Genomic DNA, 43,208 nt, shown 5'->3' on the forward strand with positions numbered 1-43,208 from the left:
CCACGGATGCATTCCCACGCAGAGCGTGGGAACGATCATCAGTGGGGCGGTAAGGCAGGCGCTACAAGGCCTTCAGCCCAGCAGCTCATTCATGGCAATGATCTGCTCCGCCACCTGGATCAGCTTCTGTTGGCGGCTCATGGCCTGGCGGCGCATCAGGGTGTAGGCCTGTTCTTCGTTGCATTCTTTCATCTTCATCAGCATGCCCTTGGCCAGTTCGATGCGCTTGCGCTCGGCCAGTTGCTGGTCGCGGGCCAGGAGCTGGGCGCGCAGGGCCTGGTCGCTTTCGAAGCGGGCCATGGCCACGTCGAGGATCGGTTGCAGGCGTGCGGCGTGGATGCCTTCGACGATGTAGGCGCTGACGCCCGATTTGATCGCCTGGCGCATGACATCCGGGTCGTGCTCGTCGGTAAACATGACGATCGGTCGTGGTTGGTCGCGGCTGACCAGCACCACTTGCTCCATGACATCGCGTCCGGGTGACTCGGTATCGATCAAAATCACGTCCGGACGCACCGTTTCGACGCGCGCCGGCAGGTCGATGGTCAATCCGGATTCATCGATGACTTCGAATCCGGCTTCAATCAGGGCGGCTTTGAGGCGGCCGACTTTTTTCGCGGTGTCGTTGATCAGCAGGATACGCAGCATGGTCGAGGCTCCTGTCAGCGGCTGGCGAAAAGGGGAGCCGCATCGCTCAAGGCGTGCAGTTTGAAGCTGCGGGCATACTTGGCCGGGTCCGAACCGTCCCAGAGGGTGCCATCGATCAACTGGCTGCTGCGCATGTCCTGGCACGGGGACGCGATGCCCAGTGCGCTAGCGGCTTCACGGTACAGCTTGAGCTGCTGGACGTCCTGGGCCACGGCCAGGTAATCCGGGTCTTCGCGCAACAGGCCCCAGCGGCGGAACTGGGTCATGAACCACATGCCGTCGGACAAGTACGGCAGGTTCACCTCGCCATTGCCATGAAAGCGCATGGCATGGGGATCCTGCCAACTGTTGCCCAGGCCATCGGCGTAGATCCCCAGCAAGCGCGGCTCGATGCAGTCCAGTGGTGCGTCGAGGTATTCGGGCGCGCTCAACAGTTGTGCGGTGCTGCGACGGTTTTCGCTGCTTTGTTCGATGAAGCGGCTGGCTTCGAGGATCGCCATGACCAGGGCCCGGGCGGTATTGGGGTACTGCTCGACGAATGCGCGGGTGCAGCCCAGGACTTTTTCCGGGTGATCAGGCCAGATGGTCTGGGTGGTCGCCAGGGTGAAGCCCAGGTTCTGCTTCACCGCGCTGGCGCACCAGGGTTCACCGACGCAAAAACCGTCGATACGTCCGGCTTGCAGGTGCGCGATCATTTGCGGCGGCGGTACCACGACGCTGTCGACATCCGACAAGGGATGGATGCCCTGGGCCGCAAGCCAGTAATAAAGCCACATGGCATGGGTGCCGGTGGGGAAGGTCTGGGCGAAGGTCAGTTTCGGGCGAGTTTGGTGCACGTGCCGTTCCAGTGCCTCAGGACTGGTCACGCCCTGGGCCTGCAAGCCATGGGACAGGTTGATGCTCTGGCCGTTCTGGTTCAGGCCCATCAGCACGGCCATGTCGGTCGGCGCGACGCCGCCGATCCCCAGGTGCACGGCGTAGATCAGGCCGTACAGGCTGTGGGCGGCATCGATTTCACCACTGACCAGCTTGTCCCGCAGGTTGGCCCAGGACGTCTGGCGCTTGAGGTTCAGGGTCAGGCCGTAGGGTTGGGCGAAGCCCTGGGTGGCGGCCACCACCACCGGGGCACAGTCACTCAAGGCCATGAAACCCAGGTTGACTGCGCTCTTTTCCGGGGCATCGCTGCCGTTGACCCAAGCCAGGGGGTTGGCTGGAACTTCATTCATCGCGCATCACCTTCCACGTAAAAAAAGCGCCGTACCCAGCGCTGCCAGGGCAGGGCCGGATGACGACGCCGTTGTCCTTTAAATCAGTGTGGCACTCATTCCGCCATTGGCATGGGCGCCGATGAACGAAAAGGGTGCAAGGCATATGCCAGTGCGTGCCCCATCACCTTTCCATCAAGATTCAAGACGCCGGGTCTTTCATCCTGTCGGCCCTTCCAAGGCTACGTAGCAAAGGAGACCGGTGTGCAGGACAAATCATCTCGCTCCACGGCATTGCCTGAACAGCGCGAACGGGTGCTGCACCTGCGTGTCGCGCAAAGCCCGGTTCAACTGAGCGCTGCGAGGTTTGGCGTCAGTCATCGCCTGCCGGTCGGTTGGCAAGGGTTGGTGGTGGCGGGTGATTCGCTGCGCTGGAGTGGTGGCCCGTTGCAGGTCCAGCCTGTGGCTGCGGCGCCGCTGGTGAAGTTGCAGGCTTTTTTCGACATGAGCAATGCCTTCGTCGAGGTCGGGCAACGGGGGGCAGTTGGACCGTGGGCCATGTTGCCGGTGACCGAGGAAGTCGTCCGCTCCCAGGAACGATTCGAACGCTGGTTCATCGGCCAGGCGCTGGGCGGCACCGCGGCCTATCACGCGGCTGCCAACCTGTTGCGGCATCACGAGAGCTACGGGCTCGTACGGTTTTTATTGGAACAAGGCACCCACAGCGAAAAGCTCAACACGCTGGCCCAGCGCTACGGCGTGTCGGTTTCGCATTTTCGGCGGCTGTGCCAACAGGCCCTGGGTAGCGCGGCCAAACCGGTGTTGCGCGGCTGGCGCACGGCCCAGGCGCTGCTGAACATGAGTCTTCAGGACGGCTCGCTGACCGACGTGGCGCTGGAGTTCGGCTTTGCCTCCTCTTCACACTTTTCCAAGGAAGTCCGCGAACTGGTGGGTTTCGCGCCCAGCAGCCTGGCGGATATCACCTACCTGCCAGGCAAGTGAGTCGATGAGCCAGCGACGATTTTCCCTGACCCTTTCATGGCTGTGCCTGAGTACCGCGATGCTGCTCCCAGCATTGGCCGCCCGGGCTGATGTCTACACCTTCGAAGCCCGGGAGCAGAGCGCGCGGACTTTTTTCAGCGAGCTGTCCGGGTCATTGGGCAAACCGGTCATTGTCAGCAAGGCCGCGGCGGCCAAACGGATCGGCGGTACGTTCGACCTGCGCACGCCGCAACGGACTTTCGAGCGTGTCAGCGCGCAGATGGGGCTGATCTGGTACAGCGATGGCCAGGCGATCTATCTGTATGACGCCTCGGAAATCAAAAGCGCGATGATGTCGCTGCAGACCCTGACCGTGGCCAAGCTCCAGGCCTTCCTGGGGCGCTCGGGGCTGCACGATGTCCGGTATCCGTTGCGTCACGACGGTTTGCGGACGTTCCATGTTTCGGGCCCGCCGATCTATGTCGACCTGGTGGTGCAAGCCGCCGGCTTGATGGACAACCAGCGCTCGGAGCTGCTGTTGGGCAAGCAGCAGATCGGTGTGATCCAGGTGCGAAACACCTTTGTCAGTGACCGCAACTATGAGCTGCGCGACGACAAGGTGACCATTCCAGGGCTGGCCACTGTGATCGAAGCCCTGTTGCGTGGCGAAAAGCACGAGGTCGAGCCGTCGGTGGCGCAAGGCACCGCGTCGGGAGTGCGGGGCGCGATGCCGCTGTTTCCCCTGGAGGGCCTGGCGGACACCCCCTCGAACCAAGACCCGACGGCCCCGCGAATCATTGCGCGGGAGGTGGCCGCCGGCAACATTCGGGTGGTGGCCTACCCGGACACCAACAGCCTGTTGGTCAAGGGGCTGCCGGAGCAGGTGCGCTTCATCGAGAACCTGGTCAATGCCCTGGACACGCCGAAACGCCACGTCGAATTGTCGTTGTGGATCATCGACCTGCACAAGGATGAGCTCAACCAGTTGGGCATCAACTGGCAAGGCGCGGTGAAGTCGGGGGCCACCTTCAGCGCATCGCTCAACGCCGGCTCGGCGACCACCCTCGATGGCGCCTCGTTCGTCACCCAGGTCATGGCCCTGGAGCGGACCCAGCGGGCCAATGTCGTCTCGCGCCCGGTGATCCTGACCCAAGAGAACGTGCCGGCGATCTTCGACAACAACCGCACCTTCTATGCCCCCTTGGTCGGGGAGCGCAGCGTCGATCTGCAGCATGTGACCTACGGCACGTTGGTGAATGTACTGCCGCGTTTCGCCCACGCGGACGAGATCGAGATGTCGCTCAATATCGAGGACGGCAACGAAGTCGAGAGCCCGGGCCAGGGTGAGCGCCAGGGCGCGTTGCCGACGGTCGGTCGCACCCGCATCAGTACCGTAGCGCGAGTACCCCAAGGCAAGAGTCTGTTGGTGGGCGGTTTCACCCGCGATGACCACGGCGAGCAGATCGGACGCGTCCCGGTGCTGGGGTCGATTCCCTGGATCGGTCGGTTATTCAGCTATCGTCAGGGGCGCTCGGCCAACACGGTGCGTGTGTTCCTGATCCAGCCCAAGGAAATTCGCGAGGCTTTTGAACCGGCCACGAGCGAGCCGGGCGGGCAGTTGCTGACTCCGCAGCAGCACGAGCGGGTGCGTCGGATGTACTTCCGGATGTCAGAGAAATGATGCTGCCCCCGGTTTCCCTCGGTGGCCGGGCCGCCCAGGCGCGGCTGAATGCCGAGAAAGCCGCCGAACATCCACAGCCGCCAGTCGATGCCGAGGCGCCGGAGGACAGCGCAACGGCGACGGTGGCGCAGCGCCTCGTGCAGATCAGCGACGAACTCTCGGCGGCACTGACCCAATTCCGTGGCCGCCGGTTGTTCGAACTCAAGTCCGATGCCCTGACCGACACCTTCGAGCGCGTGCTGGAAGACGACACCGTGCCCAAGGCCCGACAGGTGCTGAGCCTGGCACGGTTGGCGGACAAGCCCGTCGCCTGGTTGCTGCAAATGGCGCGAAGCCTGTTTCCCGATGACAGCGACCTGGCCCTGGTGCTACGGGCGTTGTTGCGCCGTAGGAACCTGGAAACGCTGACCCGGCAGCGCCTCGAAACGCTGTTGCAGACGGTGGTTGCCCAAGGCGTCCCCAAGCGCTTGAACGCCGGGATCAACGCGGCGCTCAAGGCCCGGATGTTCGGCAAGAGCCTGGCGGTGCGGGCCGGCCTGTTGCGCGAGACTTACCGGGATTTCCTCGAGTCCGACGAAGGCCCGCTCAGTTGTTACCAGGACTGGATCGCCCTGTATGGCGCGGCGCAACGCAGCGGGGTGCTGGCCTTCATCGAAGCGGCGTTGCTCACCGACATCAGCGCCCAGGACCCCAGCTGTTCGCGCGCCGAGTTCGGCCAGTTGCTCGCTAAAGTGACCGACCTCAAGCGCCTGCGTTCGGCCGACGAGCAGTTTGTCGGCGCAGTGCTTGGCGATGCCGTCATCGGTCGGCACAACCTCGATGAATCCGACTGGCTGGTGTTCTTCTTCGGCGTGTTGACCTACCCCGATGACCTCGACCAGTTGTTGCTCGGTGTGTTGGGCGAACAGGTGCTGCTCAGTGCCCACCGTGAGCGCTCAATACTCTTGCAGACCCTACGTCGGCTCAGCCTGCGGCTGCCCTTGCCCCTGTTTGCCGATGAGGAGGCGCCACAGCGCCTGGCCACCCAGTTCACCCGCCTGGCGGACGTCGCCTATGCCCATGAATGCATCGATCAGCGGCGCTCGGGCGGTTGCCCATGACCCTGCTCAATGGGTTCTTGCGCAACGTCGGCGCTCGCCCGGAGCTGCTGATCCTGACCTTGATGGTGATGATCATCGCCATGCTGATCATCCCCTTGCCCACGGTGCTGGTGGATTTTCTCATCGGCCTGAACATCGTCATCTCGCTGCTGGTGTTCATGGGCTCGTTCTACATCGAGCGCATCCTCAGCTATTCGACGTTTCCGGCGTTGCTGCTGTTAACGACCTTGTTTCGCCTGGCGCTGTCGATCAGCACCAGCCGGCTGATCCTCAGCCAGGCCGATGCCGGCGAGATCATCGCCTCGTTCGGTGACTTTGTGATCGGCGAAAGCCTGGTGGTGGGCTTCGTGATTTTTTCCATCGTCACCATTGTCCAGTTCATCGTGATCACCAAAGGCTCGGAACGGGTGGCGGAAGTCGCCGCGCGCTTCTCCCTGGACGGTATGCCGGGCAAGCAGATGAGCATCGACGGTGACCTCAAGGCCGGCGCCATCGACGCGGCCCAGGCCCGGGAAAAACGCAGCGTGCTGGAGCGTGAAAGCCAGTTGTACGGGTCTTTTGACGGGGCGATGAAATTCATCAAGGGCGATGCCATCGCCGGGATCATCATTATCTTCGTCAACTTCATTGGCGGCATGGCCATCGGCGTCGGCCAGCTGGGCATGGACCTGTCCACGGCCCTGTCGACCTACACCCTGTTGACCATCGGCGATGGCCTGGTGGCCCAGATCCCGGCGCTGCTGATCGCCATCGGCGCCGGTTTTATCGTCACCCGCGTCAACGGCGATGATGCCAACCTGGGGCGCAACATGCTCACCCAGATGCTCGGCAACCCGTTCGTCCTTGGTGTTACCGCGCTGCTGGCAGTGGGCGTGGGCCTGTTGCCGGGTTTCCCGTTGCTGACCTTCCTGTCGATTGCCGGCGTGTTGGGGCTGGTGGTGTTTGTGCGCCAGCGCAAATCGTCGCGACAGGCTGGCCCGGGCGAAAGCCGCGCCGAAGCCGCCGAGCAAGACGCGCTGCCGAGCGAGTCAGGACTGCTCGATGACGTCGACAACCTCGCGACAGAAACCATCGCTTTGATGCTGCTGGTGCCCAAGACGCAACTCGAAGCGCTGGAAAAGCAGCGTTGGGCGGCGCGCTTTCGCAGCCAGTTTTTCGTCGATTACGGTTTGCGCATTCCCGAGCCACGGCTGCGGGCCAGCGAGGCGCTACCGGCGCATCAAGTGGCGGTGCTGATCAACGAAGTACGGGCCGAGCAGTTCGACATTCATTTCGATCACTGGCGCCTGCTGGATTATTCGCCGGAGCTGGACCCGTTGGGTTTTGCCTTGGTGCGTGGCAACGACAGCAATCGCCTGGGCGGTGTCTGGGTCAGCGCCGCCGACCGCGAGCGAGTGCAACAGTTGGGCTATCACCTGCGGCCCGCCGATGAAGAATGCTATCGCTGCCTGGTCACGCTGCTGGCGCGCAACATCCAGGAGTTCTTCGGCGTGCAGGAAACCAAGCAGTTGCTCGACGAAATGGAAACCCGCTGCCCCGACCTGCTCAAGGAAGTCTATCGCCACGTCACCGTGCAGAAGATCGCCGAAGTGCTGCAGCGCCTGATTGGCGAGCGCATCTCCGTGCGCAACATGAAGCTGATCCTCGAATCCCTTGCCCATTGGGCCTCCCGGGAAAAGGACGTGCTGGCGCTGGTCGAACACGTGCGCGGCGCCATGGCCCGCTACATCAGCAACAAGTTTGCCCAGGGCAACGACCTGCGCGTACTGCTGTTGTCGCCGGAGTTCGAAGAAGTGGTGCGCCGCGGCATCCGGCAAACCTCCGGCGGCAGTTTCCTCAACCTGGAACCGGCCGAGTCGGAAGAGCTGATGGACCGCCTCAGTGTCGGCCTGGACAGCGTGCACATCGCCCACAAGGACATGGTGTTGCTATGTTCGGTGGATGTGCGGCGCTACATCAAGAAACTCATCGAGGGACGTTTCCGGGAGCTGGACGTCATGTCGTTCGGCGAAATCTCCGAGAGCGTTTCCGTCAATGTCATCAAAACGCTGTGAGGAAACCCTGAAAATGATACCGATGGATATCGCCGACCTACTGCGCCAAGCACTGCGATACAGCGGCTGCGTGGACAGCCAGATAGGCCACTTCGACAGCCACAGCACGATAGAGATGCAGATGAGGAGTCTGCCCGATATCAGTGTTGCGGTCGTAGAGGGCGATGTGTGGGTCTGGGCGGCGGTCGCCGAGTCCACCCCGCAGACATTCAATTATTGCGCCTTTGACCTGATGCAATTCTTGCTTGAAGGCAGTGTTTTTTCCCGCACCGGCCAATTGCACTTGTGCGAAGTCGACGGGCGACTGGAGTTGCGCTTGATGGCCAATGCGCTTGCTTTGAGCGATGCCGAGCATTTCGCCCAGGCGCTGGATTCCTTTGTTCAGGCGATGGAAACACTGCTGGAAATCCTGCGCCGATGAGCCTCCGGCTGGAAAGGCACGCGGCCCACCCGTTGCGTTTGAGCGGGCCATTGATCGAAGCCGCGCTGAGCGACGTGGTGGTCGGCGAAGTCTGTGAAGTGCGTCGGCACTGGCGCTCGCCTGAGGTCGCGGCGAGGGCGCAGGTGATCGGCTTCAAGCCCGGTGCCGTGTTGCTCAGCCTGCTGGGCGATGGCAAAGGCTTGTCCCGGGAGTCGATGATCGTGCCCACCGGCTCGACCTTACAACTGACCTGCAGTGACGCCTTGCTCGGCAGTGTGGTCGATCCCCAGGGCACGATCGTCGAGCGCCTGGCGCCTTCGACGGCGGTGGCGCAACGGGATTGTCCGGTGGATGCCGACCCGCCGTCCTACCAGCAGCGACGCCCGGTGGCGGAATCGTTGCGCACCGGCATTCGTGTCATCGACGGTTTGCTGACCTGCGGCGTCGGTCAGCGCATCGGCATTTTTGCCGCCGCCGGTTCCGGCAAGACCACCTTGATCAACATGCTGATCGAGCACACCGACGCAGAGGTCTTCGTGATCGGCCTGATTGGCGAACGTGGGCGGGAGGTGACTGAGTTCATCGCGCACCTGCGCCAGTCGCCCAAGCATTCTCGGTGCGTGGTGGTGTTCGCCACTTCGGATTTTTCCTCGGTGGATCGCTGCAACTCGGCGCTGCAAGCCACCACCATCGCCGAGTATTTTCGCGACCAGGGGCGGCGCGTGGTGTTGTTGCTGGACTCGTTGACCCGCTACGCCCGGGCCCGTCGCGACCTGGCCTTGGCGGCCGGCGAAGCCCCGGCGCGGCGCGGCTATCCGGCCTCGGTGTTCGACGCCTTGCCGCGCTTGCTGGAGCGACCTGGGGTGACCGCGACCGGCAGCATCACCGCCTGGTACACGGTGCTGTTGGAAAGCGACGACGAGCCGGATCCGATCGCCGAGGAGATTCGTTCCATCCTCGACGGCCATGTCTACCTCAGCCGTGCCCTGGCGGCCAAGGGGCACTACCCGGCCATCGATGTCCTGCGCAGCGTCAGCCGGGTGGCGACGCAAGTCACCACGCCGCAGGTGCAGCAACTGGCCGCGTCGACCCGGGAAACCCTGGCCCGTCTTGAACAGTTGCAGGTCTTTCTCGACATGGGCGAGTACAGCCCGGGCGCGGATGCGGCCAATGACCACGCGATGCACCGGCGTGATGCCCTTGACCGATGGCTGCGCCAGCCGACGGGCGAGTGTTGCGAGCCGGACGAAACCTTACGGAGCTTGCATGAAATCCTTGCCTGACCAGCGACGCTTGTTGGCCTTCAGCGAGTTCCGGCGGCAACGCGGCGAGCAGGCGCTGCTGCACGTCCAGCGCCAATTGCAGCCTCTGCTGACGGAGCGCGACGGCTTCGAGGTGCAGGAAGCAGCGCTGCAAGACCTGTTGGCCAGCCATCGCGTCAATGACTGCGTGCTGGATCACGGGCAGCTGTTGGCGCTGTTGCGTACCCAGGCGGTGATTCGTCGGCGGATCGATCTGCTGCGGCTCGAGCGGGACCGCGTGGATCAGCAGTGCCGACAGGTCGAGCAGCAGTTGCAGGTGCAGCGCGAGCGGTTGCGTGGGCTGTTGCGCAAACACGACAAGTACGAGCGTTCCGTCCAGCAATTGTTACGGGTTCAACGGCTTGAAGCGGTGCGCCGGGAAGAGCGGGAGCTGGAAGAAATGATGGAGGGACGGCGATGAAAGAGCTCTCAGTGGTTCCCGCTCGGCCGGTCCAAGTCCTGGACCCCGTCGACGAGGGCCCGATGGATGAGCTGCAAGACCTGCTTATCCCGGTGCAGGAAGATGAGCTGCCACAGGGCGTGCTGGACCTGATGGTTGCGCTGGTTCGGCCTCATCGCGAGCCAATGGACACCGGCCGTGCGCTGGCCTGGCGTTCGATGAGTATTATTCAGGGCGGCGCGGAGGTTGAGCGTGATGGGGAGCGCTCGGGTGCTCGCGAAGCGGTGGAGCTTGAAGTCGTTCACGCGCCACCCCGTGCCCGGGTCGCAATGACTTTTCCACACGCCGGCCCACCGCTCAGCCAGATGGCACGCCCTCCGTTGTCTCAACGCTTGGAGCCAGCGGGGGATCAATCAACGCTGCCGACCTACTCGGCATCGATCGAGCCGCCACGGCGTGAGCCGTCCACCGCTGCCAGTGAGCGGTCACTGGCCCTTGGCGATGAACCGCTGCCCCAGGCGCCGTTGAGCCTCCAAGGCACGCGTCACGCACCGACGGTTGCCACGGCATCCGTCCCTGCATCGACGCCGCCACCCGCGCTCGATGTCATGGTCGAGACGTTGCCGGGTGCGGATCGAGGGGTCCTGCAAGTCCCCTTCAACCGAGCGGGGGCCAGCGGACAAGTGACGATCAGCCGCGGGTCTGAAGAGCCCACTCGACCCCTGACGCTCAGCCCCAGCAATGCCCTGGTGTTCGAGCAACTCAAGGAACCTTTCGCCCTGGCCCGGGAGCCTGCCTGGCGGCTGACCGACAGCGGCGGCGAGCAGCCGCGCCAGGGTTCGCAGCAGGGGCCGGACGAGGATCCGGACGAACAGGCTGAGCATCCGGCATGAGCGCATTGCAGCTACGTCGGGTCGACCCTTTGGTGCATGCCCACGCCCAGGCGATTCAACGCTGGCGGCGCGCCGGTCGGGACGCGGATCTGGCCAAGGTGCCCAAGCGTTCCGACTATTTGAGCTTCTGCGCACAGGGTGATGGCGGGCCCTGGCGCGGGCTGATCAGGGCTCGTGACTGGTTGCACCATTCGCTCCCGACCTTGCAAGCGCTGCTGACGCAGCCGTGTCCGTTGCCTCGCATCGTCGAGTTGTTCCGGGCGGTGCCACGGCCCTTGTCACTGGAGGTGGACGAGTTGCGTTACAGCCATCTGTCGGACATCGAATCCGTGGCCCCGGCGCGCTTGCCGACGGGCGAAGTGCCGTGGCTCGACACCACCGGAGGGCGCGTGTGGTTGACCCAGTTGCCGCCCAGGAATGCCCCGCGCGGCCCTGTGGCCGCCGACTCTTGGCTGAAGACATTGCCGTTGCGTCTGGAACTGATCCTCGGCATCAGCCACGTGCGTCTTGCCAGCCGAATGCGGCTGGGGGAGGGCGACGTGCTGCGCATCGCCCAGCCCATGCAACGCTGCTTTGTGGCGGGCCAATGCCTTGGCGTTTTCACCTTTACCGAAGAGGGTTTACACATGCAACCGACCGTGGCCGAGGCCAGTCCAGAGAGCCCGTCAGAACCTGCCATGGAAATCGACTTGGGATCGCTTCCGGTGCGCCTGGAATTCCTGCTCGCCACCCATGATCTCGACCTGGCCGCGCTGTCGCAGATCATCGCCGGGCAACTGATCCCGCTGGCTGACGACGCGGCCCGGTACATCGAGGTGCGCGCCAACGGCAAGCCCGTGGCCCTGGGCGAGCTGGTGCAGTTGGACGGACAGTTGGGCGTCGAATTGCTGAAAGTCTATCGGGACGGCGACGATGAATGACGTCTCGCTGATCGCGCTGCTGGCGTTCGCTTCGTTGCTGCCGTTCCTGGTGGCAGCGGGCACTTGCTACCTCAAGTTCTCCATCGTCTTCGTCATCGTGCGCAACGCCTTGGGCTTGCAGCAAGTGCCGTCGAACATGGCACTCAACGCGATTGCCCTGATGCTCGCGGTGTTCGTCATGACGCCGGTCGTGAAGCAGGGCCATGACTACTACAAGACCGAGGCGGTGGCCTTTACCGATATCGAATCGGTGGTGAACTTCGCCGAGAATGGCCTGGGCAGCTACAAGGATTACCTGCGCAAATACACCGACCCGGAGCTGGCGCTGTTCTTCGAGCGGGCCCAGGCGGTCCAGGATGAAACCGACACCGGTTGGCCCGCCGATGAAGAGCTGGCGCCTTCGCTGTTTTCGCTGTTGCCGGCCTACGCCCTGAGTGAAATCAAGAGTGCCTTCAAGATCGGCTTCTACCTGTACCTGCCCTTCGTGATTGTCGACCTGGTGATCTCCAGCATCCTGCTGGCGCTGGGCATGATGATGATGAGCCCGGTGATCATTTCCGTGCCGATCAAGCTGGTGCTGTTTGTCGCCCTGGATGGCTGGGCGCTGCTGTCCACCGGGCTGGTCAAGCAATACCTGACCTTGCTGGCGTAGGCGCAGCCATGAACGATCTGATCTACGCCGGCAACAAGACCCTGTACCTGATCCTGCTGATGGTGGCCTGGCCGATCATCGTCGCCACGGTGGTCGGCCTGGTGGTGGGCTTGATCCAGACCGTGACCCAGTTGCAGGAACAGACCCTGCCGTTCGGCTTCAAGCTGCTGGCGGTCGCCGCGTGCCTGTTCCTGCTCTCGGGCTGGTACGGCGAAACCCTGCTGGATTTCAGCCGCGAAGTCATTCGCCTGGCGTTGGGTTAGGCCGATGGCGGTGACGCTGTTCTTCGAGTTGTACGCCGGGTTCGCTGCCGCGCTGTTGGGCGTGGCGCGCCTGGCGCCGATTTTCTTCATGTTGCCGTTTCTCAACAGCGGCGTGCTGACCGGTGTCGCGCGCCAGGCGGTGATTGTCCTGGTGGCGCTGGGGTTCTGGGCCTACGTCGGCGTGCCGACGCCCGCCCTCGACAGCCTGGCGTTCCTCGGTTTGATGCTGCGGGAGGTGAGTATCGGCGTGCTGCTGGGTGTGCTGCTGTGCTGGCCGTTCTGGGTGCTGCATGCCATGGGCAACCTGATCGACAACCAGCGCGGTGCCATGCTCAGCAGCACGGTGGATCCGGCGAACGGTGTCGACACGTCGGAGTTGGCGAATTTTCTCCAGTTGTTCGCGGCGGCGGTGTACCTCGAAGGCGGTGGGATGCTGTTGATGCTGGAAACCGTCGCGCAGAGCTATCGCATCTGTGCGCCGGGCAACGACTGCGTGATGCACTTGCCGGCTCTCCACGCGCTATTGGATGTGCTGGTGAGCAAGACGCTGGTGATCAGTGCGCCGGTGGTGGCGACCTTGCTGGTCAGCGAAGCCTTGCTCGGTTTGCTCTCGCGCTATGCGCCACAGATGAACGCCTTTTCCGTGTCGTTGACGGTCAAGAGCCTGGTGGCGCTGGTGGTGTTGATGCTGTATTTCGGTGTGCACCTGCCGGACGAAGTCCTGCGCATGGGCGGGATGTCCGAGGGGCTGGCGCAGTCTCTGGGTGACGGGGAGGGCGATCATGTCATCCAGCGCCTCGAAGACTGAGAAGCCCACCGCCAAACGCCTCCGGGATGCCGCCCGCAAGGGCCAGACGTTCAAGGCCAAGGATCTGGTCATCACCTGCCTGACCCTGTGCGGCATCAGCTATCTGGTCTTCAACAGCTCGCTGTTCGAGATCATGGAGGTCTACCGGCGCATCATCGCCAGCGATTTTGACGTTGAACTGCAAACCTATTCGGCGATGCTGGTGCTGGTCGGCCTCAAGGCGTTGCTGCCGCTGTTGCTGGTCTGCGTGGTGACCAGTGCGTTGCCGGCGCTGCTGCAAAGCGGTTTTGCCCTGGCCAGCGAAGCGTTGAAGCTGAATCTCGGCGCCTTGAACCCGATCAATGGCTTCAAGAAATTGTTCAGCCTGCGCACGGTCAAGGACACCTTCAAGGCGCTGTTGTACCTGGGCAGTTTCGCCATGGCGCTGTGGATCGTCTGGGTCACCCAGCGGCAATTGCTGTTTGCCCAACTGTTCGCCCAGGCAGCGGACCTGTTCGCGATCTGGGGGCATTTGCTGCTGGTGCTGGTGCTGGCGTTCCTGGCCTGCATCCTGCTGATCGTCGTGCTCGATGCCCTTAGCGAATATTGGTTGTTCATGAAAGACCAGATGATGGACAAGGACGCGGTCAAGCGTGAACACAAGGAGCAGGACGGCAACCCGCAGATCAAGGGCCGCCGCCGTGACCTGCACATGGAGCTGTTGTCGGAGCAGGTCAAATCCGACGTGCGCAGCTCGCGCATGATCATCGCCAATCCGACGCACATTGCCATCGGCGTGTATTTCCGCCCGGAAATCACCTTGCTGCCGTTCATCTCCCTGATGGAAACCAACCAACGCGCCCTGGCGGTGCGGGCGTATGCCAAGGCAGTCGGTGTGCCGGTGATCAACGACAAAGCCTTGGCCCGACGGATCTTCAAGACCCACCAGCGCTACAGCTTCCTCCAGGTGCAGGAAGTCGAGGAAGTGCTGCGCCTGCTGATCTGGCTGGAACAGGTCGAACAGGCGTGAGGCCAGGGTCATGCATAACCCTGTGGCGAGGGGATTTATCCCCGTTGGGCTGCGAAGCGGCCCCAAAAAAGCAGCGAGCGCTGCGCACTCGAGCGGGGATAAATCCCCTCGCCACAGAAGCAAAACCCGACGACACGGTGCATCAGGTTGATTGGCGTGGTCTTCGGGGGTCTGCTGCGCAGCCCAGCGGGAGCAAGCTCCCTCGCCACAAGAGCCGTTCGCCAGCTGGAGATTTCGTCTGGAGGCAACACCGACCCGAAACAGCACCCCATCAACCACGCCGAACACCCACCACCCCGTGGCGAGGGAGCTTGCTCCCGCTGGGTCGCGCAGCGGCCCCAAAACCCGACGACACGGTACATCAGGTTGATTGGAGTGCTCTCGGGGGGGCTTCTGCGCAGCCCAGCGGTAGCAAGCTCCCTCGCCACAAAGGCAAGGATGAGCGCAATTTGGCAGCGTGACCTATCGGCGTTTTGGCTCAATGCACCCGTCAGCAACGCTGACGCTTTTTCAGGAGTGTGGCCGATGAGTCGCGACAACAAACAAGACGAGCAGGTGGCCCTGGAGGTCGTGGACGCGGTACTCGGTGGCGCGGCGTTGAAAGACGTGCAAGGCATCAGTGACGAACACATGGACAGCCTCTATGCCTTCGCCTTCCAGTTCTACGAACAAGGACGGCTGGACGACGCCGAGAAGTTCTTCCACTTCCTGTGCATCTACGACTTCTACAACAGCCATTACTGGATGGGACTGGCGGCGGTGCACCAGCTCAAGCAAAACCACCAGAAGGCCATCGACCTGTATGCCATCGCGTTTGCCCAAGGCAAGAACGACTACCGGCCAATGCTCTACACCGGCCAGTGTCATCTGGCCCTGGGCAAGGTCGGCAAGGCCAGGTTGTGTTTCGAATACGTCATCGAGCAAGCCGCGGAAGACGATCTGCGCGAGCAGGCCAAGGTGTATCTCGACACCCTGGCCCACATGGAACTGCACTGTTCGGAGGACTGAACATGACTGACATAGGAAGTACCCGTAGCGCTCCCTTCCTGGGGGAAATGAGCCGCACCGAAGCCTTTGAAAAATACGGCGCGGCGGCCAGCAAGGCCGCCAGGACCACGGACTATCAGGAGGCCGGTCGCAAAGCCCTGGCGGACCTGATGTCAGTGCAATACGACGGTCACGCTGGCCCGACCGCCAGCACCGGCCGACCCGTGCTGCACGCACCACCGCCGCGGGCCGATGGCAACAAGCAGGAAACCAACGGTGACCTGTTCACCCTGTTGATGGCGATGATTTCCGAGCTGATCGGTGAGGTCGACGTCAACAAACTGAAAAACCGCCTGGCGATGTTGCAGAGCATGGCCGGTGCCCGCCAGCAAGGGCTTGAAAACCTCTCGGCCGAATACGCCGCCGCCGTCCAGGCCATGGCGGATGCCGAGGGGGATGTCGGCAGCAGCCAGGCGCAACTCGACCAATTGCACGAGCGGGTCCTGCATTTCCAAGGTCTGCTGGCAGACAGCGAAGCGCGGTTGGCACAACTGGACCCTGACTCGCCCGAATACGCCGAGGAGCTGGCCCGTCGCGATCAGCTCAAGGGCGAACTGGCGAGCCACACCCAAACGTTCAACGTAGCGACCGCCGCGCACCTGAAGCTGATCGAGATCGCCAATACCTTTGCCAAAACCTTGAGCGGGGTGATCGCGAAAGTGGTGGTGTCCGGCGGCGCAGGCCCCGACCAAAAGGAAACCGACGAAAAAGCCCTCAGCAGCAGTGCATTGGCCTTGCTCAACCGCTTGAAGATCATCGAGTTGCTCGGTGAGGCAGCGCAGAACAAGGAGGAGCTGAGCCAGGAGTTGTTCCAGGAGTTGCAGGTCAAGCTTCAGGAGCACATGAAGCGTGAGTCGGATAAATACCTGGAGGAAGTGCGCAAGGCCGAGGCGTTGCAGAAAACCATGGGCTGCATCGGCAAGATCGTCGGGGCGATATTGGCCGCCGCCACCATCGTCGCCGGGGTCCTGACCGCCAACGTGGCCCTGATCGTGGTTGGGGTGGTTGGCGCAGCGGTAATGATTGCCGATGCGGTGGTCGAGGAGAAAACCGGCAAATCGTTCATGGCCGAGGCCATGAAGCCGCTGACCGTCGCCATGCAAGAGGCCATCGAGTTCTTCACCGAGCTCTACACCCAGATACTGATAGAGGTGGGCGTTGATGAAGACAAGGCCAAGGAAATCGCGCAGATCGCCGGCATGATCCAGGGCGTCGTTTCGACGCTGGCCGCCATTGCCTTGGTGGCGGTTGTCGGGACGGCGGTGATCGGGCCGATGGTCAGCGCCGTCGCCTCGAAACTGGGGTCGGTGGTCGCCCAGGCCGCGCCCGCTGCAATGCAAGCCATGAAGCAGGTGGCAACCTCGGTGGGCAAATCGCTGACCCAGATGCTCACGCAGTTGCGCAGCCTGGTGACCAACGGCGCCGATGCGGTATCGCTGGCCCGTTACGCCGCCAACCTGGAGATCGCCCAGGCCGTCACCGAGTTCGGCCATGTCGCGGCGCAGGGCGTGATGCAAATCGAGGCCGGTCGGCATCAGGCCAAAGCGGCCGTGCATTTGGCCGATGTGCGAGTGCGCATGGCGATCAGCGAGGAAATCAGCAAATACCTGACCCAGGTAGTCGACGACTACGGCCAGGCGATGCGGGAGCGAACCCATCAGATCGAGCAGGTGTTTGCCGATCTGCAGCACAGTCACAACGCCAAGCTGAAGATAGCTCAGAACATTCGAAATCACGGATAGCAGGTACCTACGATGAAGGCTATTGACACTTCGAGCACGCATGTTTTTGTCCTCAATGCAGGGCAAGACGTGTTAACCGCTCAAACTGAATCTTCAAACCCCCTCAAAAGGAAGTCCCTCTCCGATTCAGCGGTTTTCGGCGAGATCACCGCAAGACAAGTCCTCCAGAACCCCAGCATCACGGCGCCTTCAGCTGCGGAGCTGGAGAGCGCGATCAACGCCTACCAGCCCACCGAGTCGGACTGGCAGGACTTCATGGCCGCCTCGATGATGCTCAGCGATGAAGTGCGCAACGAGCTGGTCTTCGATCCAGGCGCCTGGGAGAAACACGCGAACGTATTGGTGGCGGCGATCATCGCGCTGAACATCGCGCGGGTCGCCAATGCTCAACTGCGTGGACATTTCAGCGTCATGGCCTCCGAGGCGGCCAAGGCCCAAGGCGCGGCCATTGTCGAGTCGGGCCAGGCGGCACTGTACAGCGCTATCACCGGGGCCATCGTGTCCGGCGCGATCTCTGGGTTCGCCTTGCTCAAGACCTTCCAGGGGCAAACGTTGAAGCATGCTGACATCGACCTGCACAAACGCAACGCCATGGACGCTCGCAATATCGAACGCGACCTCAAGCTTGAACGCAGTCGCAGCGAGTGGAATCCGCAGGGCAGCTACAAGATCAAGACCCTTGATGAATTCGGTCGCGCGAAGACGATCGATTTCAAACCCAGCGGTTCACCCCGGCCAGCCGAGGACCAGGCCTGGTTCGACAAGGAAATCCTCAAGGCACAGGAGGTCGGTCGCAACGCCAAGTGGCTGAGCGAGACAGACCCCCAGAACCGATTGAACCTGCACAAGCCCAACGCCCTGAACGCCAGGAACATCGAACGCGACCTCAAGCTTGAACGCGACCGCACGGACTGGAATTCGGACACCACCTACAAGATCAGGACGTTCGACGCATTCGGTCGTCCGACGCTGGTCGATTTCAAACCCAAGGGATCGCCCCTCTCAGCCAAGGACCAAGCCTGGTTCGAAAAGCAAATATCCAACGCGCAAAAGGTCAGCGAGACCTCCGACTGGCTGAGCCAGATGGGCAGCCGGGGTATTGAAAGGAAACTCGAAATCGGCCGCGCCCTCAGCGCCATGTCAATGAACCTGAGCCAAGTGGTGTCGAGCATGGTGCGCCTCCTGACCGAGTACGCCGCGCGGGAGAAAGAGGTGCTGCAGCAAAGTGCGCAGACCAGCCAGAAGAGCCTGGGGGATGAAGTCGCTCAGAAGGACGCGGCCGATGCCGCATTGCTGCAAAAACTGATGGACATGGTCATGCAGCTTTTTCAATCACGCAGTGACGTTATTCGCGCCGTGACGGCTTGAGGAGAGGAACATGGAAATCACCAGATTCATACAGACACCTGTCGTCTTGCTGCCGAACATCGACGCCACGGTCGATACACCGTTGCCTGTGGACATTCCCGTTGAAGTACAAACGGTCAGCTCTCTGACACAGTTGCTCGACCGCTCCGTGAACGCACTCAATCGCAGCCTCGCCAATCTGCTCAGGGGCCCGTTCAACGCCAAGTCGCTGGAAGGCATGACCACCGAGTCCGTGGCGCAACTTATCCCGGAGTTTCTTGAGCAAATCCACGCCAAGCGCGATCGCTCACACCTGTGGGCCCAGCGCGCCCGCCAGTGTTGTGCGGTGATGAGCCACAGCATGAAGACCACGCTTCTGGACGACAGTCGACTGCGCCAGCTCAATGAGGAACAAGGCGAAATCCTGCGCAGCCTCAAGCAAGCCGTGGACCAGGACAAACCCTTCGAAATCGCGGAGGCCCTGGATGCCGGGATCAATTCCTCCAATGACTTCTTCGACAAACTGCTCGAGCTGATCGACCTGATCAAGAACGGCTACCTCGCCGGTTACGAACACATCATCAAGGCCTATACCGACTTCTTTGCCGATTTCAACGCTCTAATTACCGCGAAGATGAAGGACTGGATCGAGGGGACGAACGACGGTAAAGAGGTCAAGGTGAGTGTCAGCGGATTGCGCGCCGCGTTGACCAGTCTGATCAATAAATACAGCCACCCCAACTCCGCGTCCGTACTCTTTCCGAAACCTGGCGACGGCGCAGCGAGCAAGGAAGAAGCAGAGAAATGGCTCAAGGCCCTGGGCTTGCCCGCCAGTTGCCTGAAACAGAATCCCCCGCCGGATAGCGGCTGGTGTGTCGTCATCGACCTCAGCCCATTGACGACCATGCTAGGTAGCGTGCCGAGCGGAGGCACAGTGACGTGGGATACCGCCAAGTACAACCAATGGCAAACCGGCTTCAATGCACAGGAAGAGCGTTTGAAAAACATGTTGCAGTCCCTTACCCAGAAGTATTCGAATGCCAATTCGTATCATGACAACTTCAACAAGACACTGTCGGCGCATTTGAATCAGTTTGCGGATATGTTGCGGGCGATGTTGAATTTTTAATTTTGTGAGCATGAGATGGTAAATGAATACGTCTGTTGCTGAGGCTGCCATTGAGACTGAAGTAATCAGGTTGCTGGCGGGGTATTTCCCTGCCGCGCAACGAACGATAAGTGGAAGTTCGCGGCTGGTGGAGGATTTGAATGCCGACTCTGTGGATGTTGTGGAGATTGTCATGATTGTGGATGAGGCGTTTCACGTAGAACTATCGTCGAGTCAGGTGGCGGAATGGAAGTCTGTCACCGATATTGTTAATTCGATCGTAAGGGGGAGGTTATAGGCAGAAGACGGCTGAAATTAACCTAAAGTTTAATATGAGATTGCAATGAAAATCCTGAATGTACCCGGTCGAGCTGTTGGCATTAATGATCTTGAAAGGCCCGCATCGGTACGGTTATCGACAGCCATAATTAAGGCGCAGTCAAGCAGTGGAATATTGTCACTGCCCAACTCAGCGACGGACGTTTTGGCGGTCACACCTGTTGGTTCCAAGGCGCTGTGTTTGTCGCAATCCAGTCGAATAATGGAAGGGGGGTCTAGGATGTCGCATATCGATCCAGCCCTACGCTCCGAAGAAGATTCGGGGACGGCTGAGTTGGCATTATCACAGACGATCGTTGCAAGGACGCTTCTTTATTATCCGGGGTACTCGCTCGTACAAGAACTTGGCGAGGCTGCCGGGACATTGTATGACCTGATCCAGAATCTAAATCCAGAAGATCAGAAAACATTGAGCAAACGTTTGTTTGGGCAGGGGGGGATCCTTTTTGGTGAGCGTATTGATGTGCTTTTCGATACGCTTGCCCGCGTGCGTGATGAGCACCAAATGCCTTACGCATTGAAGGCAGTCACGGGGAGAGACCGCGTGATAGTAATCGCCTTGATGGGGGATATTGGAGAACTTTACGCAGGTACGGCCGTTAAGGGCAGCGAGAGGGAGGTTCAAGAACAATCGGATGCTTTAAAGAATCTTAATTACCTGATGAGGGCGCGCGGGTTGCCTGTGCTGACAGATAACGTCATTCGTGATATTCAGAAGGAGGGTGGCTTTTATGTCGCTGGTCCCCTTAAGAAAACAGAACGCGTCCGTCCATCCGCGGAGCTTAGGCCGCTGATTGGAATACACAACGTCGGCGAAAAAGCGGATAAGCAAATAGGCGTCCCACTGGAAAAAAGAATACCGCGAGTTGAATGGAGTGTTCCCCATCTAAGTGAAAGCCGCGTGCTCGAGACCACCGAGCCTTTGGTGGGGCACATGTCGGGGTCGCCAGTAGAAATTTTGCAAGTTTGGGACATGCTGCGGGGGGACGCCCATGACAGGCAGTTCCTTGGCAGGTTACAACAAAAAAGTTCAATTGATTGGGAACCATTGAGTAACGACACGCTGGAGAGAAAAGACCAAAAACTTGCACGAGCTTCAGGTGCGGCGGCTTTCCTCATCGGAATGGGGTATCACAGTGCGGTGGAGGTGTCAGAAGCAGTTCTACTGTACATGGGCCAAGACCTCAGACAAGTTCTTGATGACCCTGCACAAGATGCAGCACATCTGCTCGGACATGGCGCGGCAACGGACCTTATAGAAGAGATGCTCAAAGGGCAAACAGTCGTGAGTAATTCTATCCATTCGCTACCCTAGTAACTAGGCTAAGAGGCAGTAGCGTGATGGCGGTTTTTTGTGATTAAAGTAAGGGCGATAAATATTCAATTTTCGCGGTTGTTGGTTCGTTTGTGGTAGTCATGTTAATTTTAGTGGGTGTATATGTTAGTTGATGCGCCTGGCGTGTTTTTAATTGCGAAAGTTGAAGGCTCTATAGGTCTTGCTGACTTAAGTCGTCTTCCTTTGCTTGGCCGTCCGTCAATAACGGCACAGTGACGTGGGATGCCGCGAAGTACAACCAATGACGAGCCGGCTTCAATGCCCAGGAAGAATGCCTGAAAAACATGCTGCAATCCCTTACCCAGAAATATTCGAATGCCAATTCGTATCATGACAATTTCAACAAGACACTGTCGGCGCATTTGAATCAATTTGCGGATATGTTGAGGGCGATGTTGAATTTTTAATTTTGTGAGCATGAGATGGTAAATGAATACGTCTGTTGCTGAGGCTGCCATTGAGACTGAAGTAATCAGGTTGCTGGCGGGGTATTTCCCTGCCGCGCAACGAACGATAAGTGGAAGTTCGCGGCTGGTGGAGGATTTGAATGCCGACTCTGTGGATGTGGTGGAGATTGTCATGATTGTGGATGAGGCGTTTCACGTAGAACTATCGTCGAGTCAGGTGGCGGGATGGCGGTCCGTGTCCGATATTGTAAGTTCGGTGGCGGCTACGGGTGGGATTAACTAGTATGACGGCTTTTCGATTGAGGATTCCTCTGATTGATAGAGTTTTTGTTTTTGTGTGAGGTGCTGGGCGGTTCAGTATTTAAAGTGCGTAAGGTGATTTTTGGAGTCGAAGTGATGAAGTTGGAGTGTTGTTGGTTTGGTCGTGTGTGTTGTGTTTTTGCAGTCTGATAGATATTTGTTTAGGTTGTATTTCTGATTGTGGGTGGCTAATGTTAATTGATTTTTCTAGTGTTGCACCAAGGCCGGTGGTCGATAGTTCGGCAGGGGCTGATGGTTTAAATCGCTCGTCCTCAATCAGTCGTGAGGTTCTTACCACTAGTAACGGTCCGGCTGTGTTGTCTGTAGGGCGGGGTTCGGACCCAAGTGGGTGCCCTTTAAGATTGGCTGAGAGTGTGTGCGGTACTTCTCAAATTAATGAAAATAATGCAAAGGATGTTCTGGAATACTTAAAAGGATTGCCGAAATCGGAAAATACTTTTCAAGCACGCTTGGCTTGTTTGCGGGCTGATCCTTCATTGGAGACATGGCAGGCACTTACTTATATTTCGAATGAGGAGTTGATTGCTCAGAAAGCGCTTGGTTTTTTTGAATTCAAAGAGTTTCTAGGGCGTGCGGGTGTTTGGCTGCCAGAGATTGAAAATGTAAATCACAATATCATTAATAATTTGCTTGTCAGGGCTGCGGATGAGTGTTCTGGATCTTTTGTAGAGCTTATGCTAGGGGGTGGGGAGGTAAATGCAAGCGATCTGGTTATCGCACGTGGAGCTCCCGCTGTTGGTAAGAGCAGTTACTTGGCAAATCGCTACGCTGTGGCTCCCGATGAGGCTAAATCTATGATTCGTGATCGAGTACAAGGTTTAACTAATGATCAAGTCCATTTTCAAGGAACGACGATAGTTCAGCGATTTGAACATGCTCTGATGGAGCGGTTCTCATTGGTCTTTACGTCGGACGCTTTGTATCTCACAGTGGATGCTGTTGAGAATAAACTCAATGCGATGGTTGATAGTGGTAAAGGTCAGAAAGTTTCCGTGCGCGACATTCAGGTGGATTTGGTTACTTTGTGTTGTCGAGTATTGAAGAGAGGAGGTAATGAGCCTCGAATGACGTTCGGAGCAGTGAGTAACTTCGCTAAAAGTGCAGTGCTGAATCGGCAGGCAATTATTGATCTTTTGGAGCAAAAAAATGATTTGATTAAGGATTATTCTCTTTTGGTCTGGGAGGCTGGGAAATATATTGAGGTCGCTCGTTTTAGTCCTGAGGAAGGAAAAATAGTTGCGGTGGATCAAGATTTGTTTGAAAAGTATGTGACCTCTAAATATAACGATAATGAAACAGAAGCTGCTCGTGGTGCTGTTATAGATGAGGGTTTTATGATGTCTGTCGTAGAAGGTCTTGAGGCTCCGGAGGCTCAACGATTTTTGACTGCTTTAAAGGTGTATGAGGGTAAGACGTTGGAAGAAGCGATGCATATTCATTCGCGCAGCCTAAGTGCAGATCCAACTATAGGGAGTAGAGTGCTAAAAGGATTGTTTTAGACTGTAGATGGTTTTTATCTGAGGGTGGCCGTGAGATTGGTTTTTAGCCGTCGTGATCACCTCGTGCAGGCTATCTGTAAACTGATGAGGGGGCATTTTTCTATAACTATAGGCTCTACAGATGGGGTGGTATGACTGGCTGCTCTATGCTATTTGCCATTCTGGAAACTAATACCTTACAGTTTTTGTCGTGGTTTCCTACATGAGTATGCCTGGAAGCCCTACGGAATCCCCCCACACATCTTCCTATAGTCACGCAGCTCGCCATCCCGAGCCTGCCCACCCGGCAGGCTCAATCGCGCTTCAGTAACTTTCTATAGAGAAGTCCCAGAGTATGGACAGTGCAACTGATCAAACGTCGGTGAAGTCATTCGTTTTTGACCACTGGCTATTGCAAAGCGATGGAACGCTGATGCGAGATGGACAAGGAGTTCATGTACCACCCAAAGAGCTGCACGTACTGCGCCTGTTGTTGACGTCGGCGGGTACGGTCGTCAGTAAGGATTATTTGCTGGACCATGTCTGGCCCAGGATGGATGCGGCGGAGGAGTCGTTGACACGCTGCATCTACGCTTTGCGCAAGTTGCTCAAGGAAAACAAGGATTACATTGCGACGGTCTACGGCCAGGGCTATCGATTCACCGGTTCAGTGGTTGAACTCGACGTGCCGAGTCAGACGGGGGCGGTGGCGCCTTCGCTGGCTGTTTTACCTTTTCGCCACCTGGACGAGACGGCGGCGCTGGATCTGCAGGATGTGCTGATCCGTCAGTTGACCACCGCGTTTGGCGAGGCTTTGCGTGTGATGCCCTCGGGGGTGATCGCGACCTATGGGGCACCGGAGGATGTGCGCTCACTGGCCGGGCGGTTGGCGGCGGATTACTGCTTGAGTGGGCGGTTCGTCGGTTCGGGCGGGCAGCGACTTTGGTCGGTGGAGTTGATTCGTGGCAGCGACCAGGCGCTGGTCCATGGGCAGACGCTGGACGCCCATGATCCTGGCGAGGCCCTGGGCGCATTGACCTGCCTGGTGGCCCAGCGTGTCGCCGGGTTGCGTCCGGTCGGTGATCGTTGTGGGTCGTACCCGGTGGCGGTGGCGTATCTCAATGGGCTGTGCAGCGTGCAGCAGCACACGGCGCAAAGCCTCGGCGATGCCGCTGTGCTGTTTCGCCAGTGTTTGAAACTCGATGCCGGCTACGCGCCGCCCTGGTGCGGTTTGGCGGATGTGTGGTTGGGGCAGGCGCTGATGGGCCTGGGTGACCAGAAACGCGCCATCGAAGAGGCGCATTCAGCGGTTTCCAATGCCTTGGCGCTGGACCCCGGCAGTCTCCCGGCCTTGACGCGCCTGGCGTTGCTCACCAGTTTGCGTGGCTGCGAGGAGGCGGCCCAGGTGTTGTTCCGACGCTGCCTGTTGTCGGCGGATCAGGCTGACGTGCTGTATTTTCATGCTTGGCATCATTGGTTCTGGCGGCGCAACGAGCAGGCGGCGCAGTTGATCGACCAGTGTCTGCGGCATGACCCCGGTTGTGTCCGGGCGCAGATCTTGCGCGGGCGTATTCACGAACAGCTGACGTGGATCAGCGAGCGGCGCCTGGCATGAGGCGGCGCAGAAGCAAGTGGTTATGCGTGCCGATGTGTCTGGGCCTGGGGCTTGGCATGGCCCAGGCGCACGCCTGGTGCTGGAGCAGGGCGGGGCAGTTGCATGCCATCGAACCCGAGCTGCTGCAAGCGATTGCCGATGTTGAATCCGGGCAGCGGCCAGACGCAATCAACCACAACCGCAACGGCACCCGCGATATCGGGCTGATGCAGATCAACAGCATCCACCTGCCCCGATTGAATGCCCAAGGCATTACCGAGCAGCGTCTGCTGGATGAGCCGTGCCTGTCGGTGGAAGTCGGTGCCCAGGTGCTGGCCGAATTCATCGCCCGCTACGGCTACAACTGGACGGCGGTCGGCGCCTACAACGCCGGCCATTCGCCTCACCGTCAAGCGGCGCGGCTTCGCTATGCCCGCAAAGTCTGGAAACGCTATCAGGCGTTCACCCAGGCGCGAATGGCAGCACCGTGAGCCGGGCCGCTCCAGGGATTCTGATCCTTTGCGGGAGGCAATCGGCAGATTTGCATCAGGAACCCTGGGGCCGGCCTTTCTAACCTGCCTGCTCATTTGACTGCCCTGGAGTTAGGACGGTGACAGTTCCGACGGCCCTCCCTCTACAGCCCTGCGTCTTGCGGATACTCAATGGCCCGTTGCAAGGCTGTGAGTTCCCGCTGGGTGAAGGCGCGACCCTGTTCGTGGTGGGGGCTGTGGATGTGCTCGGGGACGGCGTCCGTTCTGCCAGCGTTCCGGCTGAAACCATCTTCGTTCCCCTGGAGGACGGTGGCTGCAATTTCGAGGTGCTGGCCGACCAGGCCACGGCGGACGGTGTGCCGTTGCGGTTGCTCGGCGATTCGGTGGAGGTACGCCATTGTGCCTTCCAGGCCAGGGTGCAGATCGGCAGCCTGCAAATCGTCTTGCGTCCTGAACACCAACCGTGGGCGCCCGAATGCCTGGGTCAAGCACCCGAGACGCCGTCCAATGCCAGCGCTCTCGACAGTTGGCGGGCCCCTTGGATGCGCTGGGGCGCCGGCGGTCTGGCGCTGATTGTTCTGGTTACCGTGATGGGGCTTTGGTCGATGCCGGGGCCTGCGCCGGAAACCGATATTCGCGCGTTGATCAGCGGCGGCAGTGCCGAGGTTCAGGTGCTGTCGGGGCGCGATCATTCGGTCTACGTCTTTGTGTCTTCCGAACGCGATGCCGGTTGGAGCCGACAGGTGCTGACGCGCCACAACGCCCTGAACGGCAAGGTGCTGATGAGGGACCAGGAGCGTGGTCGACTGGAGCAGGTGCTGATCGATCACGATCCGCAACTGGCCTGGCACTTCCTGGACCTCAAGGACCCGTCGACGCCGCGGCTGCTGCTCAGCACCCAGCGCAACCTGCTCACGCCGGACAAGCAAGCGCAACTGCTCGATGTGCTACTCGCGGCGGCCCCTTATGCCCGCGACGTCGTGGTGCAGATGCAGGATGACAGGCTGCTCGCCGACCTGGCGCAGGGCGGCTTGCAACGCCTGGCCCTGGCCTTCAACCGGATCGAGCACGCGGACAGTGTCACGTTCGCCGTCGAGGGCAACCTGCAGGATTCCGAACTGGCCGCCACTCGCCAGTATGTCGACCGCTTTTACCGGCAGTGGGGTGATCGCTACGTGCATTTCACTGTCGAGCTCAAGGACGACGCGCTCAAGGGCCTGTCGTTTCAAACCGGCCCACAGGGCTACGTCAAGACGAGTGCTTCGTCCTGGTTTTTTCCAAACAGACACAATAGGTGAGCAATGGCTGGTATCGGTTTACCCATCACATTTCCCGACGACTTTCTCGGCGAGCAAGCTGCTGCGTTCGAACTCGGTGCACAGAAACTCAAGGACGTCCTGGATAAAGCGCTGGAGGACCTGAAAAAAGATGCCTCTGACCCTGGGCTGCTAGCGGCCTATCAGACCGCGTTTTCCTCCTACACGGTCTTTCGCAACGCCCAGACCAACACCATCAAGGGCTTCAAGGACATCGACATGGCGATCATCCAAGCGGCCCGCTGACGCTGGTTTTTTTCGACTGGCCATCGCCGTGACGATGGCCATTTTTCATGAGTGCATCCTATGTCCATCCTCAGTGTTTCCCCTTCGCTCGTTCACGGCTCGACCTTCGTTGAGCTGCGCGGTCCGCAGGAAGGCCCGGTCGTGTCACTTGAATCGCGCTTGATCGAGGCGTTTGCCGGTTCCGCTGTGGACAGCGGCCAGGAAGTCGCCGCGATCAATCAGTTGCTGCTGCGTCCGGATATCAGCGACCCTGAAGTATTGGCCCAGTTGCAGGAGATGACCGGGCAATACAACGTCGACATCAACTTGCTCAACGTGCTGGTGCGCAAGGCCGTAGGCACGACAGAAACCTTGTTGCGTGCGTCATGAAAGCGGGCGTGGTGTTGCTGCTGTTGGGCCTGGCGCTGGCGGGGTGTCGCCAACCGAGCCTGCTTGAAGGGCTGGATCAGCAGCAGGCCAATGAAGTGCTTTCGGTCTTGCAACGCAACAACATCGCGGCGGTGAAAGTCGACGCCGGCAAAGCCGGTTATGCGGTGAAAATCGATCAGTTGGATTTTTCCGCCGCCGTCGATCTGCTCAACCTTTATTCGTTGCCGTCCCGGCCACGCCTGCAAGTCGCGGAGATGTTTCCCGCCGATTCCCTGGTGGCCTCGCCCCGCGCGGAAAAGGCCCGGTTGTATTCGGCGTTGGAGCAACGCATCGAACAGTCGCTGGCGGTGCTCGAAGGCGTGGTTTCCGCGCGGGTGCATGTCAGTTATGACCTGGATGCCGGTGAAGGCGGGCGCAAGTCGCCGCCGATCCATCTCTCGGCGGTGGTGTTGCATGAGCGCGATGTCGAACCGCAATTGCTGATCACCGACATCAAGCGTTTTCTCAAGAACAGTTTTGCGGCGGTGGAGTACGAGAACGTCTCGGTGGTGCTGTCCAAGCGCGCGCCCATCCAGCATGTCGCGCCAACGGTTATCGCAGCTCAGGGGCGTCCGAGTTGGCCGTGGTGGCTGGCGCTGATCGGCGGGTCGCTGTTGGCCGCTGGTGCCTGGGCCTATCGTCAGGCAAATGCAGGGCGGCCTGATGACGGACGTTGACTGCTTGCAGCAGATTCTCGCGGAGCCTTTGGGGTATCTGCATCCTCAGCGCCTGGTGGTGCCCGCGGGATTCGAGGGGGCCGAGGCGCGGAGCCTGCTCAACCGGATCGTGCTCGAAGGACTGGCGATGCAAGGGCCTTGGCCATCGATGCCACTGACCGGCGTGGCGAAACAATGGGTTCGTCACTGGCGACGATTGCCTTATATCGCCTTGCTGATGGGCGCTTATCGTTTGATGCCCGAGCTGGCACGAGGCGCTGCGCTGGGTTGCCTGCCGATGTCGGTTCGTCGTTTCGCGAGTTACAGCTTAGGGGGGCGAGGCGGTCTGCCGATCGACCGCTCACCTGTTGCCGTGGCCCAGGTTGAAGCGGCTGGCCTCAATGCGCTGTGGGGCTGGCACGAACAGGTTCCCGCCGCGCTGCTCGATCGCCTGGCATTGCAATTTTCCGAGGCGGTCGTGCGTTTGCATCGGCAATGGCCGCTCACGAAACCCGATCCAAGCCTGTTCTTTCTGGCGGTGCAGCATGCTCGACTCTATCCGCTCCCTGACTGACCTGCCTGTGGGCGAGGACGCGCGCCTGGCGCGTGAGGACATCGCCGCTGCCCGTCGCCGCCAGCGCTTGCAGCGTGAGGCCCAACGCCGCGCCCGCGAGTGTGTCGAGCAGGCCCGGCGCGATGCCGAAGCGCTGCATGCCCAGGCGTTTCAGCAGGGCTATGCCGAGGGCATTCTGCGCGCCGCTGGGCAACTGGCGGACGGTTTGCTGAAGTCGCAAACCCTGGGCCTGCAATTGCGCCACGCGCTGGCTCGGGCCGCGCATGATCTGCTGGCCCAAGCCTTGAGCCAGCCGCAATGGCTGGATGAAATGCTGGAACGTTGGCTGGCCGCACACCCGGTCGATTCGACCGCAGTCCTGCAGGTGCTGTTGCCGCTGCATTGCCGCCCGCGCGGCCATGAACTGCGGGACAGTTTGCGCAAGCAATGGGCCGGCGAACTGATCCTGGAATATCACCCGCAGGAGCGCTATGTGCTGCGGCTGGCGGATCAACTGCTGGAATTCGACGTTGAAACGATCCAGGAACGGTTGGCGCCCAGGTTGCTGGCGAGCATCGCCGCCCTGCCGGAGTCGGTTCGCGCTCTGGACCAGGCATCGTTACAGACCCTGACGGACTTGTGCTCAAGCTTCGTCGAGCACCCCACCGATTCCACGGCAACCGAGGTTCACCATGAAGATTGAAACCATGAGCGGTTCCAGCACGCTGGATCGCAGCGTCAGTCCGGCGGTGGAGACGCTGGAAGCGCGCCTGCTGGCTGCTGGTGAGCAAAGCAAACGTCCGGACCCTGAGTTCGAGCACTTGTATCAATTGCTGCTGGCCATGGAAGGGCAGGGCGAGAAGGCGATTCATGAGTTTCTTCGCACACTGCGCGGGGCGGACGGGGAAACCGCTGCGTACCCCACCGCCATGGCATTGAAGACGATCACGCAACAGGTACTGGTTCGGTTGAAGGACGAGGGCCTGGAAAAGTCGCAGCTTTATAAGGAAGTCCGCGGGGCCAATGGCCTGGCGTTTGCCATGGAAGTCTATGTATTGGGCGTCATGCGCGATGTGTTTCAGCCGATGGGGGATGACGCTTGGGAGAAGAGTGAGTGGTGATTGAAGCCACGCCTCTCTGGAAGGCCTGCGAAGAAAGCTTGATCGTTCCCACGCTCCCGCGTGGAAACGCCGCCAGGGACGCTCCGCGTTCCGCTTCTGGAAGGTGACGCAGAGCGTCACGGGATGCATTCCCACGCAGAGCGTGGGAACGATCAAAATTTGACTGTTGGTATAACTACAAGGAGAAATTGACCATGCAAATTACAGGAGGGGCTGGCATACCCGTTGCTGCTCGGGACGACTTTGTTTCAGTTTCAAATACCTCGGCAAGGCCTTTAGCGAGGCTTGACCCTGCAATGTTGAACGTGACGGGGTTTCAACCGAGCCAGATGGGATCACCCTGGGAAGTTAAAGCGGCTTTTGAGCTTATCAGTCGCGCAACGGAATCTCCCTTTCGGGAGTGCGATCTGGGAGAGGAAGATCTAGACACGAAGTTTCAAATTGAACGCTTTATTGAATCAGCTGAAATGCCCCCTGAGTCTGAAAGCAGCGGAATTTTTAATTTAATCGGCGAAGGGAGCGCTACAGGCGCCGAAGGCCGTATAGATCGATTGAAAGCTGTGCTCGAGGCCGGCCTGGAACTGCTCGAAGCCGCCAAAGGGCCAGGGCTCAACCTGCTGAATGTCGCCGGGCACACGGGGATGATCATTGCGCTGGCCACCGGTTTGCGTCAGTACGTTGGCTATCTCGTCGAGCAGGCTATGCGCGAAGGTGATACACCTGAGGCCGCTCGGACATGGGCGACCGTTGCGCTGGCAATGATAGGGCCAGCGTTGACGCTGATGGGGGCTGTCCACAGGGAGGTTGCAGGGGAGGCGACCTGGAAGTCTCGGGCGGGGAGTCTTTTCATGGCGATTGCTGTATTTGGAAGCACGCTCGGGGCCGTTCTCACGGGAGCGGCGGCAAAGCTTTTCCCTACAATAGCCGGCGGAGTCGTCTACATCATGGCCCGGGCGCTGGCTCAGTCCTTCTTCACTTTGAAAGACAACGCAGGTCCCGCGAACGCAGCGGTAACCGGGGTTACAGCTGCGGCTTATGGCGCGGTTCAATTTGCGTTGGCAGAACTGGGTAAGGCCATGCCATTGAGTGGTCCTGCCAGGGCAGCCGAGGGGCTTGGTTACAATTTCGGGGCGGACGTTATTCAAGCCGCGCTGAATGCTCTCGGAATGATAGCCGATGTAGCTACCTTCACTGCCTGCAAAAGTTTGGATGTGCTATCACGCAAGTTAGGGCCGGATTCGGTCTTTTCTGATCCGGAGTCTTTACAACAGATGGCCCTGGAGGTACGCGCTGGTGTTCAGTGGCCCACCAGAACGCAATTGGCCGATGCATTCATAAAAGTTGCAGGGGCACGCCTTTCGTTTGGGCACACTGTCAGCCTGTTCGTAGGTGCGGCAGCAGCTTTGTTGAGTGAGTCCGAGATCGGTGAGGATGCCCAGGGCCATGTTCTCAATGGCTGTTTCGCCGTAATGATGATGCTTCTTTACTTTCCACTCATTTTTACCAACCTAAAGGCAACCGGCCGAACCTTTACTCTGGACAGTACGCCTTGATCCAGCCCCAAGAGCGAGCAGCCATAGGTTGCTCGCTCCTGTCCCTTTACCCCGGCTATAATCCCCGCCTCATTTCGTCGATCGAGTCAAACCCACCCATGTACACCCTGGCCCGTCAGCTGCTGTTCAAACTTTCCCCGGAAACCTCCCACGATCTGTCCCTGGACCTGATTGGCGCGGGTGGACGTTTGGGCCTCAACGGTTTGCTGTGCAAGGCGCCGGCGAACCTGCCAGTGACGGTCATGGGCCTGGAATTCCCCAACCCGGTCGGGTTGGCGGCAGGGCTGGACAAGAACGGTGCGGCCATCGACGGGTTCGCCCAACTGGGTTTCGGTTTCGTGGAAATCGGCACCGTCACCCCGCGCCCGCAGCCGGGTAATCCCAAGCCACGGCTTTTCCGTCTGCCCGAGGCCGAGGCGATCATCAACCGCATGGGCTTCAACAACCTGGGCGTCGACAATCTGCTGGCCCGGGTGGCCGCGGCCAAGTACAAGGGCGTGCTGGGCATCAACATCGGCAAGAATTTCGACACCCCGGTGGAGCGCGCCGTTGACGATTACCTGATCTGCCTGGACAAGGTCTACGCCCACGCCAGCTACGTGACCGTCAACGTCAGCTCGCCGAACACCCCGGGGCTGCGCAGCCTGCAATTCGGCGACTCCCTCAAGCAACTGCTGGCCGACCTGGCCCGGCGACGCGCCGAGCTGGCGGTGATGCATGGCCGGCATGTGCCGCTGGCGATCAAGATCGCCCCGGACATGACCGACGAAGAAACCACCCAGGTCGCCCAGGCCCTGATCGAGACGGGCATGGACGCGGTGATCGCCACCAACACGACCCTGGGTCGCGAAGGCGTCGAAGGTCTGGAGCACAGTGACGAGGCGGGTGGGTTGTCGGGAGCGCCGGTGCGTGACAAGAGCACTCATACCGTGAAGGTGCTGGCCGCCGAGCTGGCGGGGCGCTTGCCGATCATTGCGGCGGGTGGGATTACCGAAGGCCGGCATGCTGCCGAGAAAATCACCGCCGGGGCGAGCCTGGTGCAGATTTATTCGGGCTTTATCTATAAAGGACCGGCGCTGATCCGTGAGTCGGTGGATGCGATCGCGGCGTTGCGTTGACTTAGAGGCTGGGTGGAACCTTGTGGCGAGGGAGCTTGCTCCGCTGGATGTGGCGAGGGAGCTTGCTCCCGCTGGACTGCGCAGCAGTCCTGATGCCTGGCTCACCGTGCAATGGCTTTTTGGGGCTGCTGCGCAGCCCAGCGGGAGCAAGCTCCCTCGCCACAACAGTGTTCGCAGCTCAGGCAATGACATAAAGCCCAGGCATTAAAAAGGGCTCCTCGAAGGAGCCCCCTGGGCCGTAGCCCGCCGTCCGGATGGGACGTGCGTGGTTAAATCGATATGGGTGTCAAATTGTCGAGTTCTTGAGTATTAAGCCCTGTGTCAGCCGACGGCGTGAAGTTCGTTGAGTCTATGGATACCCGCAGTGCCGGTCATACCGTCCCAGTTGTCGCCGCGTCCTTCTCGCCAGCCATTGATCCAGGCTTGACGTACCGACGGTAGAGTAAAGGGGCAAAGCTCACGGGATTTACCACCAACGCCATATTGGTAACCGCGTAAAAATGCTCTTTCCAACGGATCACGCTTAAGTCTTCTCATAGGGTGTTGCCCTCACTTGTTGACTGTTGCTTAGCGTCGACCTCTATCGAGGCCGGGGCAGAATCATTCTGCCGTTGGTGGCTCGTTGCCGGCGTGACGAGCCGAGGTGTTGACGCCGTTGCGACGTCAACCTGTGTTGAGTTCTAACCAAAGCGTCACATGGATGGAATGATCGTTTTGTCATAAGCACGTAACAATAAAGATGTTAGGGCGATAAGTAACTTGATGTTCGTTGACCGCTTTTGAGCAAGACCCCTGTATGATCGGCCCTGCGCCGAAAGGGGTAGGTCTGGCTCGGATGAGAATGTCCTCCCGTTGCACTCGGGTACTATTCGACGAAAGGGTCGAGTTTTCACAATTTGTTGCACAGATTTTTTTTTCTGCCTTCGCATCTAAGCTCTTTTAACCTGAGCGGCGAGGGTGGCACGGCACACTTTCGTGCCACACGGGTGTTCTTGAGAAAAGCACCTGATTGAACCTGGCCCGGCAATGCGTTGCCCGGTCCACTTAGCCAAAGGCTCTGGAATCCCCATGTCCGATCGTTTCGAACTCTTCCTCACTTGCCCCAAGGGCCTCGAAGGCCTGCTCATCGAGGAAGCCGTCGGGCTTGGCCTTGAAGATGCGCGCGAGCACACCTCGGCGGTGCGCGGCATGGCCGACATGGAAACGGCCTATCGCCTATGCCTGTGGTCGCGCCTGGCCAACCGCGTGCTGCTGGTGCTCAAGCGCTTCCCGATGAAGGACGCCGAAGACCTCTATCACGGCGTGCTGGACGTTGACTGGCAAGACCACATGCTGGCCGATGGCACGCTGGCGGTGGAGTTCAGTGGCCACGGCTCGGGCATCGACAACACCCATTTCGGCGCCTTGAAAGTCAAGGACGCCATCGTCGACAAGCTGCGCACGCCGTCGGGCGAGCGACCGTCCATCGATAAGCTCAACCCCGACCTGCGCATCCACCTGCGCCTGGACCGCGGCGAAGCGATCCTCTCCCTCGACCTCTCCGGCCACAGCCTGCACCAGCGCGGTTATCGCCTGCAGCAAGGTGCCGCGCCGCTGAAGGAAAACCTCGCCGCCGCGATCCTGATCCGCGCCGGTTGGCCGCGCATTGCCGCTGAAGGCGGGGCACTGGCCGACCCAATGTGCGGTGTGGGCACGTTCCTGGTAGAAGCCGGGATGATCGCCGCCGACATGGCGCCGAACCTGCGTCGCCAGCAGTGGGGCTTTACCGCCTGGCTCGGCCACGTGCCGGCGCTGTGGAAGAAACTCCACGAAGAGGCCACCGCTCGTGCTGAGGCCGGGTTGGCCAAGCCACCGTTGTGGATTCGCGGCTACGAAGCTGACCCACGGCTGATTCAACCGGGCCGCAACAACGTCGAACGTGCCGGCCTGAGCGAATGGATCAAGATCTATCAAGGCGAAGTCGCCACCTTCGAGCCGCGTCCGGACCAGAACCAGAAGGGCCTGGTGATCTGCAACCCGCCGTACGGCGAGCGCCTGGGCGATGAAGCCAGCCTGCTTTACCTCTACCAGAACCTCGGCGAGCGTCTGCGCCAGGCCTGCCTGAACTGGGAGGCGGCGGTGTTCACTGGCGCGCCGGACCTGGGCAAGCGCATGGGCATTCGCAGTCACAAGCAGTATTCGTTCTGGAACGGCGCCTTGCCGTGCAAATTGCTGCTGATCAAGGTGTTGCCGGACCAGTTCGTCACGGGCGAGCGTCGCACCCCGGAACAACGTCAGGCCGAGCGCGAGCAGGCCGCCTACGATCAGGCCCCGGAAGTCCCGCAAGAGCGCCAGTACAACAAGAACGGTAACCCGATCAAACCGGCCCCGGCGCCAGCCCCCGTCGTGGAGCAGGCGCGGTTGAGCGAAGGCGGGCAGATGTTCGCCAATCGCCTGCAAAAGAACCTCAAGTTGCTGAGTAAGTGGGCCAAGCGTGAAGGGGTGGACTGCTACCGGGTCTACGATGCCGACATGCCGGAATACTCCATGGCCATTGACCTGTACCACGATTGGGTACACGTCCAGGAATACGTCGCGCCAAAATCCATCGACCCGGAAAAGGCTTCGGCCCGGTTGTTCGACGCCCTGGCGGCGATTCCCCAGGCGCTGAACGTGGATAAGAGCCGCGTGGTGATCAAGCGTCGCGAGCGTCAGAGCGGCACCAAGCAGTACGAGCGCCAGAGTGCTCAGGGCAAGTTCACCGAGGTCAACGAAGGTGGCGTGAAGCTGCTGGTCAACCTCACCGATTACCTGGACACCGGACTGTTTCTCGACCATCGACCGATGCGCCTGCGGATCCAGAAAGAGGCCGCCGGCAAGCGCTTCCTCAACCTGTTCTGCTATACCGCGACCGCCAGCGTCCATGCGGCCAAGGGCGGGGCGCGGAGCACCACCAGTGTCGACCTGTCGAAAACCTACTTGGATTGGGCACGCCGCAACCTGTCGCTCAATGGTTTTTCGGACAAGAACCGTCTGGAGCAGGGCGACGTGATGGCTTGGCTTGAGGCCAGCCGTGACGAGTACGACCTGATCTTCATCGACCCGCCGACCTTCTCCAACTCCAAGCGCATGGAAGGCATCTTTGACGTGCAGCGTGACCATGTCCAATTGCTGGACCTGGCCATGGCGCGCCTGGCGCCTGGCGGCGTGCTGTATTTCTCCAACAACTTCCGCAAGTTCCAGCTCGAGGACAACCTCGGCGAGCGTTATGCGGTGGAAGAGATCACCGCCAAGACGATTGATCCGGATTTTGCCCGCAACGGCAAGATCCACCGCGCCTGGAAGATCATGGCGCGTTGAGTCGGGGCTGATTGGATCCACGAAGCCTTGTAATTCAAGGCTTCTAGCCTCGTTGGGGACTGGCTAAAGTGATGGCGAATAGCTATAACTTAGGCTGTGTCCAGGGCTGTGCCTATGCCTGGTTCCTTTCTGAGTTGTGTTTATGGCATTGCATCAGGTGCGTCCCAGGATCCTGGGCTTTATCAGCGAAGACGTGTCGGCCTGGCTGGTCGCTTCGCTGGTCCTGCTGGCCGGTATGTTCCTGACCGGGTTGCTGACTTGGGCGATGATGAATCTGTTCCACCAGCAACTGCGCCAGCGCTTCGAGCTGCAAGCCGAGGAGCGTTTCAGCCGCATCGAGGAACACTTCCAGGACCAGGAGCAACGCCTCGACAGCCTCAGGCGTTTCTTTGCCAACTCTGAAGATGTCTCCAACAACGAATTCCGTGGTTACGCTGACGTGCTATTGCGCCGTATCCGGGCGTTCGCCTGGGCGCCCAGGGTGCTGCGCGACGAACGGCAATCGTTCGAACGACAAGCGCAAGCCGACGGGGCCACTCAATTCACGATCCGCGAGCCGGACGGTAGCGGTGGCCTGCGACAGGCCGCCGAACGGGATGAATACGCACCGCTGCGCTACATCCAGAGCCAGGCTTCCTACGGGACACCGCTGGGCCTGGACCTGCTTTCCGAATCCTTGCGCCGTGCCACCGTTGAGCGGGCCCGCCAGCGAGGCGGGCCGGTGGTTTCGCAGCCATTGGACCTGATGGGCGCCGACCCGGTATTTGCCCGGGGGGTACTGTTGGTCGCGCCGGTCGTCCGGGAGTCGGCCAGCGAACCGTTCGGGTACGTGGTGGCGGCCATCAGCATGCGCCAACTGGCGGGTGACGGGCTGCCAGCGTCCAGTCACGACAATCTGTCGATGCGTGTCATGGACCTGTCTACCGAAAACGCGGAGGAGGCGCTGTTCGAATCCCACAACCCGCCGGGCCGTAGCGATTTGTCGGCGACTCGCCTGTTGCGCCTGGCCGATCGCGACTACCGGGTGGAGTTGCGGCCCAGCCGGGTGTTCCTGTCCACCAATCATTCTTCGGTCACCAGCATGGTGATACTCGGCGGTTTGCTCAGCCTGCTGCTCAGCGTCTTGCTCTATGTACTGGTCAGCCAGCGGCAGCGGGCCTTGAAACTGGTAGAGCAACGCACCCGTGAACTGCGCGCCCGGGAGCAGGAGCTGCGCGGTACCCATGGGCAGTTGCGTGGTGTGCTGGATGCCGCGACTCAGGTCGCGATCATCGCCACGGACCTGCGCGGCGTCATCACCACCTTCAACGCCGGTGCCGAGCAGATGCTCGGCTACCCGAGCTGCGAGGTCCTGCAGAGCATGACCCTGGAAAACCTGCATGTACCGCGTGAACTCCAGGCCCGCGCCGCCCAACTCGGCGCGCGCTTTGGCAAGCCGATTCCGGCGTGCCACGCGATGTTGCTCGAGGGCGGCGAACAGGGCGGGCAACAGGCGCGGGAGTGGACCCTGGTGCGCCGCGATGGCAGCCACCTGACCGTGAACATGCTCGCCACACCGATGCTCGATGACCAGGGGTTGTGGATCGGGCACCTGGCGATCTGCATCGACATCACCGAACGCAAGCGCGTCCACGAAGCGTTGGCTGCCCGTGATGTGTTGCTGAAAAAGCTCAGTGCCCACGTGCCCGGGGGGATCTACCAGTTCAAAATGGATTTCAACGGTCGCTTCAGCGTGATCTATGCCAGCGACGGCATTCGCGACATCTATGAGTTGGAACCCGATGTGTTGGTGCAGAACGCCGAGGCGATTTTCTCGCGCATTCACCCGTTGGACAGCACGCGTGTCCGCGCTTCGATTCGCGCTTCGGCCCACACCTTGAGCCCGTGGCGGGAAGAGTACCGGGTGCAACTGCCCTTGCGCGGCCTGCGTTGGGTACGCGGCGAGGCCACGCCCGAGGAACTGCCCGGCGGCGGGGTGTTGTGGCACGGGTATATCTCGGATATTTCCGACCTCAAGCGCGTGGAAGAAGAACTGCGGGCCTTGTCCGTGACCGATGCCCTGACCGGTATTCGCAATCGCCGCTATTTCCAGGAGCGCCTGACTTCGGAGATGGCTCGGGTCGAGCGCGGTTCCGGAGGACTGGCGGTCATCATGCTCGACATTGACCACTTCAAGCGCATCAACGACCAGCATGGCCACGCAGTGGGCGACCGGGTGTTGCAGGCCGTCTGCCAGCGTGTCGCCCAACGGTTGCGGCGCACCGATGTGTTCTGCCGGCTGGGGGGCGAAGAGTTCGTGGTGCTGTGCCCGGACACTGACAGCGACAGCGCCTACACCTTGGCATTGGAGCTGTGGGAAGGCTTGCGGGCGGCGCCCATCGAGGGCGTGGGGTTTGTCACCGCCAGCTTCGGTATCGCCACCTGGCGCGCCGGGGAGGGCGCCGATGCGTTGCTGCTAAGGGCTGACTCGGGCGTGTATGCGGCCAAGCAGGCCGGGCGGGATCGGGTTGAGGTGCAGTTGGGTTAGCCACTTAGGCTGGGTATATGGTAGTGCCGTTCAGTTAAGGATGGTTTGAATCATAGTGGCGAGGGGATTTATCCCCGTTGGGCTGCGCAGCAGCCCCAAAAGACTGAATGTAACCAACCCGGCATACTTCGGTGGCTGGGTTCAGGGCCGCTTCGCAGCCCAGCGGGGATAAATCCCCTCGCCACAGATTCATCGAATGCCTTATGTGAACAGCATTATGGGTATATGGGGCGAAGTGTGGGAGCGAGCAAGCCCGCTCCCACAGTTGATCTCTGGCGGAATTAGAGCACCGAAGCCGTCTGCGGCAGTTTCGGCTGGCGGTACAGGTCCAGCAGCACCTGGTCCAGCACCGACGAAGCGCCCCAAGGTTTCGGATCGTTGAGAATCGCCACCACCGCCCAGGTGTTGCCATTGATGTCACGGCTGTAGCCGGCGATGGCGCGGACGGTGTTCAGGGTGCCGGTCTTGACATGGGCTTCGCCGGCCATGGCGGTGGTCTTCAGGCGTTTGCGCATGGTGCCGTCGGTGCCGGCAATCGGCATCGAACTGATGAACTCGGCCGAGTACGGGCTGCGCCAGGCGGCTTGCAGCATGGCCGCCATTTCCCGGGCGCTGACCCGTTCGGCGCGGGACAGGCCGGAGCCGTTCTCCATCACCAGGTGCGGCGCGGTGATGCCTTTCTTGGCCAACCACTGGCGCACCACCCGTTGCGCGGCCTTGGCGTCATCACCGTCGGCTTCGTTACGGAACTGTGCGCCGAGGCTCAGGAACAACTGCTGGGCCATGGTGTTGTTACTGTATTTGTTGATGTCGCGGATGATCTCCGCCAGGTCCGGGGAGAATGCTCGGGCCAGCACCTTGGCGTTGCTCGGGGTCGCGGCCAGGCGGTCCGTGCCCTGGATGCTGCCGCCCAGCTCTTTCCAGATCGCCCGCACCGCTCCTGCGGTGTAGGTAGCATGGTCCAGCAGCGACAGGTAGGTCTGGGAGCTGCAACCGTCACCGAGCTGGCCGCCGACGGTCACCGTCACGCTGCCGTCCGTCTGGGCCACCGGGTTGTAGCGCACACCGCCGGCGCATTGCTTGGCGTTGACGGCCTTGACCTGATTGTCGATGCGAATGCTCGCAATTGGCGGCTCCACCGACACCAGTACCCGGCCGCCGTCATTGCGGGCGACGAAGCGCAGGGCCTTGAGGTTGACCAGCAACGAGTCGGGCTTGACCAGGAACGGTTTGTTTTCGTCGTTGCCGTCGTCGTTGAATTCGGGCAGTTGCGGCTGGATGAAGAAGCCGCGGTCCAGCACCAGGTCGCCGGTGACCTGCTGCACACCGTTGGCCCGCAGGTCGCGCATCAGCAGCCAGAGTTTTTCCATGTTCAGCTTGGGATCGCCGCCGCCCTTGAGGTACAGGTTGCCGTTGAGGATCCCGCCGCTGAGAGTGCCATCGGTGTAGAACTCGGTTTTCCACTGGTGATTGGGGCCGAGCATTTCCAGGGCCGCGTAGGTGGTCACCAGTTTCATGGTGGACGCTGGATTGACCGAAACGTCGGCGTTGTACAGGGTCGGAGTGCCGGGGCCATTGAGCGGCACCATCACCAGGGACAGGGCGTCATTCTGCAGTTTGCTGGCCTTGAGGGCTTTTTGCACATTGGGCGACAGGGCAGTGTTGATCGTGGCGGCGTGGGCGGTGACAGGGAGGGCCAGGGGAAGAAGAAGGCTGGCCAGAAGCAGTGGACGCAAAGATTTGATCATTTGTAATAAAACCCTACGGGCGAGGGGGAAAAGACGAGGACATGAAAATGAACGCCCTCAACGGTCATGAAAGTGTCGGCATTATGCCCCAAGCCGCAACGGCTGGGGCCGTGCCTGAGCCCTTCGGCCGCTATTTTTTACCGACGGTAGGTCGATACGCCCGATCAGTCGGGCAATCGGCGCACCAAACTGGTAAAGTGCCGGCCGTTATTACTTATGAGGATTGTTCCAATGGCGACTAACCGTTCCCAGCGTCTGCGCAAAAAACTGTGCGTGGATGAATTTCAAGAGCTGGGTTTCGAACTGAACCTGGATTTCAAAGAAGATCTGGCCGATGAGGCTATTGACGCTTTCCTCGACGCTTTCCTGAAAGAAGCCATGGAAGCCAACGGCCTGGGCTACGTCGGCGGCGACGACTACGGTCTGGTTTGCCTGCAGAAGCGTGGCTCGGTTTCCGAAGAGCAGCGCGCTACCGTTGAAGCCTGGCTCAAGGCGCGTCCTGAGCTGACCAGCGTTGAAGTGAGCCCGCTGATGGACGTCTGGTACCCGGAAAAGCCGATCAATCAGAAGTAAGCTGCAAGCTTCGAGCGGCAAGTCCAAGCGCTTGAAGCTTGAAGCTTGAAGCTTGAAGCTTGAAGCTTTGATCGTTCCCACGCAGCGTGGGAACGATCAATCCTTGCGCCAGTTCAGGATCAGCAAGGTCAACACCCCCGCCACAATCCCCCAGAACGCCGAACCGATGGAGAACAGCGTCAGCCCCGACGCCGTGACCATGAAGGTGATCAGCGCCGCTTCCCGTTCCTTCACTTCGCTCATGGCGATGCTCAAGCCATTGATGATCGACCCGAACAGCGCCAAGGCCGCGATGGACAGCACCAGCTCCTTGGGCAGCGCCGCGAACAACGCCGCCAGCGTGGCGCCGAATACCCCGGCAATCCCGTAGAAGACCCCGCACCAGACCGCCGCCGTGTAGCGCTTGTTGCGATCTTCGTGGGCGTGGGGGCCGGTACAGATCGCCGCGCTGATGGCCGCCAGGTTGATGCCGTGGGAGCCGAACGGCGCCAGCAGTAGCGAAGCGATGCCGGTGCTGGTGATCAGCGGCGAGGCCGGTACGTTGTAGCCGTCGGCCCGCAGCACGGCGATGCCGGGCATGTTCTGCGAGGTCATTGCCACCACGAACAACGGAATGCCGATGCTGATGGTGGCCGCCAGGGAAAAGTGCGGCGTGGTCCACACCGGTGTCGCGACTTCCAGGGCAAAGCCGCTGAAGTCCAGCAGCCCCAACAGGCCCGACAGCGCCGTACCGATCAACAATGCCGCCAGTACCGCATAGCGGGGCGACAGGCGCTTGACGATCAGGTAGGTGAAAAACATCCCCAGCACCAGGCCGGTGCGATGCTGGGTGGCGACAAAGATCTCGCTGCCGATCTTGAACAGGATCCCCGCCAGCAACGCCGCCGCCAGCGAGGCCGGGATGCGCTTGACCAGGCGCTCGAAACTGCCGGTCAGGCCACAGATCGTCACCAATACTGCACAGGTGATATAGGCGCCGATGGCCTCGCCATAACTCACGCCACCCAGACTGGTGATCAGCAGCGCTGCGCCGGGTGTCGACCAGGCGATGGTGATCGGTGTGCGATAGCGCAGCGATAGCCCGATGGAACACACCGCCATGCCGATGGAAATTGCCCAGATCCACGAAGAAATCTGTCCGCTGGTCAGCCCGGCTGCCTGCCCGGCCTGGAACATCAGCACCAGGGAACTGGTGTAGCCGGTCATCATCGCGATGAACCCGGCGACGATGGCCGAGGGTGAGGTGTCGGCGAATGGACGAAGTGGCGTGGTCGTGACTTCGGTCATGGTGGACGATGATCCTTATTATAAATTGGCAGAATCTGAAGCAGCCCGGTGGCGAGGGAGCTTGCTCCCGCTGGGTGGCGCAGCCGCCCCAAAACCAGCCGATGCGGTGGGTCAGGCCATACGGCGTCGGTCCGTTTGGGCGTGCTCCGCACGCCAGCGGGAGCAAGCTCCCTCGCCACAGGGTTTTGGTTTTAAGCCTAAACTCAACGCAGTAGCCGATTGCAATACAGCCATGCCCGCAAACAGCCGTACAGTCGTGTTGCCATCAGAGGTTGTGTACAATCGCCGTGTCATTTACGCGATACTTGCCAGCGACCCGCTGTGCCGTATTACAGTCACGGTCAATTCGCCGCCGTTTTCCCGACCCGAGTGCCCATGAACGAACAGTTGCAACCCCTCAAGAAACAACCGCGAGCCGGTAAAGCCGGCCGCAGCGGAACCCAGGACGATATTGTCTATGCGCATATCTTCGAGGCTATCCTCGAACAACGCCTGGCGCCCGGTACCAAGTTGAGCGAAGAGGCACTGGGGGAGATTTTCGGAGTCAGCCGCACGATCATTCGTCGGGCGCTGTCACGCCTGGCCCACGAAGGCGTGGTGTTGCTGCGGCCCAACCGCGGCGCCGTGGTGGCCAGCCCGAGTGTCGAAGAGGCTCGCCAGGTCTTCATGGCCCGGCGCCTGGTGGAAAGGGCGATCACCGAATTGGCGGTGCAGCATGCCACGGCTGAACAATTGGCTGAGCTGCGGCAGATGGTCAGCGACGAACGCGACAGTTTCTCCCGTGGCGACCGCGGCGCCGGCATCCGTTTGTCGGGCGAGTTCCACCTCAAGCTGGCCGAAGCGGCGAAGAACGCCCCGCTGATCAGCTTCCAGCGCAGCCTCGTGTCCCAGACATCGCTGATCATCGCCCAGTACGAAAGCGGCAACCGTTCCCACTGTTCCTATGACGAACACACTCAGTTGATCGACGCCATCGAGGCCCGCGATGCCACACTGGCCGTCGACCTGATGATGCATCACATGGACCACATCGATAGCAAGCTCAACCTCGACGAGGAAAGCGCTTCGGATGACTTGCATGCGGTGTTCTCGCATTTGTTGCAGAGCAAGAAACCGGGGCGGTCGACCGCTAAGCTTTGAGGGGTTGAATCAGCCTGATCGTTCCCACGCTCTGGGAACGCAGCCCGGGACGCTCCGCGTCCCAAAAGCCGAACGCA

Annotated in this window: 42 protein-coding genes and 1 pseudogene; 38 read left to right on the forward strand and 5 right to left on the reverse strand. The window is 60.4% G+C overall.

Features of this window, described 5'->3' with window-relative positions:
• Nucleotides 1-72 precede the first annotated feature (72 nt).
• Together V7773_RS26765 and V7773_RS26770 are read right to left on the reverse strand one after the other, a co-directional pair.
• A complete protein-coding gene (locus V7773_RS26765) occupies nucleotides 73-648 on the reverse strand; it encodes an ANTAR domain-containing response regulator (RefSeq protein ID WP_025212689.1) in 576 nt (191 codons plus the stop codon).
• A 14-nt stretch (nucleotides 649-662) separates the two neighbouring features.
• Entirely contained in the window at nucleotides 663-1,874 is a 1,212-nt protein-coding gene (locus tag V7773_RS26770) for a CmpA/NrtA family ABC transporter substrate-binding protein (protein WP_063322258.1), read from the reverse strand.
• 243 nt (nucleotides 1,875-2,117) lie between these two features.
• Here V7773_RS26770 and V7773_RS26775 point away from each other — a divergent pair, with 243 nt between their 5' ends.
• From V7773_RS26775 to V7773_RS26935, 33 genes and pseudogenes are all read left to right on the forward strand, one after another.
• Entirely contained in the window at nucleotides 2,118-2,855 is a 738-nt protein-coding gene (locus V7773_RS26775; RefSeq protein ID WP_336076127.1) for a helix-turn-helix domain-containing protein, read from the forward strand.
• A gap of 4 nt (nucleotides 2,856-2,859) precedes the next feature.
• A complete protein-coding gene (gene sctC / locus V7773_RS26780) occupies nucleotides 2,860-4,515 on the forward strand; it encodes a type III secretion system outer membrane ring subunit SctC (protein ID WP_336076128.1) in 1,656 nt (551 codons plus the stop codon).
• Complete coding sequence (gene sctW, locus V7773_RS26785) at nucleotides 4,512-5,615, forward strand: type III secretion system gatekeeper subunit SctW (protein WP_336076129.1); 1,104 nt, start codon at nucleotides 4,512-4,514, stop codon at nucleotides 5,613-5,615. The genes sctC and sctW overlap by 4 nt, the downstream gene beginning before the upstream one ends.
• 2 nt (nucleotides 5,616-5,617) lie before the next feature.
• Nucleotides 5,618-7,669, forward strand: a complete 2,052-nt coding sequence (locus V7773_RS26790) for an EscV/YscV/HrcV family type III secretion system export apparatus protein (RefSeq protein WP_336076159.1) — start codon at nucleotides 5,618-5,620, stop codon at nucleotides 7,667-7,669.
• A 13-nt stretch (nucleotides 7,670-7,682) separates the two neighbouring features.
• Nucleotides 7,683-8,090, forward strand: coding sequence for an Invasion protein B family (locus V7773_RS26795; RefSeq protein ID WP_336076130.1), 408 nt, complete (start codon nucleotides 7,683-7,685; stop codon nucleotides 8,088-8,090).
• Complete coding sequence (gene sctN, locus V7773_RS26800; RefSeq protein WP_336076131.1) at nucleotides 8,087-9,373, forward strand: type III secretion system ATPase SctN; 1,287 nt, start codon at nucleotides 8,087-8,089, stop codon at nucleotides 9,371-9,373. The genes V7773_RS26795 and sctN overlap by 4 nt, the downstream gene beginning before the upstream one ends.
• Nucleotides 9,357-9,812 carry a type III secretion protein gene (locus tag V7773_RS26805; RefSeq protein WP_336076132.1) on the forward strand — a complete coding sequence of 152 codons (456 nt, stop codon included), beginning with the start codon at nucleotides 9,357-9,359 and terminating at the stop codon, nucleotides 9,810-9,812. The genes sctN and V7773_RS26805 overlap by 17 nt, the downstream gene beginning before the upstream one ends.
• Nucleotides 9,809-10,684 (forward strand): SpaN/EivJ family type III secretion system needle length determinant, encoded by an 876-nt coding sequence (locus tag V7773_RS26810; RefSeq protein WP_336076133.1) that lies wholly within the window; start codon nucleotides 9,809-9,811, stop codon nucleotides 10,682-10,684. Before V7773_RS26805 ends, V7773_RS26810 begins: the two co-directional genes overlap by 4 nt.
• Nucleotides 10,681-11,604: a FliM/FliN family flagellar motor switch protein gene (locus V7773_RS26815; protein WP_336076134.1), complete on the forward strand. Its 924-nt coding sequence runs from the start codon at nucleotides 10,681-10,683 to the stop codon at nucleotides 11,602-11,604. The genes V7773_RS26810 and V7773_RS26815 overlap by 4 nt, the downstream gene beginning before the upstream one ends.
• Nucleotides 11,597-12,256, forward strand: coding sequence for an EscR/YscR/HrcR family type III secretion system export apparatus protein (locus V7773_RS26820; RefSeq protein WP_336076135.1), 660 nt, complete (start codon nucleotides 11,597-11,599; stop codon nucleotides 12,254-12,256). The genes V7773_RS26815 and V7773_RS26820 overlap by 8 nt, the downstream gene beginning before the upstream one ends.
• Before the next feature lie 8 nt (nucleotides 12,257-12,264).
• Nucleotides 12,265-12,519, forward strand: a complete 255-nt coding sequence (locus V7773_RS26825; protein ID WP_336076136.1) for an EscS/YscS/HrcS family type III secretion system export apparatus protein — start codon at nucleotides 12,265-12,267, stop codon at nucleotides 12,517-12,519.
• Nucleotides 12,520-12,523: 4 nt separating this feature from the next.
• The gene (gene sctT / locus V7773_RS26830) at nucleotides 12,524-13,327 is read left to right on the forward strand and encodes a type III secretion system export apparatus subunit SctT (protein ID WP_336076137.1); all 804 of its coding nucleotides are present in this window, start codon (nucleotides 12,524-12,526) and stop codon (nucleotides 13,325-13,327) included.
• The gene (locus tag V7773_RS26835) at nucleotides 13,302-14,336 is read left to right on the forward strand and encodes an EscU/YscU/HrcU family type III secretion system export apparatus switch protein (RefSeq protein ID WP_336076138.1); all 1,035 of its coding nucleotides are present in this window, start codon (nucleotides 13,302-13,304) and stop codon (nucleotides 14,334-14,336) included. The genes sctT and V7773_RS26835 overlap by 26 nt, the downstream gene beginning before the upstream one ends.
• A gap of 525 nt (nucleotides 14,337-14,861) precedes the next feature.
• The gene (gene sicA / locus V7773_RS26840; protein WP_092345862.1) at nucleotides 14,862-15,344 is read left to right on the forward strand and encodes a type III secretion system translocator chaperone SicA; all 483 of its coding nucleotides are present in this window, start codon (nucleotides 14,862-14,864) and stop codon (nucleotides 15,342-15,344) included.
• A gap of 2 nt (nucleotides 15,345-15,346) precedes the next feature.
• Nucleotides 15,347-17,125 (forward strand): type III secretion system translocon subunit SctE, encoded by a 1,779-nt coding sequence (gene sctE / locus V7773_RS26845; RefSeq protein ID WP_336076139.1) that lies wholly within the window; start codon nucleotides 15,347-15,349, stop codon nucleotides 17,123-17,125.
• Nucleotides 17,126-17,137: 12 nt separating this feature from the next.
• Nucleotides 17,138-18,493, forward strand: coding sequence for an IpaC/SipC family type III secretion system effector (locus tag V7773_RS26850; RefSeq protein WP_336076140.1), 1,356 nt, complete (start codon nucleotides 17,138-17,140; stop codon nucleotides 18,491-18,493).
• A 10-nt stretch (nucleotides 18,494-18,503) separates the two neighbouring features.
• Nucleotides 18,504-19,601, forward strand: coding sequence for an IpaD/SipD/SspD family type III secretion system needle tip protein (locus V7773_RS26855; protein WP_336076141.1), 1,098 nt, complete (start codon nucleotides 18,504-18,506; stop codon nucleotides 19,599-19,601).
• 22 nt (nucleotides 19,602-19,623) lie between these two features.
• A complete protein-coding gene (locus V7773_RS26860; RefSeq protein WP_336076142.1) occupies nucleotides 19,624-19,878 on the forward strand; it encodes an acyl carrier protein in 255 nt (84 codons plus the stop codon).
• A 261-nt stretch (nucleotides 19,879-20,139) separates the two neighbouring features.
• A complete protein-coding gene (locus V7773_RS26865) occupies nucleotides 20,140-21,234 on the forward strand; it encodes a hypothetical protein (RefSeq protein ID WP_336076143.1) in 1,095 nt (364 codons plus the stop codon).
• Between the two features lie 233 nt (nucleotides 21,235-21,467).
• Nucleotides 21,468-21,662 (forward strand): annotated as a pseudogene (locus V7773_RS26870) (IpaD/SipD/SspD family type III secretion system needle tip protein); the annotation flags it as partial.
• 22 nt (nucleotides 21,663-21,684) lie between these two features.
• Nucleotides 21,685-21,945 (forward strand): acyl carrier protein, encoded by a 261-nt coding sequence (locus tag V7773_RS26875; protein ID WP_336076144.1) that lies wholly within the window; start codon nucleotides 21,685-21,687, stop codon nucleotides 21,943-21,945.
• Nucleotides 21,946-22,153: 208 nt separating this feature from the next.
• Nucleotides 22,154-23,482, forward strand: a complete 1,329-nt coding sequence (locus V7773_RS26880; RefSeq protein WP_336076145.1) for a hypothetical protein — start codon at nucleotides 22,154-22,156, stop codon at nucleotides 23,480-23,482.
• A 412-nt stretch (nucleotides 23,483-23,894) separates the two neighbouring features.
• Complete coding sequence (locus tag V7773_RS26885) at nucleotides 23,895-25,076, forward strand: winged helix-turn-helix domain-containing protein (protein WP_336076146.1); 1,182 nt, start codon at nucleotides 23,895-23,897, stop codon at nucleotides 25,074-25,076.
• Complete coding sequence (locus V7773_RS26890) at nucleotides 25,073-25,546, forward strand: transglycosylase SLT domain-containing protein (protein WP_063322242.1); 474 nt, start codon at nucleotides 25,073-25,075, stop codon at nucleotides 25,544-25,546. Before V7773_RS26885 ends, V7773_RS26890 begins: the two co-directional genes overlap by 4 nt.
• Nucleotides 25,547-25,665: 119 nt before the next feature.
• Nucleotides 25,666-26,844 (forward strand): PrgH/EprH family type III secretion apparatus protein, encoded by a 1,179-nt coding sequence (locus tag V7773_RS26895; RefSeq protein WP_336076147.1) that lies wholly within the window; start codon nucleotides 25,666-25,668, stop codon nucleotides 26,842-26,844.
• A 3-nt stretch (nucleotides 26,845-26,847) separates the two neighbouring features.
• Entirely contained in the window at nucleotides 26,848-27,108 is a 261-nt protein-coding gene (gene sctF / locus V7773_RS26900) for a type III secretion system needle filament subunit SctF (RefSeq protein ID WP_072340799.1), read from the forward strand.
• Between the two features lie 60 nt (nucleotides 27,109-27,168).
• Entirely contained in the window at nucleotides 27,169-27,477 is a 309-nt protein-coding gene (sctI, locus tag V7773_RS26905; RefSeq protein WP_336076148.1) for a type III secretion system inner rod subunit SctI, read from the forward strand.
• Complete coding sequence (locus tag V7773_RS26910) at nucleotides 27,474-28,193, forward strand: EscJ/YscJ/HrcJ family type III secretion inner membrane ring protein (protein WP_336076149.1); 720 nt, start codon at nucleotides 27,474-27,476, stop codon at nucleotides 28,191-28,193. The genes sctI and V7773_RS26910 overlap by 4 nt, the downstream gene beginning before the upstream one ends.
• Nucleotides 28,180-28,746: a secretion system protein gene (locus V7773_RS26915; protein WP_336076150.1), complete on the forward strand. Its 567-nt coding sequence runs from the start codon at nucleotides 28,180-28,182 to the stop codon at nucleotides 28,744-28,746. The genes V7773_RS26910 and V7773_RS26915 overlap by 14 nt, the downstream gene beginning before the upstream one ends.
• Complete coding sequence (locus tag V7773_RS26920; RefSeq protein WP_336076151.1) at nucleotides 28,718-29,428, forward strand: oxygen-regulated invasion protein OrgB; 711 nt, start codon at nucleotides 28,718-28,720, stop codon at nucleotides 29,426-29,428. Before V7773_RS26915 ends, V7773_RS26920 begins: the two co-directional genes overlap by 29 nt.
• Entirely contained in the window at nucleotides 29,418-29,846 is a 429-nt protein-coding gene (locus tag V7773_RS26925; protein WP_336076152.1) for a hypothetical protein, read from the forward strand. The genes V7773_RS26920 and V7773_RS26925 overlap by 11 nt, the downstream gene beginning before the upstream one ends.
• A 194-nt stretch (nucleotides 29,847-30,040) precedes the next feature.
• Nucleotides 30,041-31,399 carry a hypothetical protein gene (locus V7773_RS26930; RefSeq protein WP_336076153.1) on the forward strand — a complete coding sequence of 453 codons (1,359 nt, stop codon included), beginning with the start codon at nucleotides 30,041-30,043 and terminating at the stop codon, nucleotides 31,397-31,399.
• A gap of 98 nt (nucleotides 31,400-31,497) precedes the next feature.
• Nucleotides 31,498-32,517, forward strand: coding sequence for a quinone-dependent dihydroorotate dehydrogenase (locus V7773_RS26935; protein ID WP_336076154.1), 1,020 nt, complete (start codon nucleotides 31,498-31,500; stop codon nucleotides 32,515-32,517).
• Nucleotides 32,518-32,838: 321 nt separating this feature from the next.
• Here the strand turns inward: V7773_RS26935 and rmf are convergent, their stop codons facing one another.
• Nucleotides 32,839-33,054, reverse strand: a complete 216-nt coding sequence (gene rmf / locus V7773_RS26940; protein ID WP_003223300.1) for a ribosome modulation factor — start codon at nucleotides 33,052-33,054, stop codon at nucleotides 32,839-32,841.
• A gap of 531 nt (nucleotides 33,055-33,585) precedes the next feature.
• On the opposite strand from rmf, the gene rlmKL reads away from it, so the two are divergent.
• Nucleotides 33,586-35,856: a bifunctional 23S rRNA (guanine(2069)-N(7))-methyltransferase RlmK/23S rRNA (guanine(2445)-N(2))-methyltransferase RlmL gene (gene rlmKL, locus V7773_RS26945; protein WP_336076155.1), complete on the forward strand. Its 2,271-nt coding sequence runs from the start codon at nucleotides 33,586-33,588 to the stop codon at nucleotides 35,854-35,856.
• Between the two features lie 142 nt (nucleotides 35,857-35,998).
• Nucleotides 35,999-38,383, forward strand: a complete 2,385-nt coding sequence (locus V7773_RS26950; RefSeq protein WP_336076156.1) for a sensor domain-containing diguanylate cyclase — start codon at nucleotides 35,999-36,001, stop codon at nucleotides 38,381-38,383.
• 281 nt (nucleotides 38,384-38,664) lie between these two features.
• Here the strand turns inward: V7773_RS26950 and dacB are convergent, their stop codons facing one another.
• Entirely contained in the window at nucleotides 38,665-40,131 is a 1,467-nt protein-coding gene (gene dacB, locus V7773_RS26955; RefSeq protein WP_336076157.1) for a D-alanyl-D-alanine carboxypeptidase/D-alanyl-D-alanine endopeptidase, read from the reverse strand.
• A 47-nt stretch (nucleotides 40,132-40,178) separates the two neighbouring features.
• On the opposite strand from dacB, the gene V7773_RS26960 reads away from it, so the two are divergent.
• Together V7773_RS26960 and V7773_RS26965 are read left to right on the forward strand one after the other, a co-directional pair.
• On the forward strand, nucleotides 40,179-40,373 hold the full coding sequence (locus V7773_RS26960) for a hypothetical protein (RefSeq protein WP_336076158.1): 195 nt from the start codon (nucleotides 40,179-40,181) through the stop codon (nucleotides 40,371-40,373).
• Complete coding sequence (locus V7773_RS26965; protein WP_063322231.1) at nucleotides 40,363-40,704, forward strand: YggL family protein; 342 nt, start codon at nucleotides 40,363-40,365, stop codon at nucleotides 40,702-40,704. The genes V7773_RS26960 and V7773_RS26965 overlap by 11 nt, the downstream gene beginning before the upstream one ends.
• A gap of 96 nt (nucleotides 40,705-40,800) precedes the next feature.
• Here the strand turns inward: V7773_RS26965 and V7773_RS26970 are convergent, their stop codons facing one another.
• The gene (locus V7773_RS26970; RefSeq protein ID WP_063322230.1) at nucleotides 40,801-41,991 is read right to left on the reverse strand and encodes a benzoate/H(+) symporter BenE family transporter; all 1,191 of its coding nucleotides are present in this window, start codon (nucleotides 41,989-41,991) and stop codon (nucleotides 40,801-40,803) included.
• 375 nt (nucleotides 41,992-42,366) lie between these two features.
• On the opposite strand from V7773_RS26970, the gene V7773_RS26975 reads away from it, so the two are divergent.
• On the forward strand, nucleotides 42,367-43,131 hold the full coding sequence (locus tag V7773_RS26975) for a GntR family transcriptional regulator (RefSeq protein WP_003183531.1): 765 nt from the start codon (nucleotides 42,367-42,369) through the stop codon (nucleotides 43,129-43,131).
• Nucleotides 43,132-43,208 lie beyond the last annotated feature (77 nt).

This window comes from Pseudomonas sp. 3JA (assembly GCF_036961705.1).
Lineage (GTDB): Bacteria > Pseudomonadota > Gammaproteobacteria > Pseudomonadales > Pseudomonadaceae > Aquipseudomonas > Aquipseudomonas fluorescens_Q.

Excerpts from the sequence above, each read along its gene's own strand:
- V7773_RS26765 (WP_025212689.1), bottom strand. The coding sequence starts at position 648 with ATGCTGCGTATCCTGCTGATCAACGACACCGCGAAAAAAGTCGGCCGC.
- V7773_RS26770 (WP_063322258.1), bottom strand. The coding sequence starts at position 1,874 with ATGAATGAAGTTCCAGCCAACCCCCTGGCTTGGGTCAACGGCAGCGAT.
- sctC (WP_336076128.1), top strand. The coding sequence starts at position 2,860 with ATGAGCCAGCGACGATTTTCCCTGACCCTTTCATGGCTGTGCCTGAGT.
- sctW (WP_336076129.1), top strand. The coding sequence starts at position 4,512 with ATGATGCTGCCCCCGGTTTCCCTCGGTGGCCGGGCCGCCCAGGCGCGG.
- V7773_RS26795 (WP_336076130.1), top strand. The coding sequence starts at position 7,683 with ATGATACCGATGGATATCGCCGACCTACTGCGCCAAGCACTGCGATAC.
- sctN (WP_336076131.1), top strand. The coding sequence starts at position 8,087 with ATGAGCCTCCGGCTGGAAAGGCACGCGGCCCACCCGTTGCGTTTGAGC.
- V7773_RS26805 (WP_336076132.1), top strand. The coding sequence starts at position 9,357 with ATGAAATCCTTGCCTGACCAGCGACGCTTGTTGGCCTTCAGCGAGTTC.
- V7773_RS26810 (WP_336076133.1), top strand. The coding sequence starts at position 9,809 with ATGAAAGAGCTCTCAGTGGTTCCCGCTCGGCCGGTCCAAGTCCTGGAC.
- V7773_RS26815 (WP_336076134.1), top strand. The coding sequence starts at position 10,681 with ATGAGCGCATTGCAGCTACGTCGGGTCGACCCTTTGGTGCATGCCCAC.
- V7773_RS26820 (WP_336076135.1), top strand. The coding sequence starts at position 11,597 with ATGAATGACGTCTCGCTGATCGCGCTGCTGGCGTTCGCTTCGTTGCTG.
- V7773_RS26825 (WP_336076136.1), top strand. The coding sequence starts at position 12,265 with ATGAACGATCTGATCTACGCCGGCAACAAGACCCTGTACCTGATCCTG.
- sctT (WP_336076137.1), top strand. The coding sequence starts at position 12,524 with ATGGCGGTGACGCTGTTCTTCGAGTTGTACGCCGGGTTCGCTGCCGCG.
- V7773_RS26835 (WP_336076138.1), top strand. The coding sequence starts at position 13,302 with ATGTCATCCAGCGCCTCGAAGACTGAGAAGCCCACCGCCAAACGCCTC.
- sicA (WP_092345862.1), top strand. The coding sequence starts at position 14,862 with ATGAGTCGCGACAACAAACAAGACGAGCAGGTGGCCCTGGAGGTCGTG.
- sctE (WP_336076139.1), top strand. The coding sequence starts at position 15,347 with ATGACTGACATAGGAAGTACCCGTAGCGCTCCCTTCCTGGGGGAAATG.
- V7773_RS26850 (WP_336076140.1), top strand. The coding sequence starts at position 17,138 with ATGAAGGCTATTGACACTTCGAGCACGCATGTTTTTGTCCTCAATGCA.
- V7773_RS26855 (WP_336076141.1), top strand. The coding sequence starts at position 18,504 with ATGGAAATCACCAGATTCATACAGACACCTGTCGTCTTGCTGCCGAAC.
- V7773_RS26860 (WP_336076142.1), top strand. The coding sequence starts at position 19,624 with ATGAATACGTCTGTTGCTGAGGCTGCCATTGAGACTGAAGTAATCAGG.
- V7773_RS26865 (WP_336076143.1), top strand. The coding sequence starts at position 20,140 with ATGTCGCATATCGATCCAGCCCTACGCTCCGAAGAAGATTCGGGGACG.
- V7773_RS26875 (WP_336076144.1), top strand. The coding sequence starts at position 21,685 with ATGAATACGTCTGTTGCTGAGGCTGCCATTGAGACTGAAGTAATCAGG.
- V7773_RS26880 (WP_336076145.1), top strand. The coding sequence starts at position 22,154 with ATGTTAATTGATTTTTCTAGTGTTGCACCAAGGCCGGTGGTCGATAGT.
- V7773_RS26885 (WP_336076146.1), top strand. The coding sequence starts at position 23,895 with ATGCGAGATGGACAAGGAGTTCATGTACCACCCAAAGAGCTGCACGTA.
- V7773_RS26890 (WP_063322242.1), top strand. The coding sequence starts at position 25,073 with ATGAGGCGGCGCAGAAGCAAGTGGTTATGCGTGCCGATGTGTCTGGGC.
- sctF (WP_072340799.1), top strand. The coding sequence starts at position 26,848 with ATGGCTGGTATCGGTTTACCCATCACATTTCCCGACGACTTTCTCGGC.
- sctI (WP_336076148.1), top strand. The coding sequence starts at position 27,169 with ATGTCCATCCTCAGTGTTTCCCCTTCGCTCGTTCACGGCTCGACCTTC.
- V7773_RS26910 (WP_336076149.1), top strand. The coding sequence starts at position 27,474 with ATGAAAGCGGGCGTGGTGTTGCTGCTGTTGGGCCTGGCGCTGGCGGGG.
- V7773_RS26915 (WP_336076150.1), top strand. The coding sequence starts at position 28,180 with ATGACGGACGTTGACTGCTTGCAGCAGATTCTCGCGGAGCCTTTGGGG.
- V7773_RS26920 (WP_336076151.1), top strand. The coding sequence starts at position 28,718 with ATGCTCGACTCTATCCGCTCCCTGACTGACCTGCCTGTGGGCGAGGAC.
- V7773_RS26925 (WP_336076152.1), top strand. The coding sequence starts at position 29,418 with ATGAAGATTGAAACCATGAGCGGTTCCAGCACGCTGGATCGCAGCGTC.
- V7773_RS26930 (WP_336076153.1), top strand. The coding sequence starts at position 30,041 with ATGCAAATTACAGGAGGGGCTGGCATACCCGTTGCTGCTCGGGACGAC.
- V7773_RS26935 (WP_336076154.1), top strand. The coding sequence starts at position 31,498 with ATGTACACCCTGGCCCGTCAGCTGCTGTTCAAACTTTCCCCGGAAACC.
- rmf (WP_003223300.1), bottom strand. The coding sequence starts at position 33,054 with ATGAGAAGACTTAAGCGTGATCCGTTGGAAAGAGCATTTTTACGCGGT.
- rlmKL (WP_336076155.1), top strand. The coding sequence starts at position 33,586 with ATGTCCGATCGTTTCGAACTCTTCCTCACTTGCCCCAAGGGCCTCGAA.
- V7773_RS26950 (WP_336076156.1), top strand. The coding sequence starts at position 35,999 with ATGGCATTGCATCAGGTGCGTCCCAGGATCCTGGGCTTTATCAGCGAA.
- dacB (WP_336076157.1), bottom strand. The coding sequence starts at position 40,131 with ATGATCAAATCTTTGCGTCCACTGCTTCTGGCCAGCCTTCTTCTTCCC.
- V7773_RS26960 (WP_336076158.1), top strand. The coding sequence starts at position 40,179 with ATGAACGCCCTCAACGGTCATGAAAGTGTCGGCATTATGCCCCAAGCC.
- V7773_RS26965 (WP_063322231.1), top strand. The coding sequence starts at position 40,363 with ATGGCGACTAACCGTTCCCAGCGTCTGCGCAAAAAACTGTGCGTGGAT.
- V7773_RS26970 (WP_063322230.1), bottom strand. The coding sequence starts at position 41,991 with ATGACCGAAGTCACGACCACGCCACTTCGTCCATTCGCCGACACCTCA.
- V7773_RS26975 (WP_003183531.1), top strand. The coding sequence starts at position 42,367 with ATGAACGAACAGTTGCAACCCCTCAAGAAACAACCGCGAGCCGGTAAA.